Origin of the sequence: uncultured Flavobacterium sp., assembly GCF_963925415.1 — a bacterium.
Taxonomy (GTDB): domain Bacteria; phylum Bacteroidota; class Bacteroidia; order Flavobacteriales; family Flavobacteriaceae; genus Flavobacterium.
This window is the reverse complement of record NZ_CAWUTS010000042.1, coordinates 1-57,671: the sequence shown is the minus strand read 5'-3', so window position 1 is coordinate 57,671 and position 57,671 is coordinate 1. Positions and strand designations below refer to the sequence as shown.

At 31.4% G+C, this 57,671-nt stretch carries 53 protein-coding genes and 1 pseudogene (1 of these 54 running past the window's edge); 23 read left to right on the top strand and 31 right to left on the bottom strand.

What is annotated here, in order from left to right; all coding sequences use genetic code 11:
• The 4 genes in view from AABM47_RS03505 to AABM47_RS03490 are tightly spaced (at most 57 nt apart) and all read left to right on the top strand, a layout consistent with a single transcriptional unit that may run on beyond the window.
• On the top strand, window positions 1–561 hold the 3' portion of the coding sequence (locus AABM47_RS03505) for a lysophospholipid acyltransferase family protein (protein ID WP_338409540.1). 174 nt of this gene lie to the left of the window's left edge; the window shows 561 of its 735 coding nt (coding positions 175–735); its start codon lies beyond the left edge, outside the window; the stop codon is at window positions 559–561.
• Between the two features lie 3 nt (window positions 562–564).
• Window positions 565–1,554, top strand: a complete 990-nt coding sequence (locus AABM47_RS03500) for an acyl-ACP desaturase (RefSeq protein WP_338409539.1) — start codon at window positions 565–567, stop codon at window positions 1,552–1,554.
• 57 nt (window positions 1,555–1,611) lie between these two features.
• Entirely contained in the window at window positions 1,612–2,256 is a 645-nt protein-coding gene (locus AABM47_RS03495) for an HD domain-containing protein (RefSeq protein ID WP_338409538.1), read from the top strand.
• Between the two features lie 24 nt (window positions 2,257–2,280).
• Entirely contained in the window at window positions 2,281–3,162 is an 882-nt protein-coding gene (locus tag AABM47_RS03490) for a T9SS type A sorting domain-containing protein (RefSeq protein WP_338409537.1), read from the top strand.
• Between the two features lie 56 nt (window positions 3,163–3,218).
• On the opposite strand, the gene AABM47_RS03485 is transcribed toward AABM47_RS03490, so the two are convergent.
• From AABM47_RS03485 to AABM47_RS03445, 9 genes are all read right to left on the bottom strand, one after another.
• On the bottom strand, window positions 3,219–3,998 hold the full coding sequence (locus AABM47_RS03485; RefSeq protein ID WP_338409555.1) for an enoyl-CoA hydratase-related protein: 780 nt from the start codon (window positions 3,996–3,998) through the stop codon (window positions 3,219–3,221).
• A gap of 47 nt (window positions 3,999–4,045) precedes the next feature.
• On the bottom strand, window positions 4,046–5,515 hold the full coding sequence (locus AABM47_RS03480; protein ID WP_338409536.1) for an ATP-binding protein: 1,470 nt from the start codon (window positions 5,513–5,515) through the stop codon (window positions 4,046–4,048).
• A 201-nt stretch (window positions 5,516–5,716) separates the two neighbouring features.
• On the bottom strand, window positions 5,717–6,544 hold the full coding sequence (locus tag AABM47_RS03475) for an alpha/beta hydrolase-fold protein (protein ID WP_338409535.1): 828 nt from the start codon (window positions 6,542–6,544) through the stop codon (window positions 5,717–5,719).
• A 45-nt stretch (window positions 6,545–6,589) separates the two neighbouring features.
• Window positions 6,590–7,126, bottom strand: coding sequence for a CopD family protein (locus AABM47_RS03470; protein WP_338409534.1), 537 nt, complete (start codon window positions 7,124–7,126; stop codon window positions 6,590–6,592).
• Entirely contained in the window at window positions 7,116–8,468 is a 1,353-nt protein-coding gene (locus AABM47_RS03465) for an MATE family efflux transporter (RefSeq protein WP_338409533.1), read from the bottom strand. The genes AABM47_RS03470 and AABM47_RS03465 overlap by 11 nt, the downstream gene beginning before the upstream one ends.
• Window positions 8,468–9,505 carry a ferrochelatase gene (hemH, locus tag AABM47_RS03460; protein WP_338409532.1) on the bottom strand — a complete coding sequence of 346 codons (1,038 nt, stop codon included), beginning with the start codon at window positions 9,503–9,505 and terminating at the stop codon, window positions 8,468–8,470. The genes AABM47_RS03465 and hemH overlap by 1 nt, the downstream gene beginning before the upstream one ends.
• 71 nt (window positions 9,506–9,576) lie before the next feature.
• The gene (ggt, locus tag AABM47_RS03455; protein ID WP_338409531.1) at window positions 9,577–11,268 is read right to left on the bottom strand and encodes a gamma-glutamyltransferase; all 1,692 of its coding nucleotides are present in this window, start codon (window positions 11,266–11,268) and stop codon (window positions 9,577–9,579) included.
• Between the two features lie 84 nt (window positions 11,269–11,352).
• On the bottom strand, window positions 11,353–14,277 hold the full coding sequence (locus tag AABM47_RS03450; RefSeq protein ID WP_338409530.1) for a TonB-dependent receptor: 2,925 nt from the start codon (window positions 14,275–14,277) through the stop codon (window positions 11,353–11,355).
• Between the two features lie 151 nt (window positions 14,278–14,428).
• Entirely contained in the window at window positions 14,429–15,301 is an 873-nt protein-coding gene (locus AABM47_RS03445; protein ID WP_338409529.1) for an AraC family transcriptional regulator, read from the bottom strand.
• 218 nt (window positions 15,302–15,519) lie between these two features.
• Here AABM47_RS03445 and hemA point away from each other — a divergent pair, with 218 nt between their 5' ends.
• The 10 genes and pseudogenes from hemA (at window position 15,520) to hemB (ending at window position 25,086) form a co-directional block, all read left to right on the top strand.
• A complete protein-coding gene (hemA, locus tag AABM47_RS03440; protein ID WP_338409528.1) occupies window positions 15,520–16,776 on the top strand; it encodes a glutamyl-tRNA reductase in 1,257 nt (418 codons plus the stop codon).
• Between the two features lie 3 nt (window positions 16,777–16,779).
• The gene (hemC, locus tag AABM47_RS03435) at window positions 16,780–17,703 is read left to right on the top strand and encodes a hydroxymethylbilane synthase (RefSeq protein ID WP_338409527.1); all 924 of its coding nucleotides are present in this window, start codon (window positions 16,780–16,782) and stop codon (window positions 17,701–17,703) included.
• Between the two features lie 13 nt (window positions 17,704–17,716).
• Window positions 17,717–19,459 carry a potassium transporter TrkG gene (locus AABM47_RS03430; RefSeq protein ID WP_338409526.1) on the top strand — a complete coding sequence of 581 codons (1,743 nt, stop codon included), beginning with the start codon at window positions 17,717–17,719 and terminating at the stop codon, window positions 19,457–19,459.
• 11 nt (window positions 19,460–19,470) lie between these two features.
• Window positions 19,471–20,181, top strand: coding sequence for a TrkA family potassium uptake protein (locus AABM47_RS03425; protein ID WP_338409525.1), 711 nt, complete (start codon window positions 19,471–19,473; stop codon window positions 20,179–20,181).
• A 3-nt stretch (window positions 20,182–20,184) separates the two neighbouring features.
• A pseudogene (locus AABM47_RS03420) lies at window positions 20,185–20,850 on the top strand (uroporphyrinogen-III synthase).
• 32 nt (window positions 20,851–20,882) lie between these two features.
• Window positions 20,883–21,908 (top strand): uroporphyrinogen decarboxylase, encoded by a 1,026-nt coding sequence (gene hemE / locus AABM47_RS03415; RefSeq protein ID WP_338409524.1) that lies wholly within the window; start codon window positions 20,883–20,885, stop codon window positions 21,906–21,908.
• Window positions 21,909–21,962: 54 nt separating this feature from the next.
• Window positions 21,963–22,205 (top strand): hypothetical protein, encoded by a 243-nt coding sequence (locus AABM47_RS03410; protein ID WP_338409523.1) that lies wholly within the window; start codon window positions 21,963–21,965, stop codon window positions 22,203–22,205.
• Between the two features lie 63 nt (window positions 22,206–22,268).
• Window positions 22,269–23,027 (top strand): Bro-N domain-containing protein, encoded by a 759-nt coding sequence (locus AABM47_RS03405; protein ID WP_338409522.1) that lies wholly within the window; start codon window positions 22,269–22,271, stop codon window positions 23,025–23,027.
• A gap of 75 nt (window positions 23,028–23,102) precedes the next feature.
• Window positions 23,103–24,023, top strand: a complete 921-nt coding sequence (hemF, locus tag AABM47_RS03400) for an oxygen-dependent coproporphyrinogen oxidase (protein ID WP_338409521.1) — start codon at window positions 23,103–23,105, stop codon at window positions 24,021–24,023.
• Between the two features lie 73 nt (window positions 24,024–24,096).
• A complete protein-coding gene (gene hemB, locus AABM47_RS03395) occupies window positions 24,097–25,086 on the top strand; it encodes a porphobilinogen synthase (RefSeq protein ID WP_338409520.1) in 990 nt (329 codons plus the stop codon).
• 46 nt (window positions 25,087–25,132) lie between these two features.
• On the opposite strand, the gene AABM47_RS03390 is transcribed toward hemB, so the two are convergent.
• Together AABM47_RS03390 and AABM47_RS03385 are read right to left on the bottom strand one after the other, a co-directional pair.
• Complete coding sequence (locus AABM47_RS03390; RefSeq protein WP_338409519.1) at window positions 25,133–25,816, bottom strand: response regulator transcription factor; 684 nt, start codon at window positions 25,814–25,816, stop codon at window positions 25,133–25,135.
• Window positions 25,809–27,059: a HAMP domain-containing sensor histidine kinase gene (locus tag AABM47_RS03385; RefSeq protein ID WP_338409518.1), complete on the bottom strand. Its 1,251-nt coding sequence runs from the start codon at window positions 27,057–27,059 to the stop codon at window positions 25,809–25,811. The genes AABM47_RS03390 and AABM47_RS03385 overlap by 8 nt, the downstream gene beginning before the upstream one ends.
• 168 nt (window positions 27,060–27,227) lie before the next feature.
• Between AABM47_RS03385 and AABM47_RS03380 the strand changes: the two genes are divergently transcribed.
• From AABM47_RS03380 to AABM47_RS03360, 5 genes are all read left to right on the top strand, one after another.
• A complete protein-coding gene (locus AABM47_RS03380; protein ID WP_338409517.1) occupies window positions 27,228–27,680 on the top strand; it encodes a DUF1573 domain-containing protein in 453 nt (150 codons plus the stop codon).
• A gap of 311 nt (window positions 27,681–27,991) precedes the next feature.
• Window positions 27,992–29,155, top strand: coding sequence for a serine hydrolase (locus AABM47_RS03375; protein ID WP_338409516.1), 1,164 nt, complete (start codon window positions 27,992–27,994; stop codon window positions 29,153–29,155).
• Between the two features lie 12 nt (window positions 29,156–29,167).
• Window positions 29,168–29,881, top strand: a complete 714-nt coding sequence (locus AABM47_RS03370) for a 3'-5' exonuclease (RefSeq protein ID WP_338409515.1) — start codon at window positions 29,168–29,170, stop codon at window positions 29,879–29,881.
• 114 nt (window positions 29,882–29,995) lie between these two features.
• Complete coding sequence (locus tag AABM47_RS03365; protein ID WP_338409514.1) at window positions 29,996–31,435, top strand: nucleoside recognition domain-containing protein; 1,440 nt, start codon at window positions 29,996–29,998, stop codon at window positions 31,433–31,435.
• A 15-nt stretch (window positions 31,436–31,450) separates the two neighbouring features.
• Window positions 31,451–31,843: a hypothetical protein gene (locus AABM47_RS03360; protein ID WP_338409513.1), complete on the top strand. Its 393-nt coding sequence runs from the start codon at window positions 31,451–31,453 to the stop codon at window positions 31,841–31,843.
• Between the two features lie 116 nt (window positions 31,844–31,959).
• Here AABM47_RS03360 and AABM47_RS03355 read toward each other — a convergent pair whose 3' ends face one another.
• The 7 genes from AABM47_RS03355 to AABM47_RS03325 all read right to left on the bottom strand — a co-directional run bounded on the left by AABM47_RS03355 (window position 31,960) and on the right by AABM47_RS03325 (window position 39,312).
• Entirely contained in the window at window positions 31,960–32,616 is a 657-nt protein-coding gene (locus AABM47_RS03355) for a 3-oxoacid CoA-transferase subunit B (protein ID WP_338409512.1), read from the bottom strand.
• Between the two features lie 10 nt (window positions 32,617–32,626).
• The gene (locus AABM47_RS03350; protein WP_338409511.1) at window positions 32,627–33,082 is read right to left on the bottom strand and encodes a GNAT family N-acetyltransferase; all 456 of its coding nucleotides are present in this window, start codon (window positions 33,080–33,082) and stop codon (window positions 32,627–32,629) included.
• Between the two features lie 17 nt (window positions 33,083–33,099).
• The gene (locus tag AABM47_RS03345) at window positions 33,100–33,801 is read right to left on the bottom strand and encodes a CoA transferase subunit A (protein ID WP_338409510.1); all 702 of its coding nucleotides are present in this window, start codon (window positions 33,799–33,801) and stop codon (window positions 33,100–33,102) included.
• A 63-nt stretch (window positions 33,802–33,864) separates the two neighbouring features.
• Window positions 33,865–36,153 carry a transglycosylase domain-containing protein gene (locus AABM47_RS03340; RefSeq protein WP_338409509.1) on the bottom strand — a complete coding sequence of 763 codons (2,289 nt, stop codon included), beginning with the start codon at window positions 36,151–36,153 and terminating at the stop codon, window positions 33,865–33,867.
• An 8-nt stretch (window positions 36,154–36,161) separates the two neighbouring features.
• Complete coding sequence (locus tag AABM47_RS03335) at window positions 36,162–36,647, bottom strand: gliding motility lipoprotein GldH (protein WP_338409508.1); 486 nt, start codon at window positions 36,645–36,647, stop codon at window positions 36,162–36,164.
• Window positions 36,628–37,785 carry a regulatory iron-sulfur-containing complex subunit RicT gene (gene ricT, locus AABM47_RS03330; protein WP_338409507.1) on the bottom strand — a complete coding sequence of 386 codons (1,158 nt, stop codon included), beginning with the start codon at window positions 37,783–37,785 and terminating at the stop codon, window positions 36,628–36,630. Before ricT ends, AABM47_RS03335 begins: the two co-directional genes overlap by 20 nt.
• Before the next feature lie 171 nt (window positions 37,786–37,956).
• Window positions 37,957–39,312, bottom strand: a complete 1,356-nt coding sequence (locus tag AABM47_RS03325; protein ID WP_338409506.1) for a rhodanese-related sulfurtransferase — start codon at window positions 39,310–39,312, stop codon at window positions 37,957–37,959.
• A 170-nt stretch (window positions 39,313–39,482) separates the two neighbouring features.
• Between AABM47_RS03325 and recA the strand changes: the two genes are divergently transcribed.
• On the top strand, window positions 39,483–40,487 hold the full coding sequence (gene recA / locus AABM47_RS03320) for a recombinase RecA (protein WP_338409505.1): 1,005 nt from the start codon (window positions 39,483–39,485) through the stop codon (window positions 40,485–40,487).
• 119 nt (window positions 40,488–40,606) lie between these two features.
• Here the strand turns inward: recA and AABM47_RS03315 are convergent, their stop codons facing one another.
• The gene (locus tag AABM47_RS03315; protein WP_338409504.1) at window positions 40,607–41,347 is read right to left on the bottom strand and encodes a lysophospholipid acyltransferase family protein; all 741 of its coding nucleotides are present in this window, start codon (window positions 41,345–41,347) and stop codon (window positions 40,607–40,609) included.
• Between the two features lie 130 nt (window positions 41,348–41,477).
• On the opposite strand from AABM47_RS03315, the gene trpS reads away from it, so the two are divergent.
• Entirely contained in the window at window positions 41,478–42,446 is a 969-nt protein-coding gene (trpS, locus tag AABM47_RS03310) for a tryptophan--tRNA ligase (protein WP_338409503.1), read from the top strand.
• 139 nt (window positions 42,447–42,585) lie between these two features.
• On the opposite strand, the gene AABM47_RS03305 is transcribed toward trpS, so the two are convergent.
• The 3 genes from AABM47_RS03305 to dprA form a co-directional block, all read right to left on the bottom strand.
• A complete protein-coding gene (locus tag AABM47_RS03305) occupies window positions 42,586–43,209 on the bottom strand; it encodes a hypothetical protein (protein WP_338409502.1) in 624 nt (207 codons plus the stop codon).
• Window positions 43,210–43,240: 31 nt separating this feature from the next.
• On the bottom strand, window positions 43,241–45,814 hold the full coding sequence (locus tag AABM47_RS03300; RefSeq protein WP_338409501.1) for a phosphoenolpyruvate carboxylase: 2,574 nt from the start codon (window positions 45,812–45,814) through the stop codon (window positions 43,241–43,243).
• A gap of 195 nt (window positions 45,815–46,009) precedes the next feature.
• Window positions 46,010–47,113, bottom strand: a complete 1,104-nt coding sequence (gene dprA, locus AABM47_RS03295) for a DNA-processing protein DprA (protein ID WP_338409500.1) — start codon at window positions 47,111–47,113, stop codon at window positions 46,010–46,012.
• 144 nt (window positions 47,114–47,257) lie between these two features.
• Here dprA and AABM47_RS03290 point away from each other — a divergent pair, with 144 nt between their 5' ends.
• Window positions 47,258–48,193, top strand: a complete 936-nt coding sequence (locus tag AABM47_RS03290; protein ID WP_338409499.1) for an SPOR domain-containing protein — start codon at window positions 47,258–47,260, stop codon at window positions 48,191–48,193.
• Window positions 48,194–48,252: 59 nt separating this feature from the next.
• Complete coding sequence (locus tag AABM47_RS03285; protein WP_338409498.1) at window positions 48,253–48,762, top strand: acyl-CoA thioesterase; 510 nt, start codon at window positions 48,253–48,255, stop codon at window positions 48,760–48,762.
• Window positions 48,763–48,803: 41 nt separating this feature from the next.
• Here the strand turns inward: AABM47_RS03285 and AABM47_RS03280 are convergent, their stop codons facing one another.
• From AABM47_RS03280 to AABM47_RS03240, 9 genes are all read right to left on the bottom strand, one after another.
• Window positions 48,804–50,069: a peptidoglycan DD-metalloendopeptidase family protein gene (locus tag AABM47_RS03280; protein ID WP_338409497.1), complete on the bottom strand. Its 1,266-nt coding sequence runs from the start codon at window positions 50,067–50,069 to the stop codon at window positions 48,804–48,806.
• Between the two features lie 9 nt (window positions 50,070–50,078).
• Complete coding sequence (locus AABM47_RS03275) at window positions 50,079–50,849, bottom strand: DUF4292 domain-containing protein (RefSeq protein WP_338409496.1); 771 nt, start codon at window positions 50,847–50,849, stop codon at window positions 50,079–50,081.
• Window positions 50,846–52,186, bottom strand: a complete 1,341-nt coding sequence (locus AABM47_RS03270) for a tetratricopeptide repeat protein (RefSeq protein ID WP_338409495.1) — start codon at window positions 52,184–52,186, stop codon at window positions 50,846–50,848. The genes AABM47_RS03275 and AABM47_RS03270 overlap by 4 nt, the downstream gene beginning before the upstream one ends.
• Window positions 52,187–52,200: 14 nt before the next feature.
• Window positions 52,201–53,211, bottom strand: coding sequence for a sugar phosphate nucleotidyltransferase (locus AABM47_RS03265; RefSeq protein ID WP_338409494.1), 1,011 nt, complete (start codon window positions 53,209–53,211; stop codon window positions 52,201–52,203).
• A gap of 84 nt (window positions 53,212–53,295) precedes the next feature.
• On the bottom strand, window positions 53,296–53,730 hold the full coding sequence (gene dut / locus AABM47_RS03260; protein ID WP_338409493.1) for a dUTP diphosphatase: 435 nt from the start codon (window positions 53,728–53,730) through the stop codon (window positions 53,296–53,298).
• Window positions 53,727–55,208 carry a polysaccharide biosynthesis C-terminal domain-containing protein gene (locus AABM47_RS03255; protein ID WP_338409492.1) on the bottom strand — a complete coding sequence of 494 codons (1,482 nt, stop codon included), beginning with the start codon at window positions 55,206–55,208 and terminating at the stop codon, window positions 53,727–53,729. The genes dut and AABM47_RS03255 overlap by 4 nt, the downstream gene beginning before the upstream one ends.
• Window positions 55,209–55,240: 32 nt before the next feature.
• The gene (locus AABM47_RS03250) at window positions 55,241–55,708 is read right to left on the bottom strand and encodes a hypothetical protein (protein WP_338409491.1); all 468 of its coding nucleotides are present in this window, start codon (window positions 55,706–55,708) and stop codon (window positions 55,241–55,243) included.
• Window positions 55,709–55,711: 3 nt separating this feature from the next.
• Window positions 55,712–56,137, bottom strand: coding sequence for a GNAT family N-acetyltransferase (locus tag AABM47_RS03245; RefSeq protein WP_338409490.1), 426 nt, complete (start codon window positions 56,135–56,137; stop codon window positions 55,712–55,714).
• On the bottom strand, window positions 56,137–57,671 hold a 1,535-nt coding region (locus AABM47_RS03240), incomplete at its 5' end, for a prolyl oligopeptidase family serine peptidase (protein ID WP_338409489.1). The genes AABM47_RS03240 and AABM47_RS03245, both read right to left, overlap by 1 nt.

Genomic DNA, 57,671 nt, shown 5'->3' with positions numbered 1-57,671 from the left:
GGAACTACATATTCTTTTAAAGGAAGAGAAAAATTGCCAAAAAATGCTCCCTTAATATTTATTGCTAATCATCAAAGTCTCTATGATATTCCCCAGATGATTTGGTTTTTGAGAGATTGGCATCCAAAATTTATCAGTAAAATAGAATTAGGAAAAGGGATTCCTAGTGTGTCATATAATTTAAGAAAAGGGGGTTCAGCGCTTATTGACAGAAAAGATCCTAAACAAGCTTTAAATGAAATAAAAAAATGTGGGCAATTTGTAAATGAGAACAAACATTCCGCCGTCATATTTCCTGAAGGCACTCGAAGTAAAACAGGTAAACCGAAACCTTTTTCCATAAATGGTTTAAAAATGTTATATAAATTTGCCCCTGATGCCTACTTTGTGCCAATTACCATTAATAATTCATGGAAAATTACTAAATTTGGTAAATTCCCATTTGGTCTGGGTGTTAAAATTTATTTTCAAATTCATGATCCCCTAAAAATTTCCGATTATTCTTTTGAAAAATTGTTTGAAAAAACAGAAAAAACAATAGTTAAGGCTATTAAAATATAAATTATGTCAATACAAAATGTAAGGTTAGAAGTAATGCAATTTTTAGAATTAAAAATTGACAGCTTTGTAGATGAATATTTAATTCCCGTAGAAAAAATATGGCAACCAACAGATTTACTCCCTAATTCTCAAAGCGAAAATTTCTTTGAAGAAGTTCGAGAATTAAGAGAAATTGCTAAAGAATTGCCTTATGATTTTTGGGTAACTCTTGTAGGCGATACAATCACCGAAGAAGCATTACCTACCTATGAATCTTGGTTAATGGACATAGAAGGAGTATCGCAAAAACCAGATAACGGATGGTCTAAGTGGTTGCGTCAATGGACTGGAGAAGAAAACAGACATGGAGACACATTAAACAAGTATTTATACCTTTCAGGAAGAGTAAACATGAGGGAAGTTGAAATTACTACTCAACATTTAATTAAAGACGGATTTGATCCAGGTACTGGTAGAGATCCTTATAAAAACTTTGTGTTTACAAGTTTTCAAGAATTGGCAACTTATGTTTCTCATAATCGTGTGGCACAAATGGCAAAAAAATATGGCGACAATAAATTGTCAAAAATGTGTCGATTAATTGCAGGTGACGAGATGCGTCATCATCATGCATACAGCCATTTTGTTAAAAGTATTTTTGAAATTGATCCAAGTGAAATGATGTTGTCTTTTCAATACATGATGAAAAACAAAATCAATATGCCGGCGCAATTAATACGTGAATCAGGAGGGAAAATAGGGTCTGTTTTTGAAGAGTTTTCAAATGCTGCACAAAGAATTGGTGTTTATACCGCAATGGATTATGTAGAAATAATGCAGAAATTAATTACCAATTGGGAAATTGATAAAATTGCTAATCTAACTGATGAAGCGGAAAAAGCTAGAGATTATTTAATGAAATTGCCCGCTCGAATGATTAAAGTTTCTGAACGTTTAATTATTCCACAAGAAGAATATGTTTTTAAATGGGTGCAACCAGCATTAATAAAATAAAGTAGCATACTAAAAATTTCGAATTTTAACGAATTTGGAATTTTTAAATTCATAATAATGGCCATAATCAATAAAACAATTCTATTTGTAAAAGAGCAACTTCAAGATGCTGAAGCTGGGCACGATTGGTTTCATGTTGAACGGGTTTATAAAAATGCTTTACTCATTGCAGAAAAAGAAATTTGTAATTTAGAAATTGTAAAACTTGGTGCTCTATTGCACGATATTGCAGATAGTAAATTTCATAATGGTGATGAAACTGTTGGCCCAAAAAAAGCGCGCCTATTTCTTGAAAAAGAAAATATAACCGAACAAGTCATTGCTGAAGTTTTAAATATTATTGAAAATATTTCATTCAAAGGCGGAAATTTTGAAAAGAAATTTTCATCCATAGAGTTAGCTATTATTCAAGATGCCGACAGATTAGATGCTATAGGAGCTATTGGCATAGCGCGAACTTTTAACTATGGTGGATTTAAAAACAGAGCTATTTATAGTCCAGGTATTGCTCCAAAGCTCAACATGGATAAAGAAGAATACAAAAAAAGTAATACCCCAACAATAAATCATTTCTATGAAAAATTATTGCTTTTAAAAGACAAAATGAATACCGAAACAGGAAAAAAACTAGCCCAAAAAAGGCATGTTTTTATGGAACACTTTTTAGATCAATTTTTTGCTGAATGGAATGGTGAGGCTTAATGTTTTAAAGTTAAAAAAAACTGCATGAAAAAATTAATTTTTTTAGCCCTTTTATGTTTTCAGTTCTCAAATGCTCAAGCATATTTACCATTACTAGATCAAACCAATCAATGGCACTTTACCAGCTGTAATTTTGGGTGCCTAACCGATGTTTATTATACCGATGGAGATACAATAGTAAATGGATTAAATCATAAAATATTAGATGGTTATCATTACATCTCTAGAAGTTTTTTATTGCGCGAAAACACGAGTGCCAAAAAAGTATATTTAACTAAAGTAAATGCCAACTCAAACCCTGAATATTTATTGTATGATTTTTCACTTAACGAAGGTGACACATTTAACATTATAAATCCCTTAAGCCCATTTCCTCAAAATGGTGGCCCTTTTATTTTAGATTCTATACGCATGAAACCTTTATTAAACAATATTGATTTTAAACATTTTTATTTTTCTCCAACTAGCACTAATACAATTAGCACAACAAATGTAGTATGGATTGAAGGTGTTGGAGGCAAATCATTAATTAATGCTCCAGGTGGAAATGCAGCTATTAATGAAGCAGGGCATCTGAGTTGTTTCTTTAAAAATTCTGTTTTAGTATATTCGCAATTAGACTCAATTTCTGAATGTAGTTACCAAACTTTAGAAAACAATAATTTTGTTTTTTCTACATCTCAAGTCATTAGATCCGAACAAAAAAATCGTTTTTACATTACCAATTCTAACAAAATTGAAAAAATTGAAATTTATAATATAAAAGGGCAAAGATTAAATTTATTATCATTTAATAAGAATTTATTAATTGAACTATCTTTAGAAAACACCTCAAGTGGCCTTTATTTTATTTTAGCTTTTGATGATTTAAATCGGTATAAAAGATTTAAAATAATTGTGGAATAATTTATATAAACACAAAAAAAGACACTAAAAATAATGTCTTTTTTGTGTGTGTTTAGTTATCCTAAGAAAACGGCCTTACGTTTTTCTAAAAAAGCAGTAGTGCCTTCTTTAAAATCTGCAGTACCAAAACAGGAGCCAAAATTTACAATTTCAGTTTCATAACCATTAACACCATCTTCATAATTAGCATTTATAGCTTCTATGGCTTTGGCTATTGCTACAGAAGAATTTCTTGCAATTTTAAATGCGATATTTTTTGTAAATTCTAACAGTTGATCTTGAGGAACTACATGATTCACTAGGCCATAATTTTTTGCTGTTTCAGCATCTATCATAACCGCAGACATAATCATTTCCATAGCTCTTCCCTTTCCAATTAATTGTGGTAAGCGCTGGGTGCCTCCGTATCCAGGAATAACTCCTAAAGTGACTTCGGGCAAACCCATTTTTGCGTTTTCTGAAGCTACTCTAAAATGACATGCCATGGCCAACTCTAGGCCACCACCAAGAGCAAATCCATTAACGGCAGCAATTACTGGAGTTGACAAGTTTTGAATAAAATCAAATAAAATTTCTTGGCCGTTAGCCGCCAACATCCCCCCTTTTTCAACAGAAAAATCGGCAAATTCTGAAATATCTGCTCCTGCAACAAATGCTTTTTCACCGCTACCGGTTACAACAATTACTTGTACTGATTTATCTTCACTCAATGTTTTAAAAGCATCATGAAGCTCTTGAATAGTTGCTTTGTTTAATGCGTTTAATTTTTCGGGCCTGTTGATCGTTAGCAGTGTAATGCTATCTTGTTTTTCGATTAAAAGGTTTTTCATTTTGATTTTAATTTAATTTTGTTGTTTAAAACGTTTGGATCTAAGATTAAAATTTAATTTTTTATGGGGAATGAAACAAAAAAACTTGTTTCTTTATTTTCTTCACTTTCAAAAGTAATTGTCCCTTTGTAATTTTCAATTATGTTTTTTATAATGGCTAAACCTAGACCCATTCCACTAGATTTTGTAGTAAATTTAGGTTCAAAAATACGTTTTTTATTTTCTAGAGATATTCCTTTCCCGTTATCTTTTACAGTAATAAAAACGTTGTTTTCTTTTTTATAAACAGCCACTTTTATTTGCTTATTCACTTGGTCTTTTGGTATAGATTGTATGGCATTTTTAACCAAATTTGTAATAACACGTATCAACTGTGTTCTATCTAGGCGTGCAATAATTTCATTTTCTTCACTCGAGAATTGAATAAAGTCTTCGTTAAATATTTCCAAAGCCAATCGTACAATTTTTACCACATTTAAGGTTTCATTTTGTTGAGCTGGCATGGTTGCAAAGTTAGAAAAAGCATTGGCAACCGAACTCATAGTATCTATTTGTTGAATTAATGTTTTTGAATAATCGTCTAATTTTTTTCTAACTTCTGGGTCATTTTCATTAAATCTCATTTGAAAACTTTGAACTGTCAAACGCATGGGTGTCAACGGGTTTTTAATTTCATGAGCAACTTGTTTCGCCATTTCGCGCCAGGCTTGTTCACGTTCTCCTTGAGCTAGTTTTGTGGCGCTTTCTTCTAGTTTATCAACCATGTTGTTGTAAGCATGGACCAATAGGTTTATTTCGTGACTACCGTCTTCTAAAACAATTTTTTGGTTTTGCTGGTTTAGCTCTGTTTCCTGAATTTTATCGCTAATGATTTTTAATGATTTTGTAATGTAACTGGATAAAAAATAAGACAAAATGATGGCGATAATAAACATCAAGACATATACTTGTCCAAATCTAATTAAGAAATTTTTAAGTTCATTGTCGTAAAAAGTTGTGTCTTCTTCATAAGGCAAATTTAAAATAGCTAACGGTTTAAATTTGTTGTCTTTAATATAACTATATGAATATCGTAGCTTTAAACTATCTATTGATACAATTTCTACATATCTTTTTTCTAAAGTTGATTCTAATATTTTTAAAGTAGATGTATTTATTTCTGCTGCTTTTTGGTCTTGTTTAAACCTTGCTTTTGATGACAATAATAAATGTCCGTTTAAATCGTAAAAATTTAATTGCATGCTATGAACATCAGAAATCTCATAAATTTTTTCTTTAAAAATTAATGAAATATTAGAGGTTATTAATGGATATGTAGTGTTTTGAAGCACATAATTAATATGTTCTACAATTGCATTTTCTTTTCGTTCCAAACGCTCTTGATGATATTCTTTAGCTTCTTTTCTAAATTGGTAAATAGAAACTGCTGCAATTAAAACAGACGCAATTAAAGTTAAGAATATCATAGAAAGAAATATTCTTAAGCGAAGTGATAGCTGTTTTATGTTGAATAGTTTATTCATATTTAGTTTATCCCATATAGCCTAAAATTTAAGGAAAGTACAGGGTTTAAAATTACTCCTTACAGGGGTGGTTATGCCGCTTGTGGCAGTTGCGTAAATTTTTAACAAAAGTTTGCAAGTATAAAAATTACTTATAGAATTTTATTCGAAAATTACGAACAAAGACCAAGCCAAGTAATTGCCACAAACGGATATTGGTAATCAGGTTTTTTTTATGCTTTCTATTTTAAGTAACCCTTTATAAATTCCTTCAAACCAAATTTTTCCGTGATCGTTTATTTTCAATTGTTCATATTGCCAATTTATTTTTTCTGATTTATTTTTTTTCAACCATTTATTGATCTTTTTTAAAGATGTGTTAAATTTTTCTTCGTATGAATCTCCAAAGCCACTAAAGATAAAAAAATCCTTTGCTTTTTTGTTTAAACTGTTGTTATAAATTTTAATTCTTTCAATCATTTGTTCATCATCATAACTGAAATTTGGACTTAATAATATATTTGAGTCAAAAAAATCATTTTCTAAAGTGTTAAAATACATTAGAAAAGTTCCACCTAAAGAATGTCCAATTCCAATTCTTTCATTTTTTACTCTAAAGTTTTCTAATAAATAAGGTTCTACTTCGTTTTTAATATGATTAATTAAACCATCAGCACCACCAATTGGTGGTTCGTATTCTTTTAAAGTTTCAATATTATTGTTTTTTGGCAAAAATTCAAACCACCTATCTTCTGTTACAATTCCTACAATAATCATAGGTTCAATATAATTCATAGAAAGTAATTCAACATTACCTTTTACATAGTTAAAGATCCTTTGATTTTGTGCATCAAATAAGTAAATTATTTTAAATCTTTTTGCTGTTTCTTTAAAATATTCGTCGGGAAAGTATATTTGTAATTCTCTTTCTTTTTCAAATATTTCAGATTTAATAAATATTGTTTTAGTTTCTGCGTAATATTTGTTTTCATCAATTTCTTGTGAAAACACAAAATTTGAAATTAAAATAAATATAACTAGTGTTCTCATTTTTTTGCGGTTTTTGGGTAAACTTGTTGCCAACTTATGAGTTTGTTATTTTTTTTCTCTTATCCTTTTATATAATCTAAATCCTACCATAATTAAAATTGAAAAAACAAAAATTCCAATTACACCAAAAATCCAATTAATTGCATCTTTTAAAATAATTAAAAATACAACTGCAAACAAAATAATTGTTGCTCCTTCGTTCCAAATTCTAAAAAAATTAGACGAATACTTTACTTTATTTTTTTGTAATTGTTTGAATATTTGATGACATTTAGCTTGATACAAATACAACAACAAAACAAATGCTAATTTTACTTGAAAATAAGAAACATACAATAAACCTTGATTTTTATAAAGCATCCAAAACGCAAATAAACTAGCTAAAACAGAGCTTGGCCATGTAATTATATACCAAAGTCTATACTGCATTAATTGATATTGCTTAATTAAAATATCTTGATCGGGTTGTGGCTTTTGTTTGGCTTCGGCATGATAAACAAACAAACGAACGATATAAAAAAGCCCAGCAAACCATGTGATTACAAAAATTAAATGCAATGCTTTTATGTAGTTATATTCCATCTTGTACGTATGTTAATTTGCGATTCATCTCGCGTTTTAAAAAATAACCCGTTACTATAGTTGATAAAACATCGGCAATAGGAAAAGAAATCCATACTCCAAAAATACCATAAAATTTTGGTAAAATTAAAACCAACGGTATTAAAAAAAAGCCTTGTTTGGTTAACGTTAATAACAAAGCAGGCAATGCTTTGCCGGCTGCTTGAAAATAAGCCGCTCCAATTAACTGAATGGCAATAATAGGAGACGCCGCAAAAACCAATCGCAGGGCATTTGGCGTTTGATTAATAATATCTGCATCATTAGAAAATACACCGACAATAGGTTCAGCAAAAATTAAAATAACTATAAAAATTAGTGTGGCTAAAAGGCCTGCCCATTTTATGGAAGTAGAAATAGTTTCACTAACTCGAACATAATTTTTAGCGCCATAATTATAGCCTGCAATGGGTAAAAATCCTTGTGTAACTCCTAAAATAGGAAATAATGCAAACATCAACATGCGGCTTACAATTCCATAAACTGCTACTGCATGTTCTCCTCCATGATTAAATAGAGTGTGGTTTAATATAATAGATAAAATAGCCACAACTCCTTGACGTGAAAAGGTTACAAATCCTAAAGAAGATATTTCTGAAACAATTTTAAGATCTAAAAAGTAATGTTTCAATTGCAAACGCAATTCGCTTTTATATATAAAAAACCATAAAATAAATGAAAAACACATAAAATAAGAAATGGCTGTTGCCATAGCCGCTCCAAACATTCCCCACTGAAAAAATTTGATAAAAATAACGTCTAAAATAATATTACAAAACGCCGGAATTATCATAGCAATCATAGCAAATTTCGGTTTCCCTTCTGCTCTAATAACCGTGTTACCCATCATGCAAAGAGCTAAAAAAGGAACTCCAAACAAAACAGGCATAAAAAACTCTTTAGCTGGTTTCATAATTGCGCCATTTGCGCCAAAAAGCAACAAAATCTCTTCTGATAAAAAATAGCCTATAAGAACAAAAAGAATAGCCAAACTTATGGTTAATAAGTTTTGATTACCAAATGTTTTTAAGGCTTTATCTTTGTCGTTAGCCCCTAATGCTCGCGATATAATAGAGCTACCACCAATACCGATTGCCATTCCTAATGAAGAAATTAGAAAGGTTATGGGCAAAACTACAGAAACTGCAGCAATGGCTAATGAACCTATCCATTGCCCTACAAAAATGGTGTCAACTAATATATTTACAGACATAAATAAAATGCCTATCGAAGCAGGAACCGATTGTTTAATCAGTAATTTTTTTATGCTTAATGTTCCTAATTCTGCTGAGGATAGAGCCATTATACGGTTTGATCTTCGTTTTGAAAAGCCCATTGATCAACCCAACGGCTTAATGTTTTTGACCATTCATCGCCATCGTTTAAACAAGGAACAGCAAAGAACTCTTCACCACCATTTGCTTTAAACTCATGATTTGCTTCCATCGCAATTTCTTCTAACGTTTCTAAACAATCTGAAACGAAAGCGGGGGTAACAACTGCTAGCTTTTTTATTCCTTTTTTTGGCATTTTGTTTATTTCAACATCCGTATAAGGCGTTAACCATTTATCGCCAGCTAAACGCGATTGAAAGGTTTGACTGTATTTTCCTTCTTCAATTCCTAAAAATTCAACCACTTGTTTTGTGGTTTCATAACATTGATGACGGTAGCAAAATTCATGTGCTGGTGAAGGTGTGTTGCAACAACTTCCGTCTATTTTACAATGGCTTTTTGTTACATCTGATTTGCGAATGTGACGTTCTGGAATTCCGTGATACGAAAACAATAAATGATCATATTCAAAACTTTCTAAATGTTTTTTGATCGAGTTTGATAAATCTCTAATGTAATCTTTTTGGTTATAAAAAGCAGGGATTATGGTAAAACTCATGTGCGGAAATTTTTCTTTACGCAATTTTTCTGCCAATACTAAAATGGTTTCTGTAGAGGCCATAGCATATTGAGGATATAATGGGAATAATAAAACCTCCGTAATGCCTTTGTCATTTAATTCTTGCAAAGCACTCTCAATACTTGGATTACCATATCGCATACCTAATGCTACAGGAACGCTAACCTGCTGTTGAATTTTAGCTTGTAGCCTTTTTGACAATACAATAAGTGGTGAGCCTTCATCCCACCAGATTTTTTTGTAAGCTGCCGCTGATTTTTTTGGTCTTGTTTGTAAAATAATTCCTCTTACTAATAAAGCACGTAATAAAAACGGAACGTCTATTACGTATTCATCCATTAGAAATTGATTTAAATACGGCTTTACGTCTTTAGCAGTAGGGCTTTCGGGTGAACCTAAATTTACTAATAATACTCCTTTTTTCATTTTAAAAAAATTGTTTTTATAATTAGTAAAGATACTTTATTTGTTACATGAAAGTCAAATGTTTTTGTGATTTAATATCCAACAGCTGCGTCATCTCCTCGATGATCAGCACCGCCTTGAAGTGATTTGTCTTCCATGATTTTTATGGCATCTACTTTTCCTAAAACTACTGCCTTTTTTTCTTGAGTAATATATCCAAGTTTTTTAATGATTTGAATGATTTTTTTTGAAAATAAGTTGGGTTCAAAAACAATTTCATCAGGCAACCATTGGTGATGAAATCTAGGTGCATCAACAGCTTGTTGCATACTCATATTATATTCTGAAACGTTTAAAATGGTTTGCAAAATAGATGTTATAATTGTTGAACCACCCGGAGAACCTAAAACCATAAAAAGTTGGTTGTTTTTTTCAACTATTGTTGGTGTCATGGAACTTAACATTCTTTTGTTAGGAGCTATGGCATTTGCTTTTCCGCCAATTAATCCATAAGAATTTGGCACACCTGGTTTAACAGAAAAATCGTCCATTTCGTTATTTAAAAAAAACCCTAATTCATCACAATACAATTTTGAACCAAAACCCCCGTTTAATGTTGTAGTAACAGAAACAGCATTTCCAAAAGCATCTACAATAGAATAATGAGTGGTTTCTGTACTTTCGTTATTTGATATTGTCCCGTTTGAAATTTGAGTAGAAGGTGTTGCTTTAACAAATGAAAAATTGTTCATTCTGTTTTTTAGATATGCTTTATCTAATAATTGTGATTGAGAAACAGAAACAAAATCGGGATCTCCGATGTAGTGATTTCTATCGGCATAAGCTCTTCGTTCTGCTTCGGTAATAATTTGAATGTATTTTTCTGAATTATGAGGATATTGGCCTACTTGAAAGGGCTCTATCATTTGTAGAATTTGACCCAAAGTAATTCCTCCGCTAGAAGGTGGTGCCATTGAATGAATTTTTAAATTTTTATATTCAAAAGTAACGGGTTTTCTCCAAACGGGTTGATAATTTTGTAAATCTTCAAGTGTCATTATTCCGTTATGGTCAGAAATATATTGTATTAGTTTTATGGCTGTTTCGCCTTTATAAAATTCGTTTTTCCCGTTTTTAGAAATTCTAGTTAAAGTTTCTGCTAACTGAAGGTATTTAATGGTATCGTTTTCTTTATAAGTTTGAGATAATAAGGAATTATTTCCATTTGCAAAAATTAATTCTTCTTGATGTTTTTTCAATTGTTCTTCTTGCTTTTTGGTAATAACAATTCCTTTTTTTGCTAGTTCTATAACAGGCTTTAGAATTTGGTTCATGGGCAAAGACCCATATTTTTCATGTACAGCAAAAATTCCGGCAATAGTTCCTGGAACACCGATTGCACTTGCAGAATGAGTGCTTTTGTTTTTAATTACTGTTCCTTTTTCATCTAAAAACATATCTTTATATGATGCTTTTGGTGCTTTTTCTCTAAAATCTAACGTACCTACTTCCCCGTTATTTTTTCTGTAAACCATAAAGCCCCCACCTCCTAAATTTCCTGCATAAGGATAGGCAACTGCCAAAGCCATTTCTGTAGCAATCATAGCATCAAATGCATTACCTCCATTTTTTAAAATTTCTACCCCTATTTTACTTGCTTCTTCTCTAGCAGAAACCACCATGCCGTTTTTTATGACTGGTTGTTTTGTTGTTTTTTGAACGGAAGAACAACTTGATAAAAAAAGAAAAAAGACGATGCTTGCATTTAAAACTATTTTTCTCATTTTGATTTAGAATTTGAAAGTTTTGTAAAACTATAAAATCCATTCCTTTGATTAGGAATGGATTTTATTTAAAATAAAAAATTGTTATTTAAGATTAAAAGTCATTCTTGCGAATAAGAATCGACCAGCAATACCAAATTGCTGTGCTCTTCTAGACCACTCAAATCGGCCATCGCTTAAGTTATTTTGGGTGCCATTCGCAGATGGGTCTAAATCCGCTTCACTTGCTTTGTCAGGATAAATGTCCAATAAATTATTAGCCCCAATAGTAAGGTTTAAGTTTTTATTGACATTGTAAGAAACTGATAAATCAGTAACAATTTTACTTGAAAATTCTTGTTGTAAATAAATATTATTAACTGCTTCCTTAACTGGTCCGAAATAAACATTCCGTAAAAAAAGATCAAATTTATTAAATGCAAAAGTGTTCGATAAATTAGCTTTTGTTCTCGGTACTGCTTCTTCTAAATAAACACGAGCACTTTCATCAAAGAAGGTAGATTCTTGACCTGATGCACTTAACCCCGGTGTAGAATTAATATCGCCTATTTTTTTTGTTTGAGATAAGGTTAAAGCTAAATCTGTTTTAAGTGTTGCTTTGCCAAATTTACTGTTATGTGTAATTACTACATCTAAACCTTTAGATTCTGTATCAATTGCATTTGCAAAAAATGCCGCACTTGATGCTCCAGCTTGATTAAATAAATTCTGCAAAGTTATGTCTCCATTTGCTTTAAAAGAACCGGTATAAACAACTCTGTCTTTTATACCTACAATATATCCATCTAAAGTAAATTTTAGATTAGCATCAGTAACATTTGCTGTAATTCCTAAACTTAAACTTTTTGAGATTTCTTGCTTTAATTCTGGTATCCCTAATAATTTCGCAACTTTACTATCGTTGGAAAAAGTACCAACCTCTTGTGGATTTCCTGCATTATTAAATACTGTAGAAGTAGAATTATAATACAATTGATGTAATGAAGGAGCTCTAAAGCCAGAGTTTGCAGAACCTCTCAGGTTTATAACATCCGTAAGCTTATATCGTGTAGAAAATTTAAAGTTTGTTGTAGAGCCAAAATCAGAATAATTTTCAAATCGTGTAGCAAAAGTTAAAAGGAGTTTTTCTGAGACATCTAATTCAAAATCAACATAAGCAGCAACACTACTTCTGTATTTTGATATTTCATTTTCTGGTCTAAATCCAGGAAAAACTTGTGCTCCTCCTGGTCTAGTTGCTCCAAAAAAATCTTTTATTGGAGTTTGAGTAGATGAAGTGATAACATTCCCAGACTGATCATATTGAGCATAAGAACCAAGCTCACCTGCATAAATTTCATATAATTCTGTTCTATGCTCGAGGCCAAAAGCAATATTTAATCCATTTAATGTTTCTTTATAGAATTTACTAAAATCTAAATTAGTTGTGTTTTGAGCAAAAGAATAGCCCCCGGCATCAAATCTGTTTGATGAAGCAGCTTCCATCGAAGTATTTTGTGTATTAGAAATTTCATATAAAAATTGGTTTCTACCAAAAGCATTTGAAAAATCAACATTCCAATCGCCTATTTTGCCTTTTATACCAACTGCCATAGATTTGTCAGTAATTTTAGAATTAATTTCTGGTAAAAAACCATTAATATATTGTGGTGTAAAAGTTCTACTTTGGTTTGGTAGTCTATAAAAACCAGCTGAATTACCATTTCTAGAGCTTAACCCTGAAAAAGCATATAGCTCTGTTCCATTATCGTCTATAGGTAGCGACATGTTTACAAATAGCCTACCACCTCTTAAACTAGATTGACCAATTCTCATATTAAAATCAGTTCTACTCATGCCTCTAACATTTAATTCCTCTTCCGTAGAATCAGCACTTAATAAGGCTCTTAAAGCACTTAAGTCGGAGGCTCCAGCTGCTGCTGCTATGTCGTTTTTTAGCCCTTGACTAAAATAAGGGACGTTCTGTGCATAAGTGCTTAAAGCGGCATAGTCTTCATATAAAGTGTTTAAATTAAATGATCCATTTTGAGAAGCTTGGTATTCTATTGCGTTTAATCTATTAAATATAGATCCTCTCCACTCTTTCATTCTATTATATTCTTTTCTAACATCAAAATCTCCTGAAAAATTTATATAACCCCCTTTTTCAGCTATTTTTAAGCCATAACTGGCACTAATGTTTGTTGTCTCTCCATCTACACCTCCTGTTTGGCTGTTTGCATTTTTAGAAAAATTTGCTCCAGATGTAGCTGCAATTGTTAATGTATTTGTGTTGTTTTTTAAAACAATATTAATAACTCCCGCAATAGCATCTGATCCATATTGTGCAGCTGCTCCATCTCTTAGAACTTCTATTCTTTTTATAGAAGATGCAGGAATAGAGTTTAAATCCGTTCCAACGCTTCCTCTTCCAAAAGTTCCGTTAATATTGATTAGCGAAGTGTTATGTCGTCTTTTACCGTTAACTAAAACCAGAACTTGGTCTGGGCCTAATCCTCTTAAAGAGGCTGGGTCAATGTGGTCGGTACCATCTGATATTGTTTGTGTATTAGAAGTAAATGAAGGAGCTACATAATTAAGCATCTGATTAAGATTTACTTGAGGAACGCTTTTTGAAAGAACTCCCAAATCTAAAATATCAACAGCAACTGGAGTGTCAATTTGAGCTCTGCTAGGATTTCTTGAACCTACGATTAAAATTTCATTTAACTCAAACGAAGATTCTTTGAGTATAATATTGATTTTATTGTACCCTTCGTAGGAAACGTTTATAGAAGAAAAGCCTAAAGAACTTATTTGTAAAATCCCTTTTGGAGGCGCACTAATACTAAAATTACCATCAAAATCCGTTACTGCTCCTTTTTTTGTGTCTTTTAAAATCACATTTACGCCAGGAATTGGTACGCCTTCTATATCCAAAATATTTCCTTTTAGCTCCTTTTGTGCGAAGGCTGAAACTAGTCCCAAAAACAAAGATAAGCACACTGTTGAAAAAACTTTTTTTCTCATAACAATTTGAAATTTTAAATTAAAATCATAATGTAAAAATAACTAATCTAAATTAGATATTGTAACATTAATAAAACAATTTGATTAAAAAATTAAACAATATTTGTTATAATTATGTGTTTTTTGATTAAAAAAGATGATGACGTGTGCTTTAAACATTCAAGTTTAAATTCATTAAATATTTTTTTGGTGTTGTGCCAAACTTCTTTTTAAAAGCTGCAATAAAATGACTCGATGTGCTGTAGCCAATTTTTAAGCCTACCTCGTTAACATTATATGAGCCGCTATCTAATAAATGGCGTGAATATTCCATTTTATAATCAAATAAAAAACTATAAACACTGTCGCCATATATTTGTTTAAACCCAACTTTTAATTTTTTTATATTTAAACCAACTTGATCCGCTAATTCTTGTAAGCCTGGCGGTTCTGACATATTCGCAATTACTATTTCTTTAGCCTTTTTAATTTTTAATACGTTTTCTTCGTCAATTAAAAACGGACAATGTTCAGCATTTGGGTCTTCGTTACGGTTAAAATATAAACTCAATAATTCATATCCTTTTCCTTTAAAATAAAGATTTTTTATAGACGAATTTTGGTTATAATGAAAAATTTGATTCAAAACGATAGCCATTGCAGGACTTATATCTTCTTCCCCATAATATTTTTTATCTAAATTTTCTTCGCTTAAAAAGGGAATGTATTCTGCTTCATTAGAAAATAAAGTATGAAATTTTTTTATTGAAATTAGTGCAGAAATAATCCATGATTTTGGAAGAATTTCTAAATGAAGAGGAAGTTCTTTTTGTGGATTGTATAATAAAAGTGATTTTTCTTCATGCAAATCTAAGGCATAACTGCCGTTGTTAAATATGAATTTTCCTTTCCCTTTAACATTAAAATGAAATTGTATTAAGCCCGTTTTAACCTGTTTTTCAAAACGTTGCGTTTCATTTGTGTCGTTTTGAAAACGCAACAAAATAAAATCAGGCTCTATCTTTATTTCTTCTGCAGTACTCATAGCGGTGTTTTTTTACTTTTCTTTATTTTATTTATTTAGAATTGTTCTAAACTAAATGTTCGAAAAACATTGTATACAGTACAAATTTAATGGTTTTTTGGTTATTAAAAACTATTTTATTAAAAAAACTGCAATCGACACAAAAAGAACTTTGAGCGTTACTTTTATAAAATTCATAAAAGTACATTTGCATTACTTTATTAGTTGAAGTAGATTTTATGGATACATTTACAATTAGAAAGCATCTCTCGTTTTATGCCGTAGGTTTAAGCTACAAAAAAGCAGACGCAGAAATGCGTGGAAAGTTTAGTTTAGACCAAAACGCTATCTTAAATTTATTGCTACAGGCAAAAGAAGAAGGCATAGAAAGTTTACTTGTTTCCTCAACTTGTAACCGAACAGAAATTTATGGTTTTGCAGAACACCCCTTTCAGTTAATTAAATTACTTTGTGAAAACAGTAATGGAACTGTAGAAGATTTTCAAAAAGTGGCTTATGTATATAAAAACAAAGATTCTTTAAATCATATTTTTCGAGTAGGAACAGGCTTGGACAGTCAAATTTTAGGTGATTTCGAAATCATATCTCAAATCAAACAAAGTTTTAATGTTAGTAAAAAAGTTGGCTTAGCCAATTCCTATATTGAACGTTTAGTAAATGCAGTTATTCAGGCCAGTAAAAAGGTAAAAAATGAAACTCGTTTAAGTACAGGTGCCACCTCGGTTTCTTTTGCTGCAGTTCAATATATAATGAATACCGTTCCTGATATTGGAAACAAAAATATATTACTTTTTGGAACAGGCAAAATTGGCAGAAACACATGCGAAAACCTTGTTAAACACACAAAAAATGAACATATAGTTTTAATCAATAGAACAAAAGAAACTGCCGAAAAAGTTGCTGGTAAGTTTAATTTAATTGTTAAAGACTATGCTGATTTACAATTAGAAATACAAAAAGCAGATGTTTTAGTTGTTGCAACTGGTGCACAAAATCCTACTGTTGATGCCGAAATTTTAAAATTAAAAAAACCACTGTTAATTTTAGATTTATCAATTCCTAAAAATGTAAACGAAAACGTAAAAAACATAGAAAATGTTACCTTAGTACATTTAGATCATTTGTCGCAAGTAACAGACGCTACTATTGAAAAAAGGAAAGAACATATTCCGGCTGCAGAAGTTATAATAGAAGAAGTGTTAACTGAGTTTTTAAATTGGTCCAAAACACGTAAGTTTGCTCCTACGATACATTCTCTTAAAGAAAAGCTTTCTGTTATAAAACAAACAGAGTTAAATTATCAGAGAAAAAAACTAGAAAATTTTAATGAAGAACAAGCTGAAATTATCAGCTCCAGAATTATTCAAAAAATTACCAATCATTTTGCAAACCATCTTAAAAGTGAAGAGACTGTTGTTGATGAAAGTATAGAATGGATCAATAAAATTTTTCAAATAGACGTTATCGAAAAATAAAAAATGGTAAATAAAGTAATTAAAATAGGAACCCGTGATAGCGAATTAGCCCTTTGGCAAGCTAATACGGTTCAAAACCACCTACACCAATTAGGTTACACAACCGAAATTATTGCCGTTAAATCTACTGGAGACCTTATTCTTGACAAACCACTATATGAATTAGGTATTACGGGTATTTTTACAAAAACTCTTGATGTTGCAATGCTTAAAGGTGAAGTAGACATTGCTGTTCATTCTATGAAAGATGTACCTACTCGTTTACCACTTGGTATTATTCAAGCTGCCGTTTTAGAAAGAGCTAATACATTGGATATTTTAGTTCATAAAGGGAATCTTGATTTTTTAGATTCGGATGGAATCATCGCTTCTGGAAGTTTGAGAAGAAAAGCACAATGGTTAAATAAATACCCCAATCATGTTGTTGAAGATTTACGTGGAAATGTAAATACACGAATGCAAAAATTAAAAGAAAACGATTGGAACGGAGCTATTTTTGCAGCAGCTGGGCTGGAGAGAATAAATATAAAACCAGATACTTATATAAATCTAGATTGGATGATTCCGGCTCCTGCACAAGGAGCAATGGTAGTTGTTGCCATGGAAAAAGACATTTATTCTATAGGAGCTTTAGCTAAATTGAACCACAAAGAGTCCGAAATTTGCACTCATATTGAAAGACAATTTCTAAGTGTTTTAGAAGGAGGGTGTACGGCGCCAATAGGAGCATTGGCAATAAAAAACAACCATCAAATTGATTTTCAAGGTGTTTTGTTTTCTTTAGACGGAAAAGAAAAGTTTACTATTAAAAAAAGTTGTAATTTTGATTCTTATTTAAACTTTGGTCAAAAATGTGCCCAAGAAGTTTTAATTAACGGAGGTAAAACTTTAATGGAAAAACTTCGCTTACAATTAAAAGTGAAATAATCAGCCCCTAAAAATGGAAAAAGAATCTTTGCTCAATTACTTATACCGCTTTTTTGACATTATTGTTTTGCTGTTTATAGTATTTGATTTTGGGTATGATTTTAAAGAAAACTACAATACGCCCCACGTTTTAGCATTAATTATTTTATCTTTTTTTTTATTGATGTTTAATTTTTTTAAAATCTTTAAATTTAAGTTCAAAAGTAATAGAAAGGTAGCTATAGTAAATATCATAATTTTAAGTGTGTTTTTACTTATTTCGCTTATTGTAGCACTTACTCATTTAGACTTTAGTTGCAGCTATATTTTACAAAAAATAAAACCAATATTAGAAGGGGGTTTAGTTTTTTATTTTTTGATTCGATTGTTAGTTTTGGTTCGCCATATTTATGATATTTACTTTAATCCTGCTATTGTTTTTGTAGGAAGTTTTATTATTTTAGGTTTAACTGGGGCTTTTTTATTAATGCTTCCAAGTGCTACAGTTAAAGGAATCAGTTTTACAAATGCCATATTCACAGCCATTAGTGCTGTTTGTGTAACAGGTCTTACGGTTGTTGATACAGCAAAAGATTTTACCATTATTGGACAGTCTATTATACTGGTATTGATTCAATTGGGCGGTATAGGAATTTTAACTTTTACCTCCTTTTTTGCATTCTTTTTTAGAGGAAGCTCCTCTTTTAAAGAAGGGCTAAATACAAAAGATTTTATTGCTACAGAAGGGTTAAAAGATGTTTTTAGAGCTGCCTTAAATGTGGTAATTTTTACCCTTTCTGTTGAATTTATAGGAGCTATTTTTATTTATTTTACTGTATTGGATAATCAATCCATTGACAATGCCTTTTTCTTTTCTGTCTTTCATTCGATTTCTGCTTTTTGTAATGCTGGTTTTTCTATATTCTCAAAAGGCTTGTTTGACGATAGCATTAAATTTAATTATTTTTTTCAATGGATTATCATGACGCTAATTGTTTTTGGAGGGTTTGGGCATAATATAATTTTTAACTTTTATCAATTTATAAAAACCTATGTTTTAGAGTTTTTTGACAAAAAAAGAATTCACAAAAAAATTCAAATCATTACCGTTAATACCCGATTAGTAATTTATACCACAATATTATTATTATTTGTTGGCTTTGTGTTTTTATTCATCTCCGAATACAATAACACCCTTTTACTTCATGAAAGTTTTTTTGGCAAAGTAACAAATGCCGCTTTTAACTCTGTTACACCAAGAACAGCCGGTTTTAACACTGTTGATTATACAAAAATGACTGTTCCTTCCTTGTTATTTATTGTGTTTTTAATGTGGGTTGGAGCCTCTCCTGCGTCAACGGGTGGTGGTATAAAAACAAGTACATTTGCTTTAGCAACCCTAAATATTTTTGCTGTAGCAACCGGTAAAAATCGCATACAAATTTTTGGCAGACGAATTTCAAGTAATTCAACATCTCGAGCTTTTGCTATTTTATGTATTTCATTAATTGTCATTGGAATTGCCATTATGGGGTTGTTAATATTTGAGCCAAAAGACACTCCATTATTAACGATTATTTTTGAGTGTTTTTCTGCATATAGTACCGTTGGATTAAGCTTAAACTTTACATCCACGTTAACAGAACCAAGTAAATATGTGCTTATTGCAACCATGTTTATAGGCCGTATAGGAATGCTCAATTTAATGGTAGGGTTACTTCGCCAATTGAATCACCAATTTTATGAGTACCCGAAAGAAAATATATTGATAAATTAAAACAAAAAAATATGAAAATAATTGTTTTTGGATTAGGTAATTTCGGTATGTCTTTAGCATTGTCGCTAACAGAAACAGGTAATGAAGTTATAGGAATAGACAAACAAATGGACAAAATAAATCTTGTGAAAGATAAGATTTCACATGTTATTTGTATGGATTCTACAAACGAATTAGCCTATGACGCCGTTCCTTTAAAAGATGCTGATAAAGTTGTAGTTGCGATCGGCGAAAACGAAGGTGCAGCAATCATTACTACTGCTATTATAAAAAAACTGTCTGATGTAAAAATTATTTCTCGGGCATTATCTCCTATTCACGATACGGTTTTAGAAGCGATGGGAATTTACAGTATTATTCATCCTGAACAAGATTCTGCAGACCGATTAACCAAACAAATTAATTTTAAAACTACTTTAGAAAACTATCAATTAGATAATAATTTTACAATTTCTGAAGTAAAATCAAAACCCGAATTTGATGGTAAAACCTTGTCCCAATTAAATGATATTGATAAATACCAGTTATCTTTAGTTACCATTATTAGAAAACGTGAAAAATGTAATTTAATTGGCAAAAAAACCATAATTAAAGAAACTATTGGCCGCCCTACTCCAGAAACTGTTCTTGAAAAAGACGATATATTAGTGGTATATGGCAACAATAAAGACATCTCTTTTTATTGTGAAGATCAAGAAGAGGTAGAAGTAGTAAAATTTTAAAATTTGAAAACTATTCTATCTACAAAAAAACTAAGTGATCCTTTAAAACAAAAGGTCTCTAATGCCGGATTAAGATTGATAGAGTATAATTTTATAAAAACTAAAAAAACTAAATTTAAACTAAAAAAATTAAATGAATATGTAGTTTTTACAAGTAAAAATGCCATTAAAAGCATTTTAAAAAGCAGTTTAACTGGCTCTATAAAAGAAAGAAAAGTGTTTTGTGTAGGTCAAAAAACAAAACAATTTCTTATAAAAAATAATTTTATTGTAGCACAAAGTGCTAATTACGGGGCAGATTTAGCTTCAATAATACAAAAAAAATACAAAAAAAACTAGTTTACCTTCTTCTCGGGAAATATTAGAAATGATGCATTACCGAATATTTTAAACGATCATAAAATTGATTATAACGAAGTTGTTGTTTATAAAACAACTTTAACTTCAAAAAAAATAACGGAAAACAAGGATGCCATTTTGTTTTTTAGCCCATCAGCTGTAGAAAGTTATTTATTGAATAACCTTTTGGATAATCAAATGTGTTTTTGCATAGGTACAACTACTGCAAAAGCATTAGAACACAAAACAAAAAACATACTAATTGCATCACACCCAACCGTTGAAAATGTAATTGAACAAGCACTCGAATATTATAAAAATGTACGCTAACAGTTAATTGCTGAAAGCCTAAAGCTATAAAAATGATTAAAAACGATTTATTTCTAAAAGCACTTAATAACGAAACCGTAGATCGCCCTCCAGTTTGGATGATGCGCCAAGCAGGAAGGTATTTGCCCGAATTTATGGCAATTAAAGAAAAGTATGACTTTTTTACAAGGTGTAAAACCCCTGAATTAGCATCAGAAATTACCGTTCAACCCATTAGAATCATAAAACCAGATGCCGCCATTTTGTTCTCAGATATTTTGGTAATTCCTCAAGCCATGGGAATAGAAGTTGAATTACAAGATAATATTGGCCCTTTTTTACCCAATCCTATCAGAAAAGCAAGTGATGTTGATAAGGTTTTTGTACCCGACATTAATGACTCTTTAGGTTATGTAATGGACGCTATTGATATGACGCGTGAAAAACTAAACAACGAAGTGCCTTTAATAGGTTTTGCAGGTTCTCCTTGGACCATCTTTTGTTACGCAGTAGAAGGTAAAGGCTCTAAAAGCTTTGACAAGGCTAAAGGATTTTGCTTTTCAAATCCAGTTGCTGCTCATTTATTATTGCAAAAAATCACAGATACAACCATACTATATTTGAAAGAAAAAGTAAAACATGGTGTAAATGCAGTTCAAATTTTTGATTCTTGGGGCGGAATGCTTTCTCCAACCGATTATACTGAGTTTTCTTGGAATTACATGAACCAAATTGTGGAAGCATTAGCAGATGCTACCAAAGTAATTGTGTTTGGAAAAGGATGTTGGTTTGCCTTAAACGATATGGCAAAATCAAAAGCTGCAGCCATTGGTGTAGATTGGACAGTTTCTCCAAAAAACGCACGATACCTAACAGGTGGAGCTAAAACCTTACAAGGTAATTTTGATCCTTCTCGATTGTTATCACCGATTCCTGTTATCAAAAAAATGGTTCACGAAATGATTGACGAATTCGGAAAAGATAATTACATAGTAAACCTTGGTCACGGAATTTTGCCAAATATACCTGTAGATCATGCAAAAGCATTTGTAGAAGCAGTGAAGGAATATGGGCAGTAAACTTAACTAACCTTTTAGGTTTCAAAAACCTTTTAGGTGTTAATATTTTCAGAGATGGATACAATTAAAGAACTTGAAAGTTGGATGTTAAATAATAACATTAATAATATTTATTTACCAAAGAATAAAAGTAATAAATATGTAACTGATATTGGAGAAGGATTAGAAGATATTCATGGATTATATGTTTGGTATTCTAATGATGAAAAAGGTAATCGAACAGATATAAAATATTTTAAATCTGAAAAAGATGCAGTTCAATTTGTATTTGAATATTTAAATCATAATGAAAAATAAATTCTACACCTACATACAAGCCCTTCAAGATCAAATCTGTTTATCCTGTTAAAAACTATCCCAATGACCAAAGAAACCGCCATAAAACTATTTGAACAAAAACAAATTCGTTCTGTTTGGAGCGAAGAAGAAGAGAAATGGTTTTTCTCTATTGTTGATGTTATTCAAGTTCTAACTGAAAGTACAATACCTAAAAGATATTGGACTGACTTAAAGAAAAAGTTAAAAATTGAAGGAAGTGAGTTATACGATAATCTCGTACAACTGAAAATGCAATCCTCTGATGGAAAATTTTATAAAACAGACGTTGCTGATACTGAACAACTTTTTCGTTTAATTCAATCTGTTCCATCAAAAAAAGCAGAACCTTTCAAACTTTGGTTGGCTCAAGTGGGAAGAGAACGAATCGACGAAATTGAAGATCCAGAATTGGGTTTTGATAGATTAATGGAAACTTATCTCAAAAAAGGCTATTCTAAATCTTGGATAAACCAACGTTTAAAAAGTATTGAGGTCAGAAAAGAATTAACAGACGAATGGGATGACAAAGGCGTTAAAAAAGGGCAAGAGTATGCTATTCTTACCGATGAAATTACAAAAGCTTGGAGCGGTTTATCTGTCAAAGAATATAAAAACCACAAAGGCTTGAAAAAAGAAAATTTGCGGAATAATATGAGTAATTTAAAATTGGTGTTGAATTTGTTAGCCGAAGCCACCACCACCGAAATCAGCAAAGAAAAAAAACCTAAAACCTTTACAGAAAATAAAAAAAATAGCCTAACAAGGCGGAACAATTGCAGGAAACACTCGCAAAGAAATTGAAGAGAAAACCGAAAAAAAAGTGGTTAATCAGTTAAAAGCTACGGATTATTTGGAAAACAAAAAAGAATTAGAATAATGAAAAACAAATTTTACGCCTACATACAAAACCTACAAGACCAAATTTGCAAAGGTTTAGAAGAAATGGACGGAAATGCCAAATTTCGTGAAGATATTTGGAAACGACCAGAAGGTGGCGGCGGAAGAACACGCTTAATTGAAAGCGGTTCTGTTTTTGAAAAAGCTGGCGTAAACATATCTGCTGTTCACGGAAAATTACCCGATTCGATGCAAAGCCTTTTTAATGTAGGCGAAGCAGATTTTTTTGCTTGTGGATTGAGTTTAGTAATTCATCCAAAAAGTCCAATGGTGCCAACGGTGCATGCCAATTGGAGGTATTTTGAAATGTACGATGATAAAAGCAATGTAATCAACAGTTGGTTTGGTGGCGGTCAAGATTTAACACCATATTACTTATTTGAAGAAGATGCTATTCATTTTCATCAAACGTGTAAAAAAGCCTGTGACATACATTCTGATGTTATTGAAAAAAACCTTTATGAAAAATACAAAAAACAATGCGATGCTTATTTCTGGAACGCGCATAGAAATGAAGCTCGTGGAATAGGCGGATTATTCTTTGATTATTGCAAAGAGTCAGAAACTGTAAAAATGGACGATTGGTATAATTTTGTTACAGAAGTTGGTTCTAGCTTTTTAGAAGCTTATTTGCCTATAGTTGAAAAACGAAAAAATTTAACCTATACTGATCAACAAAAAACCTGGCAAGAGATACGAAGAGGCCGTTATGTAGAATTTAACTTGGTACATGATAAAGGAACCCTTTTTGGACTTAAAACAAACGGAAGAATTGAAAGTATTCTAATGAGTTTACCCCCAAAAGTACAATGGGTGTATGACCATCATCCTGACACAGGTAGCGAAGAAGAAAAATTAATTAAAATACTAGAAAATCCCATAAATTGGATTGCAGATTGACCAAATGCAACTTTTTGATTGCCTTTTTCTATGACCAAATAAGCCTTTAATTTATAAATTTAAAATATACAATATGTTTCCACTAAGAAGAAATCGTCGATTAAGAACAAATGAAACTATTCGTTCATTAGTTCGTGAGACCATTATAACACCATCTGATTTTTTAGTGCCTTTATTTGTGGTAGAGGGAAAAGGGATTAAAGCAGAAATTGCATCAATGCCTAACTACTTTCGATACAGTTTAGACTTCTTAGAAAAAGAAGTAAAGGAACTTTGGGCAATGGGTTTGCAATCCGTTTTGGTATTTGTAAAAGTTCCCGATAACTTAAAAGACAATAAAGGCACCGAAGCTTTAAACGCAAATGGTTTGATGCAACGTGCCATTAAAGTGATAAAAAATGCTGTTCCCGAAATGATTGTAATGACCGATGTGGCTCTTGATCCCTATTCTATATACGGTCATGATGGAATTGTTGAAAAAGGGCAAATTGCAAATGATATTACATCTAAATTTTTAGCTCAAATGGCTTTGTCTCATGCACAAGCAGGTGCAAATTTTGTGGCTCCTAGCGATATGATGGACGGTAGAATTTTAGAAATGAGAGAGGTTTTAGAAAACGAGGGTTTTATCAATACCGGAATTATGAGTTATAGTGCCAAATATGCTTCAGCTTTTTATGGCCCTTTTAGAGATGCTTTAGATTCTGCTCCCGTAGATTTAATTGACATTCCAAAAGACAAAAAAACCTATCAAATGGATTACCACAACCGCAAAGAAGCCATTAGAGAAACCCGAATGGACATTGAAGAAGGTGCTGACATTGTGATGGTTAAGCCCGGTATTGCCTATCTTGATATTGTTAGAGAAATAAAAAACATGAGTGAAGTTCCTGTTGCGGTATATCAAGTCTCAGGAGAATATGCAATGATTAAAGCCGCTTCAGAAAGAGGCTGGCTAGACCATGATGCTGTTATGATGGAACAAATTGTAGCCATAAAACGTGCTGGTGCAGATGTAATTGCCAGTTATTTTGCAAAAGATGTGGTTCGGCTATTAAAATAATGGGGTTTTCAAGCCTCATTATTTTTAAACCTTACGCGCTTTTTTTTTACTCAAGCACCAGTTTAAATCCAACTCTTGGAATATTTTCAATTCTAACATTGGTTTCTTCTTTGATTATTTTTCGCAAACGCGATATAAAAACATCTAAACTTCTTCCCATAAAATAATCATCGTTTCCCCATAGGGCCGTTAATATTTTTTCGCGTTTTAAAACCGTATTGGGGTTGTCTAAAAACAATTGCAACAAAGCGGATTCCCTTTCGGTTAAAGTAATGTTTTTTTCGCTGCTTTTAAGAAGGTAGTTTTCGGGAGCAAAATCAAAAGAACCAAATTGATACGTTTTTTTTGATTTTTCTACTGATTTTTGACTTCTGTGTAAAAATATTTCAATTTTTAAAATCAATTCTTCAATAGAATAGGGCTTCACTAAATAATCATCTGCACCCAATCTTAGCCCTTTAATTCGGTCTTCTTTTAAGGTTTTTGCTGACAAAAACATAATTGGAACTTCCTGATTTCGTTTTCTAATTTGAGCCGCAATTTCAAAGCCATCCATATCTGGAAGCATGATGTCAAGAACGCACAAGTCAAACGCTTCATTGCAAAAAAGATCAAACGCTTCCTTGCCATTATTACAGTGCACAACATTAAAGTGCATTTCTAAATTATCAGACGTTAAAAAAGCTAAAGTTTCATCGTCTTCTACATATAAAATACGTTTTTTATCCATTAAAATCTTCTTTGTTTATTAGTATTTTAACTGAAATTCCTTTGTCTAAATTATTGATAAGAGATACTTTCCATTTGTGCAAATCACAAATTCGTTTTACATACGAAAGACCTATCCCAAAACCTTCGATGTCTTTATTATCTTGTCGCGTTACTCGATAGAATTTATCAAAAATAAAAGGTAAATCTACTTGAGGTATTCCGCTCCCGTTATCTGAAAAAATAATAGCTAATTTATGCTTTTCTTGTATAGCTTTAATTACAATTTCTGTTTCTTTACCTGCATATTTTATGGCGTTATCTAAAACGTTGTAAATAATATTATAAAAATGGAAATCGTCTGCATTTATTAAATAATTTTGATTTATTTCACTTTTAAAGTTAATTTTCTTTTGATGCTTTAGTTCAATATTTTCAATAACTAAATCTACAATGTTTTTTAAATCATTTGATGTTTTTTCGAGTACAATTTGCTTGCTATCTGTTTTAGCAACATATAAAATCTTTTCAATATGTTCGTTTAGTTTATTACTTTGATTGATTATAATTTGAATATATTTAGATAGTTTTGGGTTATCTTTTATTTCATTTTGAGTATTTGCAAAATTGGACGCAATTAATATAGAAGATAATGGCGTTTTAAATTCATGTGTCATATTGTTGATGAAATCTTTTTGCAAATCGGTATATCTTTTTTGTTTTAACATGGTAAAAACAGAGTAAACATATATAATCAATACCATAAATAAAACGAATGTAAAAATCCAATATTGTTGTAAATTGCCATAAAACGTTTTGTTTATATCTGGAAAACGAATGGCAAAATAATAAATCATTTCGTTATTTGTTGAAAAACAATCTTCGCATTTGTCAGATGTTTTACCTGTTGAAGACACATAATTTCCATATACCATTTTGTCTGATCCACAATTGTAAATGGAGTATTCAAAATCCAAATCGACATTTACCTTTTGAAATTCAATTTTTAAATAGTGTTCTAATATTTTATTTTCAAAAACATCGTCAACATTTACAATATAATAACCGTCTGAAACTTTTTTAATTTGATTGTTAAACGTTAAATTAGATTTATTATCGGTATAAATTCGCTCCACAACATCTTGAAGCGCAAAAAACAACTTACTTTCTAATTCTTTTTTTTCAAACTTTAGCGCCTTATTTATAAGTAATAATTGCATAATGATTACGCCAATAATTGCAAGAAACCCAATAAATATTACCATGTTAAACCTAGTTAATCTCATAATAGAAGTTATATTGATACAAAATTAGGATAAAAACCACCATTAACAACTCATTAACAATCATTAAAAAGTGATTAACAAATATTTTTAAATATTAAATTAGATTTGTAAAGGTAAAATTTAAAATAAACTTTAAGTATACATATTATGAAAACAATAGCTTTATCATTTGTTGCATTATTTATTTCTGTACTAACATTCGCTCAAAGTCCAGAATTTAAAACAATTCCGGCCGTTGAGCAAAACTCAACTCCTTCGTTAATAGAATGGGGAACAATTGTTCATGATTTTGGAACATTAGAAAAAGGAAAGCCCGCAACTTATGAGTTTACGTTTACAAACACAACAAAAGAAACTATTTTAGTTACAAACGTAAGACCTTCTTGTGGTTGTACCGCAGCTAATTATACAAAAACACCTATTAAGCCAGGAGAAAAAGGAATGGTAGCTGCAACTTATAATGCTGCAAGTCCTGGGGCTTTTACTAAATCAATCACAGTAACAACTAGTGATACATCTGTGCCAAAATCATTAACCATAAAAGGGAAAGTTGACGCTCCTGCTGTTGTAGAAGACGTTAAAACAATTTCAACTAAATAATACAACAACTTTTTATTATTCATCTTTTGAAAAGTAAAAAACCATCAGTTTAACTGGTGGTTTTTTGTTTTATACATATTATGAAACCACAATTAATGAAATACCTCTTAAAATTACCTGTGGATTGTGACTACCTGCTATAGTGGCATTGGTTCGTATATATAAATAATCATTTGTACAGTTGTGTTTTAAAAAAAATAGTTTTTGAACATGAAAACCTTGTTAAACAACAAAAATTATTTTATATTCTGTTTTGTTAAATTTATTTTATAACAGAAATTTTATTAAATTCGTAGGAAACAAATTTATACATGAAATTTCTTTTAAAATTCTTCAAGTGGCTTGCTGTTGTTTTAACTAGTATCATTGTTTTAATGTATATTTTTGATGTTGATTATTTGCTGCGTGCGGTTAGAACAATTTATTTTAGAGGACATACAACTGCTTTTTTAGAAGATTATACTCATTTTCCAAATAGAACAATCAAAAAAGGAACCGCTCAACCTTGGCCAATTGCATCCGATTATAATTTGATTAAAGCCACTCCTGCGTTAGCAAAAATCCACAAAGAACTTAAAACTGTTGCTTTTTTAATCATCAAAAATGACAGTCTTTGGCATGAAAGTTATTTTGATGGTTATGATAAAGATTCTAAATCTAATTCGTTTTCCATGGCAAAAAGTGTTGTTACTGCTGCTTTAGGAAAAGCCATAATGCAAGGTAAAATAATAAGTTTAGACCAAAAAATAAACACTTTTTATCCTGAGCTAAAAGGCAAATTTGCACAAGAGGTAACCGTTGGTGATTTAGCCTCTATGGCCTCAGGTCTAAATTGGGAAGAAGAATATTACAGCCCTTTGTCTATTGTAACACGTGCTTATTTTGACGATGATTTAAAAAATATTATTCTGGGATTAGAGATCAACGAAAAACCTGGTCAATCTTTTAAATACTTAAGCGGTGCTACTCAGCTTTTAGCGATGTGTATTGAAAAAGCAACGGGTGAATACCTGTCAAATTATATTTCCAACAACTTTTGGGAGCCCATGGGGTCCGAAAATGAAGCGCTGTGGCAACTAGATCATAAGCCAGACGGTATTGAAAAGGCCTATTGTTGTATTGCGTCTAATGCTCGTGATTTTGCGCGTTTTGGCAAACTCTACAAACAAAATGGAATGTGGAATGGGCAACAAATTCTTGATTCAAGTTTTGTAAAGAAATGCATTACCCCAAGATTTAAAAATAGTCCCGAATATGGGTACGGGTGGTGGATGCATTCTATTGGCGGAAAAGATTTATTTTATATGAGAGGACATTTAGGGCAATTTGTAATTGTAATTCCTGAAGATGATTTGATTATTGTGCGTTTAGGACATTTAAAAGGAGTTCAAACCGCAACTGATCCACATAGTAATGATTTGTACACCTATGTGGAAGAAGCCTATAAAATGTTAGAAAAAGAGGAAAAAAAATAAATTTTAAAGATTATGATTGAAAAAATTAACCTCAACAATATTTTATTCTTAGATATTGAAACAGTTCCGTTAGAAGCGCATTTTAATGATATTGATGATGAAACTAAAAAGCTTTGGGAACAAAAAACGCAATACCAACGAAAAGAAGATGTGTCTGCCGAAGATTTTTATGACCGTGCTGGTATATGGGCCGAATTTGGAAAAATCATATGCATCTCCGTTGGTTTTTTTCACAATAAAAGCGATATTCGTAACTTTAGAGTGACTTCGTTTTTTGGTGAAGAGAAGAAGATTTTAAAAGATTTTTCTAATTTATTGAATGAAAATTTTCATTTAACTACTCATCTTTTGTGTGGTCATAATATCAAAGAATTTGACATTCCATTTATTGCCCGAAGAATGATTATAAATGGAATTGCATTGCCAGGAAAAATAAATTTATTTGGCAAAAAACCATGGGAAGTTCCACATTTAGACACTTTAGAATTATGGAAATTTGGAGATTATAAACACTATACTTCTTTAAAATTACTAACAAAAATTTTAGGCATACCCTCACCAAAAAATGATATAGACGGGAGCGAAGTGGCTCGGGTATTTTATAAAGAAAAAAATATTGATCGAATTGTAACCTATTGTGAAAAAGATGTAATAGCTGTAGCTCAGGTATTTTTAAAAATGCGCAGAGAGGATTTATTAGTTGACAATGAAATTTTACATGTTTAACCTATAAATTTCAATACTAAATTTGCATCTTTAAGTGATCGTTAACGTTGCTATTGATTTTTATCTTTATTATTGTAGTTGCCATTGATTTAGTATATTTACAAAAAAATTATTATGGTATTAAGCAGGTTTTGGTTGGCCATTTTTATTTCTTCAATAGCTTTTGTTGTAATCAGTTTGTTTTCTGGAAACTCATACACTATTGATTTTTTATTGAATGGAAAAAAAGATGACCCTGTATTAATTTCAGAAAAATTCTTGAACGAAATTCCGTTATTCATAAAAGACAGTATTGAAAAATCTGAAGACAAAACCTATATTGTAAATATTATTACTTCAGATCCTGACACCACCTATGTTTATAAAAACAAAACCGTAAAAATATACAGCGGCCTTCAAAAGTCAGATGGGTTGTTGTCTACCGCCAAAAGCAGTTTAGTAGATTTAATTATCCCGTTGATAGCGTATTTAGCCTTCTTTTGCGGTTTGATGCAATTGCTAATAGATTCAGGAGCTTCAGAAAAATTAGCCAAAAAATTAAGTCCCGTTTTTTCTAAAATATTTCCTTCTGTTCCAAAAAATCATGAGTCCATTTCTTATATGACTTTAAATTTTGCCGCTAATTTTCTAGGGTTAGATTCAGCCGCTACGCCCTTTGGTCTTAAAGCCATGCAAAGTTTACAAGAAATAAATCCTGATAAGGACAAAGCGAGTGACGCCCAAATTATGTTTATGTGTTTGCACGCTGCTGGTTTAACATTAATTCCAACTTCCATTATTGGATATAGAGCTGCCGAAAACGCAGCCAATCCAGCAGATGTAATGTTGCCCTGTATTATTACATCTTTTGTGGGCACACTTGCCGCTTTTATTATTGTGGGTATTCGTCAAAAAATAAATTTTAAAAGTGCTTCTTTAGTTGTTACCTTAATGGTTTTGATAAGTGCAATTGTAGGGCTTTTGTTTTACATAAACAGATTAGATTTGGTAGAAAAAAACTTCTTTACCTCTAATCTTTCTGGGCTAATGTTGGTTGCAATTATTGGTTTTACACTGGTTTTTTCATTCCTAAACGAAACAAAATTTACGGCTTTAAAAACTACTATTTTTGATTCATTTGTCGTAGGGGCAAACAACGGGTTAAAAACGGGAGTAACTATTTTTCCTTATGTTTTAGCCATGCTGGTAGCCATTTCTATGTTTAGAAATAGTGGCTTATTTGATCTTATTGCCAATGGTATTTCGTTTATAGCTTCTAATATTGGGGTTAGTAAAGAAATAACGGATTCGCTTCCTGTGGCAATTTTAAGGCCTTTTAGTTCGGGAGGATCTCGTGGATTTATGATTGATGCCATGAAAACTTTTGGTCCAGACTCATTAACCGGACGATTGAGTAGTATTTTTCAATGTAGTGCCGAAACTACTTTTTATGTAATTGCCGTTTATTTTGGTAGCATAAACATGAAAAACACACGATATACATTAGGAACAATGCTTTTAGTAGACTTAATTTGTGTAATAACCGCTATATTTGTGGCAAGTTGGTTTTTTTAAAATAAAATAATAATTATGCCTTTTACAGACACTTTTCCCGATTTTTATTCAAAATTTAAAGACAGTCTTACTGATGGAACTTTTGCCAAGTTAACCTTTGCAAAAACTATAGGTAATACTGAATTGAAAAACATTTACATACGCCTTGTAATTGAAGAAGATAAGCTAAAATTAGAATTAAAATTTAGATTTCAGCAAGAAGAATTGTTTGAAATACATTCAGTTGACAGCGCTTATGATCGATTAGTTCCTTTTTTGTTTAATCCGTTTTTGTCTGTGATCCTGTTTACTACAGAGTTTGACTTGATGTATAAAATGAATAAAAAGAAAATCGTTACCTTAACTGATCAACATCCTACATTTGGGAATGCCAATATCGTTTTATTAGAATTTATGAATAATAAATAAACTTAAAAAGGCTTTGTTTTTCTTAGTTTAGCATTATGGTATTGAAATGCTAAGCGTTTTTTTTTAATAAAAAAACGAAACATTACAACAAATAGCCCGAGCCAATTTATAACGTTCTAGTTTAATGTCATTTCTGGTATTTCGCCATCAATAATTAGAGTGCCTTCGGTTGCTTTTATAATGTCTTCAACAGAAACTCCTGGCGCTCTTTCGAGCAATTTAAAACCCTTAGGGCTTACTTCAATAACGGCTAATTCGGTAACAATTTTTTTAACACAGCCAACTCCTGTTAAAGGAAGAGAGCATTTTTTTAATAACTTAGACTCACCCGCCCTGTTAACGTGCATCATGGCTACAATAATGTTTTCTGCAGAAGCAACTAAATCCATAGCTCCTCCCATCCCTTTAACCATTTTACCTGGGATTTTCCAATTGGCAATGTCTCCATTTTCTGAAACTTCCATAGCACCTAAAATGGTTAAATCTACTTTTTGACTGCGTATCATGCCAAAGCTAAATGCCGAATCAAAGAAACTTGCGCCAGGTAAAGTAGTTATGGTTTGTTTTCCGGCATTGATTACATCAGCGTCTTCTTCTCCTTCAAATGGAAAAGGACCCATACCCATAACGCCATTTTCGCTTTGAAATTCAACCGAAATATCTGTTCTAACAAAGTTGGCTACCAATGTAGGAATACCAATACCTAGATTTACATAATATCCGTCTTGAACCTCTTTTGCAATGCGTTTTGCTATATCTTGTTTTGTTAACATGGTTTTGTATTTAAAGTTTTAATACCATTTTTATATTGCATCTTTCGTAATCTGAATTTTTAACTGGAATTTCTACAAAGCCTGATTTAAGGTACAATTGTATGGCTGGTTTTAACTTGGTATTAGAATATAAAATTAACTCTTTAGCATCCATTTTTTTAGCGTTTTCTATACAACATTGCATCAATAAATTGCCATATCCTTTACCTTGTGCTAATTCGTGAACTGCCATTTTTGTAAATTCGAGCTCGTTATGTTCGTTATACATAAGAGCTACTGTTCCTAAAGGTATGTTGTTTTCTAGTACAAAATAAATATCGCCTCCTTTGTTAATAATGTGCTTTTCTGGATTTGATAAAACCTCAATGTCATAAGGCTCTGGTCTAAAATGTTTTTCTAACCAAGCCATGTTTAATGCTTTAAAAGCTTGGGCGTATTCTTTATTATATGTAACTATTTTTGTCATTTCTATAATTGAAAATTTTATATTCTAACTCTAACCGTTCTTTGCTCAATGCGTTTTTCAAAATTATTGCCTTGAAAAATACGATTTACCATGATTCCTGGAATATGTATCTGATTAGGATCGAGCATTCCTGCAGGCACTAATTCTTCTACCTCAGCAATTGTTATTTTTGCTGCACCAGCCATACACGCATTAAAGTTTCGGGCCGTTCCTTTAAAAATTAAGTTTCCGGCTTCGTCACCTTTCCATGCTTTTACAATAGCAAAATCAGCTTTATAAGCCAATTCCATTACATGCATTTTCCCGTTAAATTCACGTGTTTCTTTTCCTTCGGCTACTTCTGTTCCGTATCCTGCTGGAGTAAAAAAGGCAGGTATACCGGCCTGAGCAGCTCTACATTTTTCGGCTAAAGTGCCTTGTGGTGTTAATTCTACGTCTAATTCTCCTGAGAGCATTTGACGTTCAAATTCGGCGTTTTCTCCTACATAAGAAGATATCATTTTTTTAATTTGCCTTTTTTGCAGCAATAATCCCAATCCAAAATCATCTACCCCTGCGTTATTTGAAATACAGGTTAAGCCTGAAACATTCATTTCTACTAACTTAGCAATGCTGTTTTCTGGGATACCACAAAGCCCAAAACCACCTAACATTAGTGTCATGTTGTCTTGTATTCCTTGTAAAGCTTCGTCTACATTATTTACTTTTCTGTTAATCATTGTTCTTATAAATTTAGATAAATATATAAAAAAAACACCTTTAAAAAAAGGTGTTTTGTAAATTTAAAATTCTAAATCTCCTATATCGGGAACAAGAGCTTCCGTGGAGTCTATTTCTTTTTTTGGTGATCCACAATCTACTTTAATAGACATGTTTTCTGGTCTAGGGAAATTTTCTTTAGAGATGTTTAATGATTTATCGTTATAACATTTATCCATAAAAATACCCCAAATAGGTAATGACATGGTAGCACCTTGCCCATAAGCTGTGTTTCTAAAATGGGCTGAACGATCTTCATTTCCAGACCAAATACCACAGGCTAAATTAGGTACCATACCCATAAACCATCCATCTGCATTATTTTGTGTTGTACCTGTTTTACCTGCTATTTCGTTTGTAAAAGCATATTTATAACTAGCAATCCCTGATGAACCTCCAAAACGCAATCTTCGTCCTGTTCCCGACTCAACAACTCCTGTCATTAATTTAATAACAGCATAAGCTACATCTTTATTCACAACGTCTCTTGTTACAGGTATAGATTGATAAATAACGACTCCGTTTTTATCCTCAATACGCATTACTATTTCGGGTTTTATATATTGTCCTTCGTTTACAAATGTACTCATGGCGGCCACCATTTCTTCAACTGTAATTTCTACCGCACCAAGAGCAATTGCAGGTCTTGACGGAATATTTGATGAAACCCCTAATTTATGAACTAAATTTATTACGGCATCTGGGCCAACCCTATCCATTAATTTGGCAGAAATTGTATTCACAGAATTTGCTAAAGCTGTTTTTAAATTTATTAATCCTTTGTGTTTTCCGTCAGAGTTGTTTGGTGTCCATGGCGTAAGCATGCCCCAACGGCCTGTTTTTATAGTATAAGGGGCGTCTATTATAGAATCACAAGGCGACATGCCTAATTCATTAATAGCCGTTGCATATACAAAAGGCTTAAATGTAGAGCCCACTTGTCTTGCGCCAACACCTACATGATCATATTGAAAATATTTTTGATTTATACCCCCAACCCAAGCTTTAACAAAACCAGTTTGAGGCTCCATTGCCATTAAGCCCGACTGAATAAAATGCTTATAATAAATAATAGAGTCACGAGGTGTCATGATCGTATCGCGCTCACCATTCCATGTAAAAACTTTCATTTTTGTTTTAATATCAAAAGATTTTAATATTTCATCTTCTGATTTGTTTGCGTTTTTTAATAACCTCCAACGTTCCGAATTTTTCATTGCACGCTTTATGATGCTATTAGTTTCTTCATCATTGAGATAAACAAAAGGAGCGTTTTTCTTTCCTTTTGCAAGTTCAAAAAATTTCTTTTGCAGGTTTTTTAAATGTTCTTGTACGGCCTCTTCTGCATATTTTTGCATTTTAGAATCTATGGTTGTATAAATTTTCAAACCATCTTTATGGATGTCATAAGTTGTACCGTCTGGCTTTGGGTTTTCTTTTGTCCATTTTTTCAAATAATCGCGCAAATATTCTCTAAAATAAGTAGCAATTCCGTCGTTGTGATTTTCAAGTTTAAAATCTAACTCAATTGGCATGTTCTTTAGATCGTTAAATTTTTCTTGGCTAAGGTGTTTGTTTCGAACCATTTGCCCTAAAACAACATTTCTTCTTATGGTTGCTCTTTCTTTAAATCTATTGGGATTAAAACGTGATGGATTGGTAAGCATTCCTACTAAAACAGCGCTTTCTTTTGTTGTTAATTCTTTTGGCTTTTTATTGAAATAAATGGATGAAGCTGATGAAATTCCAATAGCATTGTTCACAAAATCTACTTGATTGAGGTACATGGCTATTATTTCTTGCTTGGTGTATTGACGTTCTAATTTTATTGCAATAATCCATTCTTTTACTTTTTGAACAATTCGGACTACAATATTTTTTGAACCATCGCTTCCGTGAAATAAGTTTTTTGCGAGTTGCTGGGTAATGGTGCTGGCCCCTCCGTCTTGACCTAATTTTACAACGGCTCTTAATAAGCCTCTTACATCAATTCCTGCGTGTTCATAAAACCGTTCGTCTTCTGTATCTACAAGTGCGTTTACTAGATCTAATGGCAAGTCTTTAAACTTAACAGGAACCCTGTTTTGATAGGCAAATTTTCCAATAGTTTTGCCATCAGATGAAATGATTTCTGAAGCCGTATTAGAATTTGGATTTTCTAATTCGTCAAATGTGGGCATTTCACCAAAAAAACCCCAAATAGCCAAAAAGAAAAATGCTATAATGGCTATGATCCCATAAAAAAATAACGTCCAAAACTTTTTTATGTATCCAGAAAAATCTTCTTTAGGTGATTGCTTTGCATTTGCCATATTCTAAATTATTTTTTTTCAATTCTAAAACCGATTTCTGTTATACCATCTAAAGTATCAATGCCATTAGTTTTTCCGTTTTCACGGTTGGCTTGTTCAATAGAAAAAGAATATTTGCCTGATTTTTGAAATTTAAAATTTTCTTTATACCAAAGTTTATTGCTTTTTGTAGCGGCTATTCCTTTGCCCAATAACGTTCCGTCTGGATTTGCCATCAAATACTCTAAAGTATCCACTTTAACTTCATCATTAGGCTGATCTAGTTTTACAATTACAAATAAATTATTAAATGGGTAATCGTTATTGTTTCTAACATTGATAAACATGTTATACAGATTGATGGTGTCTTTTTGTTCAAAAGAAAATTCTATGATATCTGCATTTGTCCATTTTCCATCTAATGAAACATAATCATCAAAAAACCGTGTGTCATCGCATGAGCTAAATAAAACTATAAAAAATAAAAGAATTAGTTTATTGGCCTTTTGGTTCATTGGGCTTCTTTTTAAAATTTCTTTTTTTATTGTTATTCTTGTTTTTGGGTTGGTCAAAACGAGTTAAACTGTCTTGTCCTACAACATTTTGATATGTTTTTTCAACCAAGGGAACAACTTCTATTACATAATCTTCTAATGAAGTAGCTCGTTCTTTTTTACTGTTTATTTCTAATATTTCTTTTACTTGAGATACAGGTAATACATGCCAGTGAGCAGAATTATTTGCATAAGAAAACCACATTAATTCTTTAAAAATGTCTATTTTTTGACAAAAAGCATCGCCTTTTTCGGTATATAATTTAGTTTCCATATCTGGAATATGCTTTAATGCATCTAAATAAGTGTCTAGTTCAAAATTTAAACAACATTTTAATTTTCCACATTGTCCTGCTAATTTTTGTGGGTTTAACGATAATTGTTGATAACGAGCTGCTGATGTGTTTACACTTCTAAAATCGGTTAGCCAAGTTGAGCAACACAATTCTCTTCCGCATGACCCTATTCCTCCAAGACGTGATGCTTCTTGACGAAAACCTACTTGTTTCATTTCGATTCGGATGCTAAATTCGCGAGCAAAATCTTTAATTAATTGTCTAAAATCTATACGATCATTTGCCGTATAATAAAACGTTGCTTTTGATCCATCTCCTTGAAATTCAATGTCAGAAATTTTCATTTCTAACTTTAAACTTATGGCTAATTCTCGGGCTTTTACTTTTATTTTTTCTTCTTTTTCACGACAGTCAGACCAAATATCAATGTCTTTTTGAGTTGCTTTTCGATATATTTTTGCCAAATCACCATCAGGATTTTCACTTTTTTTCTTCATTTGAACTTTTACTAATTCTCCTGTAAGTGAAATAATACCAATGTCATGACCAGGTGAAGCTTCTGTAGCAACCACATCGCCAATTGAAAGTGTTAGTTTTTCTGTGTTTCTAAAAAACTCTTTTCTGCCGTTTTTAAAACGTATTTCAACAGCGCTAAAAGGCTCTTGTCCTCCTGGCAAAGCCATGTTTGACAACCAATCAAAAACCGTTAATTTATTGCAGCTATCGGTGCCACAAGTCCCATTATTTTTACATCCTCTAGGTGTGCCGTCTTTGGCGCCCGTGGAACAGTTTGTACATGCCATAATTTGATTATATATAGGTCGTTTCAAAAAAAATTGAAACTAGGTTACTTATAAAACGTTTTGAGTGTAAAGATAGTATAATTTTTATGTTTTATTCAAGGTATAAAAATGAGAAAGCCTGCAAAAATTAAATTATGCAGGCTTTACGTTTATAATAATTTTATTTTTTTACTATATAATTTTAAATAATTTATCTGACAATCGAATTCTAAATGGCACTTTAAAGGTTGTTTTGTCTCCCGAATTAGCTTCGTTAGCCTCATTTCCGTTTACAAACATTTTAGTAACTACCAGTTCTTTACTTCCTGTTGTAGGCCCCATAATCAATATGGTGTCTCCAAGTTTCAATTGATTTTTTTCTATGCTAAATAATGCTACTTGGGCCTTGGAGTAATAATGTTCTGCTTTGCCTAAAAGTACTTTTTTAACTTTTATTTTTTCTTGAATGTTTTTGGTTTTACTAGCTATTGCCAATGAAACGTATCCCAAATTTCCAGAATTTTTGAATACTAAATTTTCTGATTTCCCTTTTCGAAACACTTTATTACCTACCTGTTTTCCAAGGCGCAATTTTACTTGTTCTGCTAAAGGCAAATGCATTGTTTCTAAACATTCTATAGAACAACAATTTTCCATAGCAGATTTACAATTGGCGCATTGAATAAATAATAAATGACATCCATCGTTAAAACAATTGGTGTGGTTGTCGCAAGGCTTACCACATTGGTGGCATTGTGAAAGAATATCTTCTGTTATTCTTTCTCCTAAACGATTATCAAAAACGAAATTTTTTCCAAGAAATTTACTTTCCAAATTTTCTTCTTTGATTTGTTTGGCATATTGAATGATTCCGCCTTCTAGTTGAAATACGTTTTTAAAGCCCTGATGTTTAAAATAGGCACTAGCTTTTTCGCAACGAATACCGCCTGTGCAATACATTACAAGGTTTTTATCTTCTTTAAAGTCTTTTAATTGTTCGTTAATAATAGGTAAGCTTTCTCTAAATGTTTCTACATCTGGAGTTATTGCTCCTTTAAAACGACCCACTTCACTTTCATAATGATTTCTAAAATCTACTACTATGGTGTTTGGGTCGTCTAATATTTGATTAAATTCATCAGCTTTTAAATGAATTCCTTTGTTGGTTACGTCAAAAGTGTCATCGTTTAAACCGTCAGCTACAATTTTATGACGTACTTTAATGGTTAGCTTTAAAAAAGAATGATTGTCTTGATCGATGGCTTCATTAAGCCTAATCTCTTTCATAAAATCATAAACTTCAAGTGTATTTTTAAAAGCTTCAAAATTATCTTCGGGAATACTCATTTGAGCGTTAATACCTTCTTGAGCTACATATATTCTGCCTAGAGCATCGAGTATGTTCCAAGCTAAAAATAAATTATCGCGAAATTGTTTAGGGTCATCAATTTTGGCATACGCATAGAAAGATAAAGTAAGACGCTTTTTTCCTGATTCGTCAATTAGCTGAGCTCTTTCTTCTGCGCTTAAGGTGTTGTACAGTTGCATGCTATAAACATTTAAGTGAAAAATAAAAAAATAAACCCTAAATGGAAGGATTATATTGCAAAGGTAAATAAATGGTTTGAAAAAGCATTTATTGAATATTAAATAAAATATATTAACAATTTTTGGCACACAAAAAAAAAGCGTTATTTTTACATAAAATAAATGCAATTATGAGTTCAGATAAAGAAGCCAAATTAAAAGCCTTACAACTTACACTAGATAAATTAGACAAAACCTACGGAAAAGGAACCGTAATGAAATTAGGAGATGCAGCCGTTGTTGAAATTGAATCTATATCGTCTGGATCATTAGGAATTGATATTGCTTTAGGTGTAAATGGATACCCAAGAGGAAGGGTTATTGAAGTGTATGGACCAGAGTCGTCAGGTAAAACTACTTTAACTTTACATGCAATTGCTGAAGCTCAAAAAGCAGGAGGAATAGCTGCTTTTATTGATGCTGAACATGCTTTTGACCGTTTTTATGCAGAAAAATTAGGCGTTGATATTGATAATTTAATTATATCGCAACCCGATAATGGAGAGCAGGCTTTAGAAATTGCTGAGAATTTAATTCGATCAGGTGCTATTGACATTGTGGTTATTGACTCTGTAGCTGCTTTAACACCAAAAAGTGAAATTGAAGGTGACATGGGTGATTCTAAAATGGGATTACACGCCCGTTTAATGTCACAAGCTTTACGAAAATTAACAGGAACTATTCATAAAACAAACTGTACCGTGTTTTTTATCAATCAGTTAAGGGATAAAATTGGCGTTATGTTTGGTAGCCCAGAAACGACAACTGGTGGTAATGCACTTAAGTTTTATGCTTCTGTAAGAATTGACATTAGACGTTCTACTCAAATTAAAGATGGCGATCAGGTAATAGGAAACAGAACAAAAGTTAAGGTTGTTAAAAACAAAGTTGCTCCACCTTTTAGAACTGCTGAATTTGATATTATGTATGGTGAAGGAATTTCTAAAGTAGGTGAAATCTTAGATTTTGCGGTAGAATATGAAATCGTTAAGAAAAGTGGTTCTTGGTTTAGTTACGGTGAAACAAAACTAGGACAAGGCAGAGATGCTGTAAAACTTTTAATCAAAGATAATCCTGATTTGATGGATGAATTGGAACAAAAAATAAAAGAATATTTAGCTGAAAAAAAAGCTTAATTAAAAAAATCACGCTTTGAGCGTGATTTTTTTAGCATTTGTTTTAACAACAATAGAACTTTCTGCTTAAAGGGTTTTATAGTTACTACAACATCATGACGTTTAAATGATGCATGTTGCTATGTGTTAAATAATTCCAATTGGTTTAAAATAGTATTACGAACTTGTTCTCTTAAGTCTAGTTTTTTATCTAATTTTAAATCTTTAGTTTCTACAAAAGGATGTATTTTTATTCTTATCTTGCCCATGCTTCCGCTCAAAAAAGTATAAGAAAATCGTTTTTTATTATCAGGGAAAGTAATGGGTACAATAGCTAAATGATGCTCAATGGCTAAACGAAAAGCTCCGTCTTTAAATGTATCTAAAAAAATACTTTCGTGAGGAACACCTCCTTCTGGAAAAATACAAATACTTAAGCCTTGATTGATTTTTTTTTGAGCACTTTCAAAAACCTTATAACGGCTTTTGCCATTACTTCTATCAACTAAAATACAAGTTCTTTTATAGAAGAAACCTAAAACAGGTATTTTAGACAATTCGGCCTTACCAACAAACACAAACGGATTGTCTTTTACTATAGCAAACATCAACATAATGTCAAGCATAGAAGTATGATTAGAAACTAAAATATAACTTTTCCCTTTTTCAAACTCTTGATCCTGGTCTATTTTATAATAAAAACCCATTCCAAAAACTATGATTTTTGACCATTTACGGGCTAACCAAAAAAATTGTGGATAGGTTTTTTTGCTTAATATTGTAAGAAATAAAAACGGAAACATTACAATAATAGGTATTAAAACCAGCACATAAAACCAAGTGCGCCAAAGCACCCAAAACATTATTTTAAAAATTTTCATTTATTATTTGTTTTATAAACCCATGATTTCGGCTTATCTATAATCGTTTCAAAAGTAATAAAAATAAAAATTTAATGCATCATTTCAAATCTTAATTCAAAACCCTACTTTTGTGCTAAAGAACAATGAAATGGCAAAAATACTAACAGGAGTACAAAGTACAGGAACTCCTCATTTGGGAAACTTATTAGGCGCTATACTTCCTGCAATAGAGATGACAAATAACGAAACAGATCAATCGTTTTTGTTTATTGCTGATTTACACTCTATAACGCAAATAAAAGATGGAGAAACTCTTCGTCAAAACACATATAGCACTGCCGCCGCATGGTTGGCTTGTGGTTTAGATGTAAACAAGGTTACGTTTTATCGTCAATCAGACGTGCCTCAAACAGTAGAGTTGTCTTGGTATTTGAGCTGTTTTTTTCCTTTTCAACGTTTAACATTAGCACACTCATTTAAAGACAAGGCGGATAGATTAGAAGATGTAAATGCCGGTTTATTTTTATACCCAATGCTAATGGCCGCAGATATTTTGTTATATGATGCCAACATAGTTCCGGTAGGAAAAGATCAATTGCAGCATCTTGAAATTACGCGTGATGTGGCGTCTCGTTTCAATCATCAAATGGGAGAAACTTTTGTTTTGCCCGAAGCAAAAATTGATGAAAACACAATGATTGTTCCTGGAACAAATGGTGGAAAAATGAGTAAATCAGCAAATAATTACATCAATATTTTTTTAGATGATAAAGCGTTACGCAAACAAATCATGAGTATCGAAACCGATAGCACACCGCTTGAAGAACCAAAAAATCCTGATGCTTGTAATGCTTTTACCTTATACAAATTATTAGCTTCACCAGAACAAACAGAAGTAATGAGAGCCAATTATTTGGGTGGAAATTACGGTTATGGACACGCAAAACAAGCTCTTTTTGAACTAATCATAGAGAAATTTGCAACGGTAAGAGAAAAATATAATTACTACATGAACAACACTCAAGAAGTTGACAAACTGTTATTTGAAGGAGCTGCAAAAGCAAGTATAGTTGCCAATGGCGTTTTAGATAGAGTAAGAACGAAATTGGGGTATTAATCGAATTGCCCTTGATTTCAATCATGGGAAAATTATAATATAAAATTAAAAGGTTTTAGTTGATAAATTTGACTAAAGCCTTTTTTGTTTTATTATTTAATCCGTTGGCTTCAGCCAACGGCAATTGAAAAAATTAAAACTAATCTTTAATTATTTCTTTTAAAGTCCATTTGTTATTTTTCTTTTTCGAAATGATTACAATTTTATAAGGCATACAACCAAAAGGATATAATTCAAAAAATGATTTGTTTTTTGATGAATTAAACAAGACTCTTGATGTAGATATCAATGCTGAAATATCTTCATTATTAATAAACTCTCCTTTTAATCTAACAGAGTCAGGTTCAAAATATTTAAATTTCAAATTTGATTTTTCTAACTCTTTAGTTTTTAGGCGTCTTTGTTTCAAAGAATCTATTCTAAAGTCCTTTTCAAATTCTAAATTTTTACTTTTAATTGAAAATAAATTATAGTTAATTCCAATAATCAACTTATGTTTCTCTTTTGCCAATAGTTTAATAGAATCTTTTTGAATGTCTTTTAATTTTATAAAATCTTCAGTTGAAAAAGGTTGATAATTATATTTTTCATAATCTTCTTCTGGTGGAGGTGGCGGAGGAAGTTTTGTCATAATAATTTCATGAGCTATTTGCGGCAACACATCACACAAAACTTCTGCTTCAAATTCTTCATAAGATTTCTTTTTCTCGGTACAAGAAAGTATAAACAAAGAAAAAAATGTAAGTACAATTAGTTTTTGCATAAAATGGAATTTATAAAATAAATAACAAAAACTAAGCCGAATTCCTACTAGCATTAATATTTCCAAACAACGAACGTGTTACTATTTTTTCATAAATGGCAATTTGTTTTTCATCGGGGTTTGGGCTTTCTTTTAGCTCTTTAATTTTTAATAAAGCATATTGCTGAATGGTTAAAAGGGGTAAAACAATTTTTTCTCGAAGTTCTACCGAAGCTTTTCCGTCAGGATAGTTTTCCATTAACGTTGTGTACCCCGAAAGCTTTAGTAATAACCGCTTGGTTTCTAAAAATTCAGTATAAATTAATTGCCAAAATTCGCCAAATTCTTTATCCTTTTTCATATAAGCGGTTAACGGAAAAAATGATTTGTTTAAAGCCATCATGCTGTTTTCCATCAACGTTTTAAAAAAGAGTGAGTTGTGGTATAAATCTGAAACTTTTTGCCATTCGTTATTGTCTTCAAAGGTTTTTAATGCTGTTCCCACGCCAAAAAAGCCCGGTACATTTTGTTTCAATTGGCTCCATGACCCTACAAAGGGAATGGCCCTTAGATCGGCAAAATTAAGCTTGTCTGAGTCGTTTCTTTTGGAAGGACGACTTCCAATATTGGTTTTTGCATAGTAATTTAAAGTGCTCATTCGTTCCAAATAAGGCACAAACTTATCGTGATTTTTAAAATCAACATATTTTTTATAACTGATTTCTGATAGGTTTTGCAACACTTGTTTTTCATTGAAAGTTAATCCGTTTTTGTTTTTAGTAAATACTTGATTGCTTGCTCCTGCACTTAATAGGTTTTCCAAGTTATACCTGCACGAATCTATTGTTCCAAAATTTGAACTAATAGTTTGCCCTTGAACTGTTAATTGAATTTGTTGGTTTTCAATAGTGGGTCCAAGTGAAGCATAAAATTTATTGGTTTTGCCTCCCCCACGAGCAGGTGGGCCACCACGTCCGTCAAAAAAGATTACTTTAATATTATATTTTATCGAAACCGCTGTTAGGGTTTCTTTTGCTTTATAAATCCCCCAATTGGCCATTAAATAACCGCCGTCTTTTGTTCCGTCTGAGAAACCAAGCATAATTGTTTGTTCATTTCCTCTCGCTTTTAAGTGTGAAGCATATACGGGATTACTATACAATTGTTCCATTACTTGATCTGCTTTTTCTAAATCATCAACAGATTCAAAAAGAGGCACTATATCTACGGTCGGGTTTTGCCAATTACATAAATGAAACATACACAAGGTTTCAAAAACATGTAATGCACTTTCGTTATTGCTAATTATATATCGATTACAGGCTTTTTCACCGTTGTTTTCTTGAATCGCTTTCATGGCTAAAATAGAGCCAATAGTAGATTTTGCGTGCTCGTCTTCAAAATCAGATTCCGTTAAATTAGATGAGGCATTGGATAAAAGGTGTATTTTTTCATCTTCTGTTAATGCTTTATAATTTTCTGGAAAAACAGATTTTTTATGAGATAAAATGGCATCAAAAACACGTGCGTGAATTTTACTGTTTTGGCGAATGTCTAATGTTGCAAAATGATATCCAAACAAGTTTAATTTGTTTAACAACAAATCAATATCATCTACATACAAAGATTGATGTTTGCTGGTAACAAGTTTTTTTACTTGGCATAATTTATCATTTAGTTCTTCTAATGAAATGAATATTTCGCCTTCTGAATAAAAAACAGATCGATATAATTTGTTTTCAACTTCTGCAATTATTGTATCAACTTCTGCAAATGTTAGCTTTCTTTTTAATTTTCGGATGTCAGAATAATAGCTTTTTAAAATAGAGGTGCGTAGGCGTTGAGCAACTTTTAATGTGATTTTGGTAGTAACAAATGGATTGCCATCTCTGTCTCCTCCGGGCCAAAACCCTAAGTTTAAAATGTCATTTTTAGGTAAATTTCCATTTAAAATGTTTTTTTGTATGTAATGCATCATGGCCCCAGCTGTTTCATAAAATACATTTTCTAAAAACCAAATTAGACTTACTGCTTCGTCTAAAGGTGTTGGCTTTTCTTGTTTTATGAAAGGGGTTTTTCCTAATTGTGCGAGTAATTCTTTTATTGCATTTAAATTGTTTAAACGAATGGCGTTTGTTAAATCGGTAATGATTCCCAAAACAGAACCTGGATAAAATTGAGTAGGATGAGCCGTTAAAACCGTTCTTATTTTAAAGTTTTCTAAAAAGCTTATGAGCTCTTGTTGTTTGTTTTTTTGCTCTGCATTTTCTTTCATGTCTCTTAATGAGCCTGTGCCTTCCAAATTGTTTACAACATCAAAAGCAGCATCTTCAATAGCATCAAAAAGAACCACTTGACGTTCAATATATTGAATAAACCGAAACATTAAAGATTCTTTTTCTTTTTGGGTTGGATTGCTTAAGTATTTGGAAACAAAGGTTTCAAAAATTTGATCTGGGCTTTCATTATTTTTATATCCGCTTTCACATACCTCAGAAAACAAAGGCAATAAAACGCCCGTATTGTTTATTTCATCAAAGGGAAGTGTTATAAATACGCTGTTATAAATCGTATATTTTGAAGTTACATTTTGATTAAATCGTTCAATTTTTGGCAATGTGTACATGGAGAAATTTCTTTTGTACTAAGTTAGTTATATTATTAGAAAATTAAACTAATATTTATAAATACTACGCAAACGTTTTCGAATAGAACATGTTAAAATTCTATGTCATATAAAAACACATTATAATTTGTTAACAGACTAACCATTGCTATTTTGAATGCTTAAAATGCTTTTTTTAAGAAATAACAAGGACCGTTAAATTGCTTCAAATGATTTTCCTGGCAAAGGTCTTATGACTCCTTTTAGCTCCATATTTAATAACGTTGATGCGATTTTAAATATAGGAAATTCGCACTCTAATGCTATAAGGTCTAACGTTTGTTTCCCATGCAAGACAAGATAATCATATATTTTTTGTTCGTCTGGTTCTAGCGAAACAAATAATTGTTTTTGAATGGAATTACTTTCTTTATTTTTAATATCCCAATTTAAAAAATAAACAATATCGGCAGCGCTTGAAAGTAAATTTGCCCGCTGTGTTTTTATTAAATGATTACAGCCTTGACTCCATTTGTCTGTGGTTCTTCCTGGAACAGCAAAAACGTCTCTGTTGTAATCATTTGCTAAATTTGCGGTAATTAATGAGCCTCCTTTTTCGGCACTTTCTATAACTATTGTGGCCTCACTCATTCCGGCAACAATTCTATTTCGCTTTACAAAGTTTTCTTTTTCAGGGTTACTTGTGCTCCAAAATTCAGTTAAAAACCCTCCGTTCTGTTCCATTTTTGAAACGTATTTTTTGTGATTTTTAGGATATGTTTGGTTTAAGCCATGTGCTAAAATGCCTATAGTTTGCAACCCTAAGTCCATTGCAACTTGATGTGCAAAAATATCAACCCCATAAGCAAAGCCGCTGACAATAATAGGGTTTAGTGGTGCTAAATCTTCCAATAAATTTTTACAAAAGGCAGATCCATAACTTGTAATTTGTCGGGTACCTACTATACTGATGATCTTTTTATTTTGTAAATTAACATTTCCCGATTGAAATAAAAGTAAAGGACTATCAAAACAATGCTTTAATTTGTTTGGATATAATTCATCTTTATAAAATAAAACCTCAATGTTTTCTTGTTCAATAAATTTAATTTCAGCAGTCGCTTTATCAAAAATGGTTTTTTCTTTGAGGTTGTAGATGATCGAGCTTCCGACACCATCAATTTTTAAAAGGTTTGCTGCTTTTTCTTTAAAGATGTTTTCGGCAGTTCCACATTGATTGATAAGTTTTTTTGCCATAATGTCTCCAACACCTTGTACTTGTAACAACGATAATGCATAAAATAACTCTGTTTGGCTCATATAAATAAAATTGGCTTCAAAAATAATAAATTTTGACCTTATAAAACATTGTTTATTAAGCTTTTGTTTATTTTTTTTACAAATGTTAATAAATATAGCTCAATATATTTTGCAATCTAGGGAGAATCTTTTTTCTTTGCTAATATGAATATCAATCTTCACATATCCTCTTTGCTGTTTCGCTATCAATGCGTTACCGTTCCTGGCTTTGGTGCTTTTTTAACCGAAATTCAGTCGGCTCAGCTTAACGGTAGTGACGTATCATTCAATCCGCCTACAAAAGTGGTTTCTTTTAATGCTAATATTAAAAACAATGATGGTTTATTAGCCAATCATATCGCTTCAGAAGAAAAAATATCTTACGACGATGCGGTTCAGTCTATTACCTTTGCGGTTTCTAAGTGGCTTCATAGTTTGCACAACAGAGAGGTGTTAACCTTAGAAAATATTGGAAACATTAAGCTTTCAAGTGAACTAACTTGGTTTTTTGAGCCTTTTAACAATACCAACTACTTCACTAGTTCTTTTGGGTTATCTGGCTTTATTTCACCTGCTGTTAAAAGAGTTGAGTTGAAAAAAGCTGTTGAACAATTAGACGTAATTGCTCCTGTTATTTTTAGCTCTGAAAAGCAACAAAATTATTCGTATCTAAAATATGCTGCTGCTTTTTTGCTTTTTGGATTAGCAGGAACCTATGGCTACAAAATGCATTATGACAATCAAATACAACAACAAACTTTAGTTATAGAAAAAAACGTTCAAGACAAAGTGCAAGCTACTATAGAACAGGCTACTTTTGTTATTGATGTGCCTTTTAATGACTTAAATGAAGGGCTTGAAGTTGTTTCAAAAAAATTCCCTTTTCATTTGGTTTCTGGTGTTTTTAGCAAAGAAAAAAATGCTGTTCGAGAATATGAAAATTTAATTAAAAGCGGCTTTAAAGCTGAATTAGGTCCAAAAAATAAAAGAGGAATGACTCCTGTTTTTTTTCAAAGTTTTTCAGATTATGATGAAGCTAAGGCATATTTATTTGAATTAAGAAATTCTACTTATAACCGAGCTTGGTTAATGATTGATTAATTATTTCCTCATAATTATAAATTCAAAACAGCGAAATTACTTTATCTTTACCAAAAAAAATGGAACCAAGATACGCCTCGCAATCTTTAACTATTCTTACCGATTTAGTATTGCCTAGTGAAACAAATCCTTTGAACAATTTATTTGGAGGAGAATTATTAGCCCGTATGGATCGTGCAGCAAGTATAGCCGCACGAAGACATTGTAGACGTATAACCGTTACCGCTAGTGTGAATCATGTGGCTTTTAATAAGTCAATTCCTTTAGGAAGTGTAGTTACTGTTGAAGCAAAAATTTCAAGATCATTTAATACTTCTATGGAAATTTATCTTGACGTATGGGTTGAAGATAGAGAAAGCGGTAATCGTTCAAAAGCCAATGAGGCCATTTATACTTTTGTCGCTGTTGATGATTCTGGCAGACCTGTTGAAGTACCAGTAGTGTTGACTGAAACCGATTTAGAAAAAGAACGTTTTGAAGGCGCTTTACGCAGAAAACAACTGAGCTTGGTGTTAGCGGGAAAAATGAAACCTAATGAGGCTACAGAGCTTAAAGCTTTATTTGTTTAATTAAGACTTCGCTAAATTAATCGTTTTTATATAAAAATTATTTACAAACTCAACCAGCTTGAAGGGTTCATGTAGGTTGTGTTTTGTGTAATAAAAAATTTCATAGTTGTTTTTCCATCAGAATTGGTGTGAATTTTTCCTAATTTTTGTTTGATTGTTACTTTATCTCCTGTTTTTACAGATATGGTATCTAAATCTTGATAGATGGTAAAAAAGTCTCCATGAACAATGTATATGATTTTTTTGTTGGTCCCAGGTATTACTTGTATTTGGGTTACTTCTCCAGCAAAAACAGCGCGAGCAATTGATCCGTCTTGAGTTGTTATTTCAATACCGTTATTGTGCGACATTAAGTTTTTGTGAACAGGGTGTGGATGGTCACCATAAGGCGAAGAAATATATCCTTTTTCAACAGGAAGAGGTAATTTGCCTTTATTAGCTTTAAAATTATCAGAATCTACTTTGCCCTCTGCAGTTAAAATAAATTTTGTGCTTGATGATGTTGTTTTTGAATCAGATGATGTGTTTTGAGTTTTTGAGTCTTTTTTTGCTTTTTCAGCTGCTTTTTTATTTGCAGCAGCAATTGCATCGGCAAGGGCTTTTTTAATTTGCTTGTCTATTGCACGTCTTTGTTTTTCTTTTTTGTCAATTTCGGCAAGGTATTTCTTTTTGTCTTTTTGAATTGTTTTTACAAGCTGCTCTTTTTCTTTCTTTTGACTCTCTAAAACTTCTTTTTCTTTTTCAGTTTGTTCTATTATTTTTTCTTTTTGATCTCTTTTTGTTTTAAGATTTAGAATTTCTTCATTGATTTTGTTTTGTTTCATTTTTATTTCTTCTGCCTGTGTTTTTCTAAAATCGGCATATTGCTTCATGTATTGCATACGCTTGTATGCTTGATAAAAGTTTTGAGAAGACAAAACAAACATTATTCTACTTTCTTGTGAACGACTTTTATAAGCCTTTACAATCATTTTTTTATAATCCTCTTTTAACAATTGGATCTCGTTGTTTAATTTTTTGATCACCTTTTGATTCGAAACTATATCTTTTGAAATAAACGCTACTTGATTTTCATTTGCTTGAATCAGGTTTTGACTCAATGCTATTCGATTATTTTTTTCTTTAATTTCAGTTAAAACTGATTTTTCTTTCTTTTTTTCTATTCGCAATAATCCATTAAATTCTGCTATAATGTTAATTATTTTTTCTCTTTGAATTTCTAATTCTTGTTGCTTGTTGGGTTGAGCCCAACATATAGAGCTGCTTACAGCAAAAAAGAGTGTTAAAATATAATTGTAGTTCTTCATTGTGATGTGTTATTTTATTTCAACTTTTTCGTATCCATTTGGAATTGAAAAAGATAAAGGGGCTTGTTTGTTTAATTCAAATCTATTGTATTCTAAGTCGATCGAAACTTGAGAGTCTTGTATGGCTCTTATACTAATCGTTTTTGGAAATAATGCGTTTTCAAAAGGCACATAGGATACGTATTTTATATCTAAGGTTCTGTTTTGTGATTTCTGATAAATGGATTCGCTTTTTAATAAAAAATTAGCTGCGTCAAATGTATACTTATTTTGAATATCAGTTTCTTTTTTTTGTGACAATTGATGCATATTATACATCAGTTTAGCTGTAAAATTTTCGTTATTAATATCTTCTATAACCTTTCCCAATAATAAATTTTGAGTTTTTTGAAAATCTAAATTTGTTCCTAACCAATTGCTAATTAAAGTAAAATCTCCTTCAAAATAGGTGTTGTTAATTGTTTCATAATAACTAATCTTTGTAGGTGTAATAAGTGCTTTTGCAACAGGAAAACCTAAAAATTTTATGTTCATCCAAATTATTTCGTCTTTCTTAATTCGAATATCCGCACTTAGGGTTTGCTTGGTTTTTTTATCTTGATATTTAATTGTTGCTTTTATGTTTAGCGTGGTAAATTCTATAAAATTTTGATTATGTTTTTTTATAATTTGCTCAACGGTTGCTTTTTTAATAGCATTTGGCTTTATTACTTTTTGGGCTGTTTTACACGAATTAAGCAAGCTTAATAGAGCCATTATTATAAAAATTCTTTTTATCATTCTTTTATCTTTTGAATTTTATTTAAATACCATTCTGCCTTTTTGTGGTCTCCTATTTTTTCAAAAGTTTGAGCTATTTGCACATATAAGTTTTTTTCTAAAATTGGGTTTTCAATAACATAATCAAGTCCTTGTTCTAAAGCATTAATTGCTAGTTTTGTTTTGTTTAAATGATGTAGTGCTAGCCCCAAATAGTAATACAAACTCGCTTGAGTTGGATACATCTCTAGCTGTTGATTGGCGTATTTATTTACTTTTTCATATTGCTCTTTTTGAACTAATAACTGCATTAAAAGTTCAAAGCTTTCAAAATCTTCAGGTCTGTTTTTTATGCTTTTTTCAAAATAAAAAACGGCTAGGTCTAAAGTGTTTTTCTTTAAAAAAAACTTAGCCACTTCTTTGCTTACATTTACTGATTTATCTTCTTCTAATAGTGTCGTTGCTTTTTCTAAATCGGTTAAGTACTGTTCATTATTAGATGCAAAAATTAAGAATTCATTAAAAACTCTATGTTTAATTTTAAGATCAATCTTTATGCTTTCTAATACTTTAAACATTGAAATAGATGCGTTTTGTCCGTCGCTTTTATTGAGATGAAACTTAACCAAACTTACATGGGCCCACTCTGAATTTGGAATGTTTTCTGCTAACTGCTTCGCAACCTCAAAGGCTTGTTCTTGATTATTTTCTTCTGAATATTGATACATTAAATCAATATAGTTTTGTTCTACTAAAGGGTTTTTTTTAATTGCTGCTTCTAAATCCTTGTTTTGAGGGCTGTTTTTTTCAGTTTCTTTTTGTAGTTTTAATTTGTAAAAAGTCATGGTTTGAGACAAATTTGTAGTTTGTTCCATGTTTATTATTAAGGCTAATGCTTTTTCTTTTTGATTAGTATAAAGGTATAAAGAAACTAAATCGTCTTGAAAATCTTTGTTGAATTCAATAAGTTTAGTTACGGCTTTGATGGCGTTGTCATAATCTTTTGTTTCATAAAAAACATCGTATAAGCCGTTCCAATACCATCGCTCATTTGGATTTAAATCAATTGCTTTTTGAAAAGAATTTTGAGCTTCTGCATACTTTTTTAATGCTAAATAATTTTTACCTAATTCATTGTAAATTATAGAATTATCATTCTGACTTTCTAAACATTTTAGCAAAAAAACAACAGCTCTATCATAATTTTCAATAGCTTTTTGGGTTAAAGCATTATAAAAATTAGTTTCAAATGCATCATCAACCAAGGCAATTTCTTCTGGATTTGCTGTTTCTTGAGCATAAGACACTTGATAACTAAAAGTTATAAAAAATATTGTAAATGTTATGAAGTGTTTCATTGCTGTTCAAATTATTATTCTAAAACGGAATAATCGCCAATACTAATACTGGTAAACTTTCCATCAAAAGAAGCGTGATTACCTATCATAGCATTATCTAATTTTGCATTTTTTATGTGAACGTGTGTTTGAACTAAACTGTTTTTAATAGTAGAATCAATTACATGACACCCTTTTCCTAAAGAAACGTTTGGGCCAACAGTAGTGTTAATTAAAACTACATCTTCAGCAATAAAACAAGGAGGAATAATTGTAGAATTTTCTAATTTAACATCAGAAGCAACTAAATTTTCTCCATCTGTATGTAAAAAGCCTAACATTCTTGTATTGGTATCAACAGTTACGTCTTTGTTTCCGCAATCCATCCATTCATCGACTTTCCCTGGTACAAATTTCATGCCCTTTGCCATCATTTGCTTAATTCCATCGTTAATTTGATATTCTCCACCATGAATGATGTTGTTATCAATAACTAATTGTAATTCGTTTTTAAGAACCGCTACATCTTTAAAATAGTAAATTCCTATAACGGCTAAATCTGAAACAAATTCTATTGGTTTTTCAACTAATTCAATGATTTTACCATTATCATTTAAATTAACAACTCCAAAAGCTTCTGGTTTATCAACTTGTTTAACCCAAATAACACTATCTGCATTTTTGTCTAAATCAAAATCAGCACGAATTAAAGTATCGGCATAGGCAATAACTGCTGGTCCGCTTAAAGAATCTTTGGCACACATAATGGCATGACCTGTTCCTAGAGCTTCGTTTTGATAGTAAATAGTTCCTTTTGCACCTAGTTTTTGAGCAATTGCAAGTAGTTCTTCTTCGACTTTTTTTCCAAAACTTTCGTGGATTATAAATGCCACTTCTTCAATATTTTGATTTAAAACTCCTGCTATGTCTTCTACCAATCTGTGAACAATTGGTTTACCTGCCACCGGAATTAAGGGTTTAGGAACTGTTAATGTATGTGGGCGAAGACGTGAGCCACGACCTGCCATAGGAACAATTATTTTCATATTTTTATATTTTTATACTTCAACATTCGTTATTCATAATTGAATATTCAACATTTTTGAACTTGGAATTTTGAACACTGATTACTATTTTACCCCTGTACTTCCAAAACCTCCTTCGCCTCTTGGGGTTTCTGACAATTGTTGAACCTCTGTCCATTCGGCTCTTTCATGCTTTGCTATGATTAGTTGAGCAATTCGTTCACCGTTTTCAATAACAAAAGGGTCACTAGATAAATTGACTAATATAACGCCTATTTCACCTCTATAATCAGCATCAATTGTTCCTGGTGAATTTAGAACTGTAACCCCTTTTTTGGCTGCTAAGCCACTTCTTGGCCTCACTTGTGCTTCATAACCTATTGGTAATTCAATAAAAAGACCAGTTTTTACAATGGTTCTTTCTAAAGAATTTATAGTAATTGGTTTAGATAAATTGGCACGTAAATCCATTCCTGCAGAGGCAATAGTTTCGTAATTAGGTAATGAATGTAGGGATTTGTTAATTATTTTAATGTTCATTTTCGTTTTATAATTTTTAATAAAATTTCTTTTTCGTTTCTGTAAATATAATAGCCGAAAAATATAATTGCTAAAATACCAAAAATATAGGTTTCTCTAAAAAGAGGTACGTAAAAAGATAGGCCCGATAGTAGAATTGCTATCCCTAAGTATTGCATTATTTTTTTCATGTCATAGGGTATTGGGTAGTATTTATTTCCCAGGTAATAAGAAATTATCATCATGCTCCCGTATGCTGAAAGTGTTGCGATGGCACTGCCCATATAAGACCAGATAGGAATTAATAAAAAATTCAAGGCTAATGTAATTATAGCGCCAACAATTGAAATATACATTCCTATTTTTGTTTTATCAGTAAGTTTATACCAAACCGATAAGTTGTTGTAAATTCCCAAGAAAAAATTGGCAAGAATTATTAGGGGCACCACTTTCATAGCTTCCCAAAAAGAGGAATCTCTTACTATAAATATTTTTAAAACATCTGCAAAAACTACAACAACTAATAAAATTATTGAACCAAAAACCACAAAGTACTTAGTAATATTGGCATAAGTTTTAGGAGCATTTTCATTAGATGAATGGCTAAAAAAGAAAGGTTCAATACCTAATCTAAAGGCAGTTGCAAATAAAGTCATGAATAGCGCTAGTTTATAACATGCTGAGTAGGCTCCGATTTGAGCATTTGTTATGTCTTCAGGTAAATTTAACCATTTTTGCAAAAGAATTCGATCAAAGGTTTCATTTATAGCAAAGGCAACGCCAGCAACCATAATTGGCAAACTATAGCGCATCATTTTTGTCCAAAGGATTTTGTCAAAGTTCCACTTCATTTTAAAATAGGTAGGAGAAAGTATTAAAAATGTTGCTAAACTGGCAATTATATTTGCTACAAAAATGTATCCTATTTGAAAGTTTTCAAAAAACAAAGTGCTAATGAAACTATCTGGTGAACTTGCTGCTAATTTTGGCAACCATAATAAGAAAAATAAATTCAATATCAGGTTGATTAAAACATTTCCCGTTTTAATTATAGCATAAAATAAAGGTCTTTTTTCAGCTCTTAATTTTGAAAAAGGAATGATTACCAATGCATCTAAAAATAAAATCCAAATCGTATAAATAATGTACTCAACATTAATTTTGGAAGCTTCGGCTAAATAATTTCTACACAAAAGGGCTGTGATCAAAAAAATTATAGAAGACCAAAAAATAGATATTGCTGAAGTGCTGATTACATTTTTAGGGTTTTCTGCTTTAGAATAAAATCTAAAAAAACTAGTTTCCATTCCATAAGACAGAATAACATTAAAGAGCACCAGCCAAGAGAAAATTATGGAGATTTCTCCATATTCTGCAGAGTTTTTTAAAACATTTGGTGATGTATATAAAGGGACTAATATGAAACTAACCATTCTAGGCAAAACTGTCGCTAAGCCATAAATTGCTGTTTGTTTAAAAAGACTTTTATATACACTCAAAGTATTGGATTTTTATATTGAAGCAAAAGTAACTAATTTTTAGGTTTTACAGAAGGATATGCAATCAATGGTTTTTCTTTTACGTTTTGAAGATTTTTTACAAGCTCTTTTCCGTTTTTAGTAAAAAATAAATTAGCTTCATTGGGTTTTAGATTTATTTTTGGAGCTTTATTGCCATATTCTTTTTCTGGATTTTCATCTAAAATTAAATCATTTTGATTAGAATTTGTTTTTATATAAGCGCTATAACTTGTTTCAGAAATTTTTACAAATGAAGCTTCAAAAGATTCAAATTGAACTTTTTTTAAGACTACATCTTTTTCTAATGGCGTTTTTAAATTTACATGAAAATTGGCTCCACTTCCACCACCTTGAATACCAGCAACCCATTTTTGAAAATAAACTGAGTCAATTGTTTCAGAAAATTTTTGTTGAATTTCCTCTTTAGCTGAAGAACAAGACAAACACACTATTAAAAATAAAGCTGTAATTTCTCTCATATATTATTCTTTTAAATATTTAATAAAATGAAACCCTTTAGGGTTAAAGCCGTGATTCATATAAAATTTATGGGCTGTAAAATTAGTTGTATAAGCGTCTAAAACAGCCATTGTACAATTGTTGTCGGTGGCTTTTTGAATCAAATATTCGGTCATAAGTTTGCCAACTCCTTTAGAGCGATGATTGGGATGAACTATTACATTATCTAATTCTAAATATCTTCCACACCACAATTTAGAGGCTATCCAAAATCCTGCCAAACCTATAGTTTCATTGTTTTCTTTAATGATAACTTGCTTGTAATTTATTGGTAACATTTCATTTAAAAGCGATTCATATTTTTCAATAGTAAAATCAGCATACAATTGTTGGATGATTGGCAATTGTTCCAACATTGCTTCTTTGGTCGTTAATTCAAGTATTTTCATTAGTTTTCTAATAAATTTTGATTGAACAATTCTAAAATTCGTCTGTACTCGTCAATCCAAGAATAGGTTTCTTTAAAACCATGTGCTTCTACTGGAAAAACGGCCAAATCCCAATCTTTTTTTCCTAATTCAATAAAACGTTGCGACAAACGAACAACGTCTTGGAATTGCACGTTATCATCAACCATTCCATGCAACATAAGTAATTTATCTTGTAAATTTTCTGCAAAATATATGGGTGAACTTCTTTTAAAAGCAATAGAATCTGTCTCTGGAAAATTTAATATATTTGCTGTATATCCTTGATTATAATGAGCCCAATCAGTAACCGAACGTAAAGCAGCGCCAGCTTTAAACGTTCCTGGTTCTGTCAACAATGCCATTAATGTGATAAACCCTCCATAAGAACCACCGTAAATTCCAACTCGATTGGCATCAATTCCTAAATTTTCGACTAAATATTTTTTTCCGTCTAATTGATCTGATAAATCCAAACCACCCATGTGACGATAAATTCCTGTTCTTACATCTCTTCCATAACCATCACTTCCTCTATAATCGATGTCTAAAACGGTGTAGCCTAAATCGCACAACAGGTTGTGAAACATAAATTCTCTATGATACGAACTCCAGTAATTATGCGCGTTTTGTAAATATCCAGCACCATGAACAAAAATTATGGCAGCTTTGTTTTTAACCTCTGCTTTTGGTTCATATAATCTTGCAAAAACTTGATTTTCATCTTGTGCTTTAAAGGTAATTACATTTGGATTTTTCCATGCATATGCTTCAAATTCTTTTGTAGTTGAATGAGTAATTTGTTTTAAAGTTGTATTGGTTTTATTGTCAGCTACATACAATTCCCAAGGTTTGTTTTTATAGGAATAGCGAACCAAAAGTTGTTTTTCATTTGGAGATAATTCCACTTCATAAGCACCATCATTGGTTAAAATGGGTGTTATTTTTTTAGTTTCACTATCCAATTTATAAAATTCCCTGTTTCCCGGATGATTCGTGTTTGTTGAAATGTATAATGTTTTTAAATCTTGTGAAAGCTTTACATCTCTAACCTCCCAATTGCCTGATGTAAGTTGCGTTTTCTTTTTTGAAGTTAAATTCAAAGTATATAAATGTGAAAACCCTGATGCTTCTGACTGAAAATAAATCGTTTCATTATCTTTTAAAAAACCTAAGGTTCCGCCTCCATAATTGTAATTTGGTATTCCTGGTCCACCAATCCAAGCTTCATCGTGTTGATGGTCTAATTCTATAATTTTACCCGAATTTAAGTCTAATTGAACAATCCATCGATCTTTGTTGTCTTGACTTCTAAGTTCAAAAACAGTTTTTGTTCCGGATTTGTTGTAAATTGGGCTAACCATTACAACTGCTTTTTCAGCTTTTTCTTTTTCTTTTAAATTTTCATATTCTTGATAATAAGCAGGATAATCCATTATACCTGATAATTTTGAAAACGAAACATAATAAACGGTGTCTTTTTCAATGTTGTAAATTCCCATTTTGTGTTTGCTCA

Bases quoted from the DNA above. Each gene is read 5' to 3' on its own strand.
- AABM47_RS03500 (WP_338409539.1), top strand. From the start codon at position 565: ATGTCAATACAAAATGTAAGGTTAGAAGTAATGCAATTTTTAGAATTA.
- AABM47_RS03495 (WP_338409538.1), top strand. From the start codon at position 1,612: ATGGCCATAATCAATAAAACAATTCTATTTGTAAAAGAGCAACTTCAA.
- AABM47_RS03490 (WP_338409537.1), top strand. From the start codon at position 2,281: ATGAAAAAATTAATTTTTTTAGCCCTTTTATGTTTTCAGTTCTCAAAT.
- AABM47_RS03480 (WP_338409536.1), bottom strand. From the start codon at position 5,515: ATGAATAAACTATTCAACATAAAACAGCTATCACTTCGCTTAAGAATA.
- AABM47_RS03475 (WP_338409535.1), bottom strand. From the start codon at position 6,544: ATGAGAACACTAGTTATATTTATTTTAATTTCAAATTTTGTGTTTTCA.
- AABM47_RS03470 (WP_338409534.1), bottom strand. From the start codon at position 7,126: ATGGAATATAACTACATAAAAGCATTGCATTTAATTTTTGTAATCACA.
- AABM47_RS03465 (WP_338409533.1), bottom strand. From the start codon at position 8,468: ATGGCTCTATCCTCAGCAGAATTAGGAACATTAAGCATAAAAAAATTA.
- hemH (WP_338409532.1), bottom strand. From the start codon at position 9,505: ATGAAAAAAGGAGTATTATTAGTAAATTTAGGTTCACCCGAAAGCCCT.
- ggt (WP_338409531.1), bottom strand. From the start codon at position 11,268: ATGAGAAAAATAGTTTTAAATGCAAGCATCGTCTTTTTTCTTTTTTTA.
- AABM47_RS03450 (WP_338409530.1), bottom strand. From the start codon at position 14,277: ATGAGAAAAAAAGTTTTTTCAACAGTGTGCTTATCTTTGTTTTTGGGA.
- AABM47_RS03445 (WP_338409529.1), bottom strand. From the start codon at position 15,301: ATGAGTACTGCAGAAGAAATAAAGATAGAGCCTGATTTTATTTTGTTG.
- hemA (WP_338409528.1), top strand. From the start codon at position 15,520: ATGGATACATTTACAATTAGAAAGCATCTCTCGTTTTATGCCGTAGGT.
- hemC (WP_338409527.1), top strand. From the start codon at position 16,780: ATGGTAAATAAAGTAATTAAAATAGGAACCCGTGATAGCGAATTAGCC.
- AABM47_RS03430 (WP_338409526.1), top strand. From the start codon at position 17,717: ATGGAAAAAGAATCTTTGCTCAATTACTTATACCGCTTTTTTGACATT.
- AABM47_RS03425 (WP_338409525.1), top strand. From the start codon at position 19,471: ATGAAAATAATTGTTTTTGGATTAGGTAATTTCGGTATGTCTTTAGCA.
- hemE (WP_338409524.1), top strand. From the start codon at position 20,883: ATGATTAAAAACGATTTATTTCTAAAAGCACTTAATAACGAAACCGTA.
- AABM47_RS03410 (WP_338409523.1), top strand. From the start codon at position 21,963: ATGGATACAATTAAAGAACTTGAAAGTTGGATGTTAAATAATAACATT.
- AABM47_RS03405 (WP_338409522.1), top strand. From the start codon at position 22,269: ATGACCAAAGAAACCGCCATAAAACTATTTGAACAAAAACAAATTCGT.
- hemF (WP_338409521.1), top strand. From the start codon at position 23,103: ATGAAAAACAAATTTTACGCCTACATACAAAACCTACAAGACCAAATT.
- hemB (WP_338409520.1), top strand. From the start codon at position 24,097: ATGTTTCCACTAAGAAGAAATCGTCGATTAAGAACAAATGAAACTATT.
- AABM47_RS03390 (WP_338409519.1), bottom strand. From the start codon at position 25,816: ATGGATAAAAAACGTATTTTATATGTAGAAGACGATGAAACTTTAGCT.
- AABM47_RS03385 (WP_338409518.1), bottom strand. From the start codon at position 27,059: ATGGTAATATTTATTGGGTTTCTTGCAATTATTGGCGTAATCATTATG.
- AABM47_RS03380 (WP_338409517.1), top strand. From the start codon at position 27,228: ATGAAAACAATAGCTTTATCATTTGTTGCATTATTTATTTCTGTACTA.
- AABM47_RS03375 (WP_338409516.1), top strand. From the start codon at position 27,992: ATGAAATTTCTTTTAAAATTCTTCAAGTGGCTTGCTGTTGTTTTAACT.
- AABM47_RS03370 (WP_338409515.1), top strand. From the start codon at position 29,168: ATGATTGAAAAAATTAACCTCAACAATATTTTATTCTTAGATATTGAA.
- AABM47_RS03365 (WP_338409514.1), top strand. From the start codon at position 29,996: ATGGTATTAAGCAGGTTTTGGTTGGCCATTTTTATTTCTTCAATAGCT.
- AABM47_RS03360 (WP_338409513.1), top strand. From the start codon at position 31,451: ATGCCTTTTACAGACACTTTTCCCGATTTTTATTCAAAATTTAAAGAC.
- AABM47_RS03355 (WP_338409512.1), bottom strand. From the start codon at position 32,616: ATGTTAACAAAACAAGATATAGCAAAACGCATTGCAAAAGAGGTTCAA.
- AABM47_RS03350 (WP_338409511.1), bottom strand. From the start codon at position 33,082: ATGACAAAAATAGTTACATATAATAAAGAATACGCCCAAGCTTTTAAA.
- AABM47_RS03345 (WP_338409510.1), bottom strand. From the start codon at position 33,801: ATGATTAACAGAAAAGTAAATAATGTAGACGAAGCTTTACAAGGAATA.
- AABM47_RS03340 (WP_338409509.1), bottom strand. From the start codon at position 36,153: ATGGCAAATGCAAAGCAATCACCTAAAGAAGATTTTTCTGGATACATA.
- AABM47_RS03335 (WP_338409508.1), bottom strand. From the start codon at position 36,647: ATGAACCAAAAGGCCAATAAACTAATTCTTTTATTTTTTATAGTTTTA.
- ricT (WP_338409507.1), bottom strand. From the start codon at position 37,785: ATGGCATGTACAAACTGTTCCACGGGCGCCAAAGACGGCACACCTAGA.
- AABM47_RS03325 (WP_338409506.1), bottom strand. From the start codon at position 39,312: ATGCAACTGTACAACACCTTAAGCGCAGAAGAAAGAGCTCAGCTAATT.
- recA (WP_338409505.1), top strand. From the start codon at position 39,483: ATGAGTTCAGATAAAGAAGCCAAATTAAAAGCCTTACAACTTACACTA.
- AABM47_RS03315 (WP_338409504.1), bottom strand. From the start codon at position 41,347: ATGAAAATTTTTAAAATAATGTTTTGGGTGCTTTGGCGCACTTGGTTT.
- trpS (WP_338409503.1), top strand. From the start codon at position 41,478: ATGGCAAAAATACTAACAGGAGTACAAAGTACAGGAACTCCTCATTTG.
- AABM47_RS03305 (WP_338409502.1), bottom strand. From the start codon at position 43,209: ATGCAAAAACTAATTGTACTTACATTTTTTTCTTTGTTTATACTTTCT.
- AABM47_RS03300 (WP_338409501.1), bottom strand. From the start codon at position 45,814: ATGTACACATTGCCAAAAATTGAACGATTTAATCAAAATGTAACTTCA.
- dprA (WP_338409500.1), bottom strand. From the start codon at position 47,113: ATGAGCCAAACAGAGTTATTTTATGCATTATCGTTGTTACAAGTACAA.
- AABM47_RS03290 (WP_338409499.1), top strand. From the start codon at position 47,258: ATGAATATCAATCTTCACATATCCTCTTTGCTGTTTCGCTATCAATGC.
- AABM47_RS03285 (WP_338409498.1), top strand. From the start codon at position 48,253: ATGGAACCAAGATACGCCTCGCAATCTTTAACTATTCTTACCGATTTA.
- AABM47_RS03280 (WP_338409497.1), bottom strand. From the start codon at position 50,069: ATGAAGAACTACAATTATATTTTAACACTCTTTTTTGCTGTAAGCAGC.
- AABM47_RS03275 (WP_338409496.1), bottom strand. From the start codon at position 50,849: ATGATAAAAAGAATTTTTATAATAATGGCTCTATTAAGCTTGCTTAAT.
- AABM47_RS03270 (WP_338409495.1), bottom strand. From the start codon at position 52,186: ATGAAACACTTCATAACATTTACAATATTTTTTATAACTTTTAGTTAT.
- AABM47_RS03265 (WP_338409494.1), bottom strand. From the start codon at position 53,211: ATGAAAATAATTGTTCCTATGGCAGGTCGTGGCTCACGTCTTCGCCCA.
- dut (WP_338409493.1), bottom strand. From the start codon at position 53,730: ATGAACATTAAAATAATTAACAAATCCCTACATTCATTACCTAATTAC.
- AABM47_RS03250 (WP_338409491.1), bottom strand. From the start codon at position 55,708: ATGAGAGAAATTACAGCTTTATTTTTAATAGTGTGTTTGTCTTGTTCT.
- AABM47_RS03245 (WP_338409490.1), bottom strand. From the start codon at position 56,137: ATGAAAATACTTGAATTAACGACCAAAGAAGCAATGTTGGAACAATTG.